Genomic DNA, 57,671 nt, shown 5'->3' on the forward strand with positions numbered 1-57,671 from the left:
TCAAAATCACCCAAGGACTCTGGCATCAGCTGGATGAGAGACTGGGCTCACAGCAGCGTCATAGGCTTTGTCGGCGATAACCTGATGGGCTGGAAGGCCGCGAATCAAGTCGCATGCCGGTGCCATATCGTTTTGTTGCGCCGGTCCGAGCGCGAAGCGGACCGGCAGGCCGAGCGTATCGACTACCGCGTGGATGCTGCCGAAGCCCCCCCCCCGCGCGAGCGCCCGAGAGCCTGGGCTTGCGGCCCCCCCCTTTTACGCCGCCCGCTGGCGGCTCGCGCATTGGCGCGTATCACAAGTGGCGTCGATCGAGAGCCATTCCAGATCGCGATCTGCCCGCGACGGCCTCGAATATTCGATAAATGACACCGGCCTCGATCCATCGATAGTACGCCGCTTGGCCGTCTGGTAGGGACCAAACCGATCTTCAGGGAGGTCGCGCCAACGGGCCCCAGAGAACGCCACCCACAGCACTGCATCCTGAAAACGACGACCATCACTGCGTGGACCGCGCTTACCCTTGCGACCGCCAGGCACGAACCGCTCCAGTCGTGCCCACTGATCGTCCCTCAACACTTCGCCTTCCACGCCAGCCTCTCCAAAAGCCAGCGTTGAATCAGAATTGCCGTCCGAAGGCTATCCTCAAATTGTCACCACAGCCTAGTGATTTACGGCGTGGACAAAAGGTCGAGCCTGCGTCGCATGGCGATTATCTTGTATGCAAACGAAATAGAGTCGTTTGGGCCGTCATTTCGAAGCTTCGGGCAACCCCACTTCTTTTCGTTACTTACCACGGAGCAAAGGATAGTTCCCACAATTTTCCTCCCGACAGCGTCGCCCGTGATCTATCCGTTATCCTGAGAAGTCAGTCAGGCACCCTGATCGCAAATCACCGTCTAGATAGGCTCCGATCCCCGAAAGCTACGGCTAGAGCTTTGCTTGTGCGCGAAATGCCGTATATCCGTATCGCCCATCGCGTAGACCTGTGCGATCTCCCTGAAGCCGAGCTCCTGCAGCTTGATGATCAAGGCTCTTTGCGACGGCAAATCCCGCACTTCGCCAAATCGCGACAGATCAATGATTAGATGGTCAAAAAAGCGTAAAGACCAGATAACATTGTCGATCGCTTCCATCATCAGATTGCTGGTGACGTTGGTGGAGACGAACACAGCCTCACCGCTGATATCGGTCCGGTCGAGCTGGAAGACATTCGGGAAGAAACCACGGAGCAGAGACAGTTGGGTGGTATTGAAACCTTGTCGCGACATCTCGGCAGTCAGCGCAGTAGCCGCTTCGTAGCGACCCGCATCAGACTCGAAACCTACTGTTCGAAATCCGCTCACGGCTAGGCACAGGCTGAGTTCACCGAAGCCTATGCCAAGCTCGAAAAACCGCGCCTGCCTCAGAAAATGAGCGCGGCTGTAGTCAACAATCGCCATGTCGGATGCGACGAATAGCGGGCCGTTTGGCAACCTCGTCGTGTAATAATCACCTGCGGCGCGTCTATGGTCGGGGCTTGCCTCGACCCATTTCATCAGCCAGGCGATTGCGGCCTGTTCAAATGAGCCAAAGTCGGAGCGTGGCAAGGGCTCAGGTGGGGGACTCGGCCGTGGCGACGCCAGAGCCTTTGACTGGGGCACGTCGAGCCCTGGCGACGTGGCATTTGTACCGACAACGAGTCGAGAATTGTCCGATTGGCTCACGCCAACAACGTTGATGACGCCGAAAGGGGCAATGTTGGCGCGATCGTCGATCTCGCGAAAGGCATCCCTCTGTCCTAGAGCGACAGCCGTCCTGATCCTGGCCGAGTACACCGTAGGCGGGGCAAACAAGATTTTGGCCAGAACCGGCGCCAGCTCGAGAAACGCGATGAAGGCCTTGATTAGATATGACATCTGCGTGAATGCTGACCCTCTCACTGGATCGTGGCGGAGCTCATCCATAACGCCCAAGCGAATGATGGGATCGTCACGCAAAGGGCGGTACACTCCATCTCGCCTCAGCTGCGCTTCATAGTCAGCAACTAGAGCAGGTCTCCGAGCTTCGAAGGCGGCCAACTCGGCACGCAGCGTCTCAAGTTCCTTGTGCCGGGTATTGACGACCTCACCTTCAGCTCGCCGCTTGGCAAGCTCGCTGGCCTTACCATCCAATTCGGTCGCTCTGGCGCGAAGAGTGTCAGCCTCCCTACGCAGCTTGTCGTTGGCGTCACGTATCTCGCGAACTGTAACAACCAGATTGTAGCAAAGGCTTGGCGCTTCGCAGCCAGGTCGACCTGTGCGATAGGGCTTGTCCTTGAGTCCATAACGCTCTGCGTAAATGTCCTCATTCAAAGCCCTTATCCGTTTTTCGTTGTCTGTGAGCGTGCTGTCGATTGTCGCAATCCGGCTGCGTGCGTCCGCAGAATCCCGCCGGAGGAGATCGTACTCATCCTGATCGATATGAGAGGCGAAGCCCCTTTGCAGCACGGCTAGCTCGCCTTCCAATCGGCTGACGACGGCACGCTGCGCAGTGCCTTTCTCATCGAGGCCTTTTTCGAAATCGGCGACCCTTTGGCGGTACGGGGCATTTTGGGAAAAGTTATCGACAGCCATCCTTTCACGAATGGCCCCGTCAAACACGGCAAGCTCAGCAAATACCGACAGCGTGTAGGCTATGGCGAGTGAGATGAGCAGACGAAACGACAACCTCCAGAAGGGTCGCGCAAAAGCCACCAAGCGGCGCCATGACGTACTGTGATCACGATCGAACCCACGCGCTTCGTGAAGCAAAGAGACCGTGAACCAATCGAACTGAAACAACGCACGATCGAACGTCGTGACGACAGCTGCAACCATGAAGGCCACGAAGAGACGAGCATAGATTTCGCCGAGGAAATAGCCGATCGAGTAGTAGGCGAGGCCAAACACCACGACGAAGTTCAGGAGCAGGGAAAATCCGAGCTGGGCCGCCCACACCCGATCGGTGGCCGGGCAGTCTTCCAGCATTACTGGGTCCACACCGGCGATCTTGCAAAAAACTGCCCGCACTCTCCCGCTCCTCCATCCTTCCTCACCAACAGGCGGACCTTCGGCTTGAGCACATCTGCTGGAGGGACCTCTCATAACGGCAAGCGTTCGGAACGGCCCTCTTGGTCATGCCCTTCTTATCGGTCAATCGGCCACAAGCTCCACTATCCACCAGAGACTACGCTCCGGATGAGCCTGCCGCGCCCTCATCGGAATTTGAATTGCAGCGTTGAGCACGCCGGCGCGATATCCACACCGTCCCTGGTCATTCCCGGCGAGCGGTGCCGGCCCGTGCGCGTCCAAAGTGCGGGGCTCGGGGAGTAGTGTAATTGGAGAACAGCTCAGTCAACGGGGTTAGTCCAGGTTCGAATCCTGATTCTCCAGTCAGTTCAGGGCAACCCGTCGCATTCATTCTGCTATTGTCTTGCATTTCCTACTCCACGGTCACGCTCTTGGCGAGGTTGCGTGGCTGGTCGACATCGGTGCCTTTGGCTACGGCGGTGTGATAGGCCAGTAGCTGTACCGGAACGCTGTAGAGGATCGGCGCTACCACCGGATCGATCTTGGGTAGGCTGATCGACGCGGCAGCCTGGGCGCCCAGGCGCGCGTTGCCCGCAGCATCGCTCAGCAGCACCAGTTTGCCGCCGCGGGCCTTCACCTGCTCGAAGTTCGAGGCGATCTTGTCAAACAGCGCGTCGCTCGGTGCCACGACGACGACGGGAACGGCCTCGTCGATCAGCGCGATCGGACCGTGCTTCATCTCGCCGCCGGCATAGCCTTCAGCGTGAATGTAGGAGATCTCCTTGAGCTTCAACGCGCCTTCCAGAGCGATCGGAAAGGACAGGCCGCGTCCGAGATAGAGAACGTCGCGCGCCTGCGAGAGGACATCCTCCGCGATGCGCTTGTACTGCTCTTCCATGTTCAGCGCTTCGTTGACATGCGCCGGCAACTCGATCAGGGCGTTGGCCAGTTGCGCCTCGTGATCTTTGGCCAAAGCGCCACGTGCCCGCCCCGCATCGATCGCCGCAGCGAGCAGCACGGCGAGCTGTGTCGTGAAGGCCTTGGTCGAAGCGACGCCGATTTCCGGCCCCGCCAGTGTCGGCAGCACGACATGCGATTCGCGCGCGATGGCGCTTTCCGGGACATTGACCACCGACAGGATCGTCTGTTTGTGAGCCTTGGCATAGCGAAGCGCCGCCAGCGTATCGATGGTCTCACCTGACTGGGAGATGGCGATGCATACGCCGCCATCCGGCAAGGGCGGCTCGCGGTAACGCAGCTCCGATGCAACCTCGACTTCGACTGGCAGGCGCGCCAGCTTCTCGAACCAGTACTTTGCCACCATGCCGGCGAAGCAGGCCGTGCCGCAGGCGGTGATGGTTAGCCGCGGGACCTTGGCCCACTCGAACGGCAGTGCCGGTAGACTGACCGAGCGAGTTGTGGGATCGAGATAGGTGTGCAACGTGTCGCCGATCACGCCGGGCTGTTCGTAGATCTCCTTCAGCATGAAATGGCGGTGATTACCCTTGCCCATCATGGCACCCGAGATGCCGCTCTGGCGAATCTCCCGTCGCACTTCCTTGTCGCCCTGGAAGATCCTGGCGCTGTTGGCATCAAGCACGACCCAGTCGTCCTCCTCAAGATAGGTGACGCACTTGGTAAACGGGGCCAGAGCCAATGCATCAGTGCCGATGTACATCTCCCCTTCGCCGTAGCCCACCGCCAGCGAACTGCCGCGCCGGGCGCCGATAAGCGTATCGTGGCGACCGCTGAACAGAGCAACGAGGGCGAAGGCGCCGCGCAGGCGCTCCATCGCTTCGGCCATTGCCTTTTCCGGCGGCCACTGACGCTCCAGATAGGAGGTGAGCAGCTGGGCCACGACTTCGGTATCGGTATCGCTGTCAAAACGACGTCCGTCGGCCAGCAGTTCGTCCTTGAGTTCCTGGAAATTCTCGATGATGCCGTTGTGCACGACAGCGACACGCTCCGTGGCGATCGGATGGGCATTACGCTCCGAGGGCTGGCCGTGGGTCGCCCAGCGCGTGTGGCCGATGCCAATCGTGCCGGCCAGAGGCTCGGCGCCGAGCCGCGCCTCGAGGTTGACAAGCTTGCCTTCGGCGCGCCGGCGATCGATGTGCCCGTTGACGAGAGTGGCGACGCCGGCCGAGTCATAGCCGCGGTACTCAAGGCGCTTCAGCGCCTCAACCAGCAAGGGTGTGACCGGTGCCTTGCCGATGATGCCAATGATGCCGCACATCTTCCCATCCCCCAGTCCCGCTGCACGGGCAGCTCTTACGCACCTGATAGCTACCACAAGTGTGACATTCGCCATACCGCAGCAACTTCAGGCCCGGAGCATCCCTTTCCGGCCGTGCCCGGAGCCAACGTGCCCCCGCTTAGGTTGGGACAGCGACATAGGGTCACTCCAGGCATCTACCATAGTGTCTGGCCTCCAAAAACCCCGCAGAGTTGCGTCCATTACGTTCAACGCGGCAATGATCGGGACCGAAGAAGACCGCACTGACGGCCACTCTGAAGTGGCACTTTCGGCCCCCGCCATGTGGGAAAAGTGGCTCGGCATATGGACCGCAACTCTGGGGGAGATCGACAACCGCCTCAGTGTGCCGCGCAGTCTGGCGCACGTCCCAAGTGCTGTCCGGCAGATCGCAGTCAACCGAACCTCAATTTATTTCGGCTTTTGAGATGGATAATAACAATATCGAATTTGATCAAATATTCCACCTGATAACGACGAGTCTGTGCGTTATAACCCTGCCACATTCTGGGGATGGGCATGAAATCAATCCATTTAATAGCGGGCGCGCGGCCGAATTTCATGAAAGTCGCTCCGCTCTGGCATGCACTCAACAAGGAAACCTGGTGCAAGCCCGTGCTTGTGCACACAGGGCAGCATTATGACGCGATGATGTCGGACGTCTTCTTTTCGGACTTGGGGTTGCCGGCGCCCGACTTTCATCTGGGGGTCGGCAGTGGTAGCCACGCGCAACAAACGGCGGCTGTCATGACGGCCTACGAAGAGCTTTGCCGGCAGACCGCACCAGACAATGTCGTTGTGGTTGGCGATGTCAATTCGACCATGGCCTGCGCCATCGCCGCCAAGAAACTCCACCTTCAGGTCTCTCACCTGGAGGCTGGGTTGCGAAGTTTCGATCGGACGATGCCGGAGGAGATCAATCGGTTGCTGACGGATGCGATTTCCGACCTGTTGTGGACGCCCTCGCCCGATGCCGACGAGAACCTTGCTCGTGAGGGAATTCCGGCCAGCCGGATCGACCGGGTTGGCAACATCATGATCGATAGCCTGGTCATGATGCAGGGCGCTATCGAAAAAGCCGAGATCGCCAAGCGTTTGGGCCTAGAGAAGAAGAACTACGGCGTAGTCACTCTTCACCGCCCAATCAACGTCGACACAGTGGATGCGTTGGATGCAGCCTTGTCGGCTATTATAGAGGTATCATCCTCCCTGCCGCTCGTCTTCCCCATGCACCCACGCACGAAGGCTCGGGTGGAGGAATTTGGACTGACCAAGAAGCTTCAACAAGCGGCGACGGTTAAGGTCTGCAGCCCCCTTGGCTACGTCGATTTCATGAGCCTCCTTTCGGATTGTGCGTTGGTGATCACCGACTCCGGCGGCATCCAAGAGGAGACCTGCTATCTCGGAATTCCCTGCATCACTGTGCGTGAATCGACTGAAAGACCGGTGACGGTTGCCTCGGGCTCCAACCGATTGGCTCAAATGACGGACCTTACGAACCTTGCTCCCCAAGTCGTAAGCGCCTGGAAGAGTGGCCATGCTGGTCGTACCATTCCGGACCGCTGGGACGGCAAAACTGCTGACCGAATTGTCGCGTCGCTCAAGCGTGCTCTGAGTTGATCTTTTACTTGTCTACGGCACCGTTTGTAGAGCCATCTTGCGCGGGGGCTCGGAACCTATCGGACCGCCCCCAAAAAAGACCTAGCACAATGTCGGGTGTCGATGGCCCAAACTGCTTCGTACGCTCAGCGCACAACTCCAAATATCTGGGCTCCAAGTGTCGAAGTGCACAATAATACGCAGTGCAATACGTAATACTGCGCATCCGCCCCAGCGCCGTCGTCGGCCTGGCGCACATTTCGTCGTCGCGTGCCTCATGCCCTGCCATTATTGTCTTGATATCATCGACGGCAAGGACGCCCAGATCAGACGTCCTTAGAACGATATCGATGGCGCGAGCTTCAAGCCCGAGATGCGCTGTACAGCTTTCACCCGACCCTGTCTTGGAATTGCATGAAACAGGGCCCGTGAGATCCGTTGTTTGCGCACGGCTTACATAAGTACCCTGGGTCGGGTGGTCGCGCATCGTCTGCACGCCATAGTACCCGAGGTTGGGCGCTGGCTTCCCGTCGATCATCCGACGAACTTCGGCTAATTCGGCCCTTATCACCGCCTTGAGGCGTTCGCGATACTTTGGCTCGCCGGTGATACGCGCGAGCAACGCGATTGGTACAGCCATAAGCATGTTGACATTCTTGACATGCCATCCGCGATCACACGGTCCGATGGTCTTGAAATAGAAGAAACCGCCGTCGCTGTTGCGCTCGCCGACATTCCAAGTATCATCAATCATGCGACGCGTAGCTTCAAGATACGAGGGTATTCCGGTGACTTCGTAAAGCTCCAACAGAAAGTGGCCGATTCGCGCATTGTCATACATCTCGTCGTCGTAGGGCTTGTTCTTCTCGAGCGAACAACCAACAGCGAACGTCGTGTTGCTCCCATCACCTGGCTGACTCTGACTCCCTTCAATCTTCGACCAGTACCGCCCCCAGCCGTAAGTCCCGTTATGGTTCATATCCGGATAGCCAACGATCGTGTCGGCCGCTTTCCTAGCCTTGTCCAGATAGAGCTGGTTGTTTGTCGCTAGGAAAGCCTCAAGTAGCACTTGGCCGGTGACTGCTACAGTCGAGGCGGCTCTCTCACTGGAGGCAGCTTGCGGCGCATACACATTTGCGATCCTTGAGTACCTCGCGGCACCAGAAAGCGCTCTTTCGCGCAATTCCGCTTCGGTAGCGTCCACACTTTCAGCGGTCGCGCTATAGGTAGCCAGAGCGGAGAGCACAACAGTAATCGTTGCCACTAAGCCCCAGCTATGGTGGTGCCATTTCCATCGGGCGCGTCGTTCTGCGCCTCCAATCAACGTCTCATAGACGATCCGCTTCCACATGGTATTGGCTCACCTACCTCACGCTCCCCAAGTACAAGCAGTCTATTACGCCGACCTTGTTCTTTTGGCGTTGCTGAGCAATCACACACTTCGCTCATCGCTCAGCAAACACAAACGGCTCCGCCTCTTCAGTGCTCCTTACACGGGTTCGCCAAGCGACCTTAGCGTCGACACATTTATTGGATTTCGAACCTAGATAGCTAACGAACGAGTTAATCAAGATTCGCATCGGCGCTCCACTCAGCGATAACGTGTCCCGTCGACTGCTGGCCAATGGTAACGCAGTTTGAACCTGCGTCGTCATCCCATCTAATTTTTCCAGCCTTCATACTGGAATTGATAATAGTATAGCATTGATCGAAATGTAGGGTATTAGTGATCGCAAAGAGCGTCGCAAAGATAACTGGCTTGTTGGAATTGGCATGAAATTGCAGACAGCTTGACGGTATCAAGCTGTTCTGCCTGTCAGATTGCCAGCCTAAAAGTTCTGGCGTTTCTTGCCCTCGGACTATTGCTCCAAGCGAAGGCGCAGCAACCAGACTTGCAACGCAGATTTCAAACGGTGCGCCAGAGTGACCAGCGCGCACATGAGCTCCCTCATCAACCAACTCCCATGGCGAGTCAAAATGAAACCATTGGCGGTAATCATGAGGGGTGCCGGATCGATCATAAAGCCAATCGAGGACAAGCAAAAAATGACCAGGACGCATAATCAAATAGCGCCGATGGCGGATCGCGCGAAAATGGGTCGCGAAACACTCGGTTACGACAAGTTCCCTTTGCTGTCCGGCGTAAACTAAGGCAGATCCCCATGGAGTCACCTTTGTCCTGGGAAAGCTCTGGCTATCGATCTCGACGGTGTTGTGCGCCTTGGTTGTTTCGCAATAGATACGCTTGGGATCGGAGTACCAGAAGCCTTGTTTGTTAAGAGCTGAGCCCACTTCGGTCCGTTCACTGTAAGCATATCGTGCCGGATCGACTAAAATGCTGTGGCCTCTTTCATGCCAGACGAAAGACAAATGATCAGCGTGCTTGTGAACGCGAGAGTGGAAGCAGGCAGTCTGCGCGAGGTATGACGTGTTTTCTGTGCTTTCTTTGACGTTTAGCGGATACAGCCGAGCGAACGCGTAGCCGGCGTCCAAAAAGGCCTTGACTCCTACTGGAGTCTCTTTGCTTTGCCGCAATGTTGCGCGGAGCGTAGGCTCGTCAAAAAAATCAACTTCAGAATCCAAAAAAAGAGAACGAGGATCAGTATCTCCGAAGCAGGCCAAGTTGCCCGTTGGAGTTACCATCCACCCGAGGTTGCGCTCTGCTTCATGTAGAAGAGAGACTAGCTCCGGATCGAGGATCCCGGCCCGCAATGCATTCATGAGAGCGACAGTTACCATGTAATGATACCCGGGGCTGTGCTCCAAGTGGACCATGCTAGCCGAATACTGCTTGCTAACCATTTCTCTGAGACGTTGCCGAGACAAGCTCAGGAATTGCCCGTCGCAATCTAGCTGCGGCGGGAGACGGCGCATGGCGGCAAACTGGTTTAGCGCCTGGAAGAATCCATGATTGGTGGTCGGCCGATAAACTTCCTCGCTACAGAGCACAATGTTATGGAGAATTAAGTGGTCAAACATCCTGTTCAGACGAACGTCAGATATCCCATCAACTCTAGCGCAGACGTCGGCAATGTACGAAAGCCTATGTAGCCTTTGCGCAACAGCCATGTCATACCACCAGCTACCTTCGGCTTCACGGATGGTGTGCTCCGCAAGACACTCGATCGAATCTGTCGAGAAATCTATCGCGCAGGAAGACATCCAATCCTCTGCCATAGCGACCGCGGCATCGAAATATTCCCACGAGCGACTCGCGTCAAAAGCAGTAAGTAAGCGCTGTATTGGCATCCAAGCGTGGAGATGGAATTCGAAAGAACGGGAGTGCCCACTCCATTTCAAAGGGGGACAGACTGAAGCAATCTTTCCACCCGGGAGGGACCATCCGTTCTTGAGGATATGGTCAGCGGTTGCAGTAGCCGAAATCATCGATGGCTTTGGGCTGATCTCAAGATAGGCGAATGGCCTCAAGGCGCGAGATGCAATCGACTGACGGACCGCCCCATAATGACGCCGCAGATCGAGCCAGTGTGCGTCCAGCGCACCAAATTTCAGACTTGCAGACAATTCAGTGCACCAATGTCCTAAACTAGATCAGTTCAATATCCCATTGCAGGACGCATGGTCTATCACCATTGAACGCGTCCGTGGGATTGCGATAGCTGAAGAACCGGCCATCAAGACTAGCTTTGCTAGCTTTGGAATACGTGAAGCCGGTCGGGTTAGGCCTAAAGTTGTCAATTCGAGCTACTTCGATTGGCTTGTCCATCTCGTCCTTGAACAGCGCTACGACTTGTGGATTGAGTGGGAACCTTCCTCGGTTGGCTTCGGTGATGAATAGGTATGCTTGGCCAATGTCGACGATTGATCTGACGGGGTGACCGACATAACCCAATTCCTCTAATTCGAGTTGGTCAGCCTTCGTTGATCGATAAATCCTAGAACCAGCTCGTTTCTGAAGCTCGACGCGAGGGTCGCTCTCTAGGGTGCCGCCGAGCAAATCGTCACTTCCCCAGATCATGTGGTCTGAGCCGATTACAATATCAGTATACCGGAATGCCGCTTGATGACGCTTTCTATACATCAAGGGCAGTTTAATGCTCGGGGCCGGATTGGTAACGTCTATCCACGAATCGCCGTCATCGGTCGAGCGCCAGACTCGGGATTCTTCTGCACGGTCGCCCGAACTAAGCCACCAAGTGCCGGGGAAAAAAGGGTCTGCTTGCAAAGTGTGAAAATGGCGAATGATTTCTGGAGCGCCTTCGAATACTACATGCCACGAACGGCCTCCGTCCCGTGATCGGAAGACTCGATTGGCATTCATGAGTGGGCGCCACTTAGCAACGTCATCCCGATAAGCAGGTAGATACTTCGCTTGGTTATCGTGGTACTCCGCAAACATAATTGTATTCCCGCACTGATCAATGGACGCTCGACCATGCCAGCGAGCCTCTGGGTCGTCGCTCGCTTCAATCACTTTCCAGTCCTTGTCGAAGAGAAAGACTGTGGCCCTAAGTGGATTGGTTCTTTTCGACGTGTCGACCTCAGAGGTACTTGGAAGGCATTGAACGATGTGATTGCCGTCATCAGTCGTGAAGCAGTTGTAGAGAAGTCGCTTCTCGACGTCTGGGATGTTTACGACTTCCCAAGAGTGGCCATTGTCTTTGGACTCAACAATCTTAGATCTTCCAGTAAGGATCACGTGCGGCGTCGAACTCTTCATTGTGCGACTGTAAACGTGCTCTCCGAAATAGGTTCCACTCGCTCCATTGGGCAGTTGCGGAACGGTCAGCTTCATTGTCATCATAGATGGCGGCTCGGCTCGGCCATGATTGGGATTTAAAGCGCGTTTCAGCGGGCTCCCGAGAGTCTTGCTATTTGGGAGCTGCCCAACAACGACTCTTCCCGCCGCTCTATTGACGCCGGACTTAATCCCTATAAACCAGTCACTGCGCTCCCCGGACGCTTCGTCCCAAATACTTGTGTGGCGCGCTTCGAAACCAACACGTTCCATCGCTCTTACAAAGGTTTCCCGCCCGACCTTGATGCTGACCATGCCAGATTCTTCCGGCACATAGTTAAAGTAAGTTTCGGTGCGTCGGATCACACTTTGAACAGTAGCAGGCAGGTCACCATCGACGAGGCGATACCCGCCAACGTAGGTAAAAAATAGTCCACCGGGCGCGATGACACGGAAGCACTCTTCCAATGCCTTATCGACCTCCACAAAATAGTCAAAAAGCAAAATCGAAAAGACCCCTGAAAAAAAGTCGCTGGGGAAGCGCGATAGATCCCGCGCGTCGACGCCTTCGATATGGTCGACGCCATAGTTTCCGTACAGACTTACAGACGTGAACTTGGCGAACGTGGCTCCCAGAGCTTTCTTTTCTGCGGCCGTCATGGCGAACGCGAGGAGTGGCTTTTCGGTCGCAAGACTCTTGGGTAATCTCAATCTCACGAATCGCTCTAGCACGATGGGAAGGCTCCGAGTGCGTGCTGGTGAGTTGCAATGAGGACAATGGCCCTTTCGATCCATTCTCGTTATCGGCTTGGCGCAAATTGTACACACAGTACGACTCGACATTGCTTGCTTCCTTAAGCTCAAATCCAGTATTCGGATGTGACAATCGTGAGGCTGGCACGTCACGCCAAGCGTGGCGTGTTTGGCAAATATCTATGCTCCACAATCGCTTTAGTTTCGCCTACGGTGGCCAAAGATTCAAGCAGTGGACAAGTTGCTATATCGGAATCGACAAAGGCATGCTTGCCTGAACAGCATGAGATCGACTTCCCAGTGCCCAAAGGCGTGCTGGGTTTGGCCCTCGGGCAGCGTGAAGCGATGAGAACACGGCCTTTTATCGGGCGGTCGAGAGATCGGCCGGAGCGCCGACGGCGTCGGCGTTTGTATCTCGCCCTGGGCGGGCAGCGACGCCACGAGCCGTAGTTCGCGCGGCGGAGTTGGTCGTAGATGGAGCGGTAGGTGCTCTCGTGGCGGATGCGGGTCGCGGCCTTGATGCAGGCCAGCCAGCCGGTGATCGGCTCGGGTGACCGGCCACTGCTGAGGCGCTTGAGCACGAGGTCGCGCAGCTCGGCATTGCGGTCCAGGCGTGCCCCTCCCCTTCCAACGCCGCGCGGCGGACTGCTCCTGGGCGTAGGCCGGCTTATAGCCGATCTGCTTGCCGCTATTGCGCTTCAGTTCCCAAGAGATGCTCGAACGGCGAGCGATTCAGAGCTGCCGTGATTTGGTGGATCGAATGGCCAGCCTGCTGTAGCTCGGCAATCTTGCAGCGCTCTTCCAGGCTGAGCTGGCCGTATAGTTCGCGCTTTTGGCGGCGGTCCTAAGCGTCCTTCGCTATGCTTGAGATAGCAATTTTTCGCTTACTCACATCGTGTGCCATTCTCCCTCGATAGCCCTGCGCAAGTCGAGGCGCTCGTCGAGGCCCGGCTCTTGCCGCCATTCTGGCGCCGGCGGCACGGGCCGCAACAGGAACGCCGCCCGTCCCACCCACGTCGGCCATGGTCGAGCGATCGAGGGTGATCCCCTGGCGGGCGTAAATCTGAGCTTGGCGATACAACGGCAGGGTGATCGGTGAACTTCGATACCAGCACATGGGCCACGGTCGCCTCGGTCGGCAGCCCGCCTTTGATCAGCCGGGCCGGTGCCGGCGCCTGCTCGGCATCCTCCAGTGCAAGCTCGAGCTGGTCCTCGGGCAGGCTCTCAGCCCGCCGACCGAAGAGTCCCACCAAATTCGATATCGATCGCTGCCGAGCTGACCACGACCGACGCGAAGCCCAGCCGTTCAGTGCTCGTCATAGCGCCGCCGCTGCGCGCTTGCCGCCGCCACGTGACCAACTGCTGCGCTGTCAGGCCGTGGCGCCGAGCCACCGCGCTGACCAACGCCCTCCCTGCCAGGCCCTCTGCAACGATCTGCGCCTTATGCTCGGCGCTCCACGCCCGACGCCGGCCGGCCCCAGTGAAGATCTCCAGCCGTCGCGCCGGCTCCGACTTGGCCATAAGCTCTGTGTCCGACATAGGTCCAACTCCCATGACCTCCTCGCCGGACACTCCCTCACTGCCTCGCCTCAGAGCAACGTGGACATCAAACAGCGCTTACGTTCTCAGACCGCGGCCTTGAGTTTGGTGACGTCGGCCTAGGCCCAGTGTCGCAGTTCATGGAGTCGGCGTTGCGGATGGCCGTCGACAATGCAGGTGATGGCGTCGGCCAGGTAGCGGTACACTCGACATCGATCAGCTTGCAAGCCGCGATCAGCGAGGCATTCTGGCCCGATGTTCGGCGCCGCTGTCGGAGCCGCGAACAGGGTGTTCTTACGAGTCTGCACGCTTGGCCCGGAAAGTAAATCGCCCCGCAGAATGCGGTCGGCGCCCATTGACTCGCATATCAAGGCGGTCAGTCACTCCATGCCCTTGCGGATCAACCGGCGTGGCCGACATCGTGAGGCAGACCGTCCCATTCCGCCCAATCACGAGTGTGCCTTCAACGCCCGGATCACTGCCGATACCATCGATGTCCTGGCGCAGGCGTCGTCGCCGAACCGCAACCACACGTTGCCGATCTCGAGTTCGATCGTCGCCACGGTGCGCGCCCTACTGCCAGCGTTGCTGAAGCGTTGAGGGCACCTCTACACCGGGGCACAAACTGCGGTCCCGCTTGCTCGCTCGGCTGACGCGCCTCGCGGCGCCGGCTGCCGCGGCGTCAGCCCATGTCGGCGCGCGACCACCGACACCTATGCTCCCGCCTAGGGTCTCCTCAACGATCCGTGGCTTGTCATGCAATGTCCACCAACGACGTCTCCTGGCACCGCCGATCACCTTGAGCGCCGAGCCTCCGGACTCAAGCTTAAGCGTAGGTTCAGGTCTAGACATAACCCAATCTCAATCTCACTGCAGGGACAGCACAGTAACAAGACAGAAATCCGACCGAACATCGCTTATGCCTTTTCGACGTATGCGCCGGATCCTCTGCCACCAGCAAGCACCGCGCCGTGATTCAGCTCTCTCAGGCCGCCGGGTCTTCGTCAACCTCCGTCCGCAGCCAGCGCACCGTCTTGATCGCCGCCAGATGCAGCTCCGCCAGCCGCCCGACACACTACGGGGCCGAACGGCTGCTCGCCAGCGATTGAATTTCATGCTGTCGATAGCCAACAAACGCAAATCTACCGAGCCGGGGTCGATCAGACCAGTCAACGACTGCGACAGCAGCTCGCCCAAGCGCGGGCCCTGCCGAGTCCCCGAGGCTAGTTCGTGCCAAGCCAGCTGCAACTGAGATTGTGGCCCGCCGCTACCGCAATTGATCGCCTTGGCAGTCGAACCCAAACTGTAGTAGCTTCAACACTCTAGCGCAGCCCCCGAGCCACCTGCGGCAAATCCTAAGCAGACGGGAAGACCATGGCGTACGAAGACTTTGTCAAGCTCTATGCGGCGGATGTGAAGAGCACTCCGGAGAAACTCCTTGACCAAAAGCCGCTCAGTTTTCCGATGAGCACCCTCGTGCGCGGCGAAGCCCTCATCGAGACGGTTGCCCGCACGATTGACCTCGACTTCAAGGGAAAACGGGTGCTCGACGTTGGATGCGCGTACGGTGGGTTCTCCATTGCAATGGCCAAGGCCGGAGCCAAGGTAAGCGGGATCGATATTAGCGCCAAATTCATAGAATACGCGAAGGCGAACGCGCTCAACACCGCTGAGATCGAGTTCAATGTGCTCGACGCATCGAGTATCGACGTACGCAAGACATTCAAGAAAGGATCGTTCGACTTTGTACTCCTGAACGATGTACTGGAGCACATCTACGACACGGCCAGCTTAGTCGCGAACCTCGACTGGCTGTTGAGTGATACGGGCATGGTCTTTTTCAAAGTGCCCAATGGCTTTTCGCCCCGCTTCGTCCTGAGCGAAGGCCATCGCCGGATTTTCGGCCTGACGGTCCTGGATCCAGACTGCTGGTTTTATCTTTATCCTAAGCGCGCGTCGATATTCTACAGGCCTCTCAGCCATTTCCAGGCGATCTTCAGCCACTTCGGCCTATCGCAAACGCTGCTCATCGACGAAGAGCGCGTATTTGCGCGCATGCCCCAGCGAAAGCTCAAGGAACAGATCAAAGAGATTTTTGCCAAGGCACGGAATCTCGAGCATCCTGACCCCGTCTTTAAGACCTATTTGAGGCAGGGCATCCTGCGGTTCCGCAATGAATTCTTCTACGATGTCGAAAACAACACGCCTGAATTCGTACAATATAAGTACGGATCCTATTTTTTCACAGGCTTCTTTGCCAGAAAGAGTACAAAATTGAAGGCGCTCACATCGACTCGGGCCATTCAAGGTTTTGGCGTGGTCACGGAGAGGGCGAGCGCGGAGGCAGCCGCGGCGGCCTGACTAAAGGCCTCGGCGCACAAGCGTCCCGCATCAAATGACTGCACAAGGTCGCAGGGGTGGCCGCTCATTAGCCTTAAGCACGGCATTTGATCTATGTGGCCGTTTGAGTGCCTAGAAGCACTTAATAATGCTTCACAGCCAGACTTTGAGGCCTGCGAGTCGATGGTTGACACCGGCTTCGCAAGGGATGGCTATGTTCTGAACAGTCTCCGTCCACCTATCCCCTGGGACAATTATCCGCGGCCATTTCGGTTTCACCTGCACGCATGGGATCCCATCAATGACCTCCTGGCCACTCACTCCCGCTTAAACAGCCAGGCCTGCCTGGAGGCTGCAGCGGCGTACGCTTTCGATTGGCTCAAGAGATATCAGGCTTCCGCCTTCGCCAAAGGCCCGGCAGAAATCGCTTCCGAACAGGCGCGCAATCCGGAGAATTTCGCTTGGTATGACATGGCCGTTGGCATGCGCATCTACCGGCTCGCCTATCTTGCTGAGGTCATCATTCGCGGCAGTTTGCGCCCTGCCGAAGAATGCGAGCTGTTACTGCAGTCACTTCGGTTTCACCATGAAATACTCGCCGATCCATCAATCTTCCGAGGGCATACGAACCACGGGCTTTATCAAGCTCTTGCCCAGTTGGCGGCCTCCCGTCGACTGAACGATCTGCTGCCTTCCGGCCATTTCCAGGCGCTCGCCCAGGAGCGGTTACGCAAGTGCCTGTCCGAGCACTTTTTCGCAGATGAAGGCGTCCATGCAGAGCATTCGCCAGGCTACCACCGCATGGTCCTAGGCTCCCTTCTCGGAGCGTCGGAAGCGGGCTTACTGGAAAAGAACCAGGAACAATTTCTCGCACGCGCGGAACGGGCCCTGATGTGGATGATCATGCCGAACGGGTCGCTGGCTCCGTTCGGTGACACGGATCATGGATCCATCCGACAGGATCAATCCCTGGCCAGACAGTATCAGGATCCCTATCTATGCCATGCTCTCACGGCCGGGGCATCGGGGGAACCTCCCCCATCAGGCGTACAGGCTTACAAGACAGCAGGCTATGCCTTCGCCCGCATCTACTCTCGTGAAGGAGGCGCGAATCCAGCGAAAGCGTCCTACCTCGCCCAGCTCGCGGCATACCACTCCCGCGTTCATAAGCATGCCGACCATCTCACCTTCGTCTGGTCGGAAGGCACGGTGCCCATCCTCACTGATCCTGGCCGCTTCGGTTATTTGGGCCGCACGACCCGGGGCGACGGGCTATACGAGCAGGGTTTTTGGTATTCCGATCCCCGCCGGGTGTATGTCGAATCGACCCGAGCACACAATTGCGTCGAAATCGACGGCCGCAGCCATCCACGTCTGAAGACAGCGGTCTTCGGATCGGCGCTTGCTCAAGCAGACGTCCAGGATGGGCTTGTCGTATTCGACAGTAAGATCGTGCTGCGCCCTTCCTTGGTGCATCGTCGTACCTTGATCCTCGCACCAGGAGAGTTCCTTATTGTCGTCGATTGGCTTTTTGATCGGAGAGGCGCTTCGCACGATTTTCGTCAGTGGTTTCAGCTGGCGCCCGGTTGGTCAGTAAATCGGGTCGGCGAAGGTTACGAGGGTCAGTTCGGTGACGTTACGCTGCATGCAGTAGACCTACTGGGCGCATCAGCACCGAGTGAGGTCATGGTTGGACAAAACGAGCCTTCGCAGGGCTGGACGTCGGTCGAGGCAGGTTCGTTGACCCCCTCCCCGAGCTTCCATTTTGCACGCTGTCAAAGCGAACGGTCGACATTTGCGACACTATTCTCGCTGAATGGGCGCCCGGACCGCGACCCTATGACGCGGACCAACAGCTCCATTTCTCGCGCAGTTCTTGCATGGCGCACACCGGCTGGCGCGGTTCAGTTAGACTTGGCACGAGGTGAGCAGCTCACCGTCAAGCGAAGAAGCCGCGGTCAAAATGTCTCACAAGGCACGGAGTTGATCTGATCTACTTGCGTGCCAGTTTTAATCTTCGGGGCGCCCTGCAATATTATTGTTTGGATCGGGGCATATCCTCTTCAAGAGGCGACGCGTGCGGCAGTTCTGCCAGCGGCAAATAAGAGCCGTGGGACAGGGCAGATTGCGAGCGAACAGCGAATTGAATTGATAGTTTTCACTTAATCGATAGAAAACATTTTGCTCTTTACAATAGAATTGAGCATCGACTGAGAAACAGAACCTTGGGGATGAGAGTTCATGGCGTATTCTGACTTTGTTAAACTTTACGCGTCGGAGAATAAGCGCAGCCCGGATGATTTACTCACTGAGCGTCCCTTGGGCTTTGCAATGGCCGCTAACGACCGAGGCGAAGCAATGGTCGGGAAGCTGAAGCAATGGTCAGGGATCGAACTTTCGGGAAAGCGCGTTCTCGACATAGGTTGCGCCTATGGCGGCTTGTCTATCGCGTTGGCCAATGCCGGCGCCTCTGTGGTGGGAATTGAAGCAAATCCGAAATTGCTCGCCTACGCTGAGGCAAATGCCTTTGGCACAGCCCAGCTCGCCCTTTCGTCAGCCGACATATCGACGATTTCCATCCGTCAAAAATTTGAACCTGGCTCCTTCGATCTGATTTTCCTGAATGACGCTCTGGAGCGGCACTTCGACATCGACACATTAGTGAGTAACGTAGGCCACCTGCTGGCTGCCGACGGCGTTGTCCATTTCCGGACCGCAAACAGCAACTCCACGCGGTTCATTCTGTCGGACGGTCACAAAAAGGTATTCGGGCTGCCCCTGATCGAGCCCGACTTGTGGCACCATTTGAACCAGAAGCGGGCTGCCATCTACTATCGGCCGATAAGCATATACCTCGCGATGTTCCAATACTACGGGATGTCGAATCACGTCTTCATCGACGAGGAGCAGGCGATCATGCGCCGAAACGAGCGACGACTCGGCCTTCAGATCAAGGAGATCTTTTCACGGGCACGCGCCGAGGACATCTCGGATGCTTCCCTGAGATCGTCGCTGAGAAAGCAGACCACGAAGTTGCGCGATCGGTACCTATTCGACCTCGAAAAGCACGGTTCCGATTTCGTAAAATTTAAATATGGAACTACGTTTCTTTCAGGTTTCTTCAGTCGGCGCGCTGAAACACTTCAGCTGAATTCTCCAACGTCCGAGCTCGCGGAGTTTGGCCGCGTTGTGCGTACGGCGCCCGCCAATGAGGACATGCCTCTCGCCGACGGACCGTCAGACGCGAGCGGCGTGGCTGAAGGGAAAAGCAATAAAGAAGTCAGCATCGAAAGCGTCGAGGACAGCCTCGGTCGGCGGGTTGGACGGAAATAGACTCGCGAAATACTCAGAAATACGGAGAGCGGAGGTGTCCGCCTCGCTGGCATCTAGCGACGGCGCCAGTTGGCGGTACACTTCGGCGATCACCTCGGGTGCGGTTCGGAAGCGGTTCCAGAGGTTACGAAAGGCCACGATAGGCGGAATACCCAGCGACACGGCATGCCGTCCCATGTTCCTGACGTTGGTCCCTGCAAATGGAAGGCCGAGCCGCACTCCAGCCATCTCACATAGCCGCGAGAGGGAAGCAGGGTCCACGTCCGCCATTTCCTCCCGGCAAGCGAAGCTGTCGAGGCTGCGCAGGCACAAGTTGGGGGCCAGCATGATCGAGGACGCCAGCTCTCCCAGCCGATCGAGCGGCCGGACTTCCCGGCGCAAGGCCCCGGCATTTGAGGCGATCCGCAAAGCCGTCGTCCCGGCACTGGCGCCGCCGGGACTGGCGACGATCTCAATCGTATGGCCGGCCGGCGACCGAGCCAGCTGCGAGATGAACAGATCCAACGGATCCCGAGTCAGGACGGCGCTGAACTCCCGTTGGCTGAACTCCTCTTCCCGCGCTTCCCCTCTTCCCGCGACCATCACGCCCAGTATGGCGCCGATGGCCTCGCCAAGGCGTACAGATCCGATTGTCGGCACGATCAGGCGACGCCGGGCAAAGGGCTGCAGGGCCAGCGCCAGCCAAAGGGTCTCCGTGCCGGGAGATTTCGACCGAACGAAGCCCTCGATCCACAAAGTAGAGCGGGATGGCTTGATGTCGCCCGGTTCCGGTTCCAACCGCCAGATCGTACGGCCGTCTTCGTATACCGCCGGCGACACGATCATCGCGGTGTCGCTCCTTGGATGACGACCGCCGGCAGGTCAGTCTGCCGATGGACGAAGCTACATATATCCTCCGGCCCTATCCCCTCCATCGCAGAGGCTTCGGCCCTGGTGAAGGGTGCCGTTACCAGCCAATAGACAGGCTGCGTGCCCCCCACCCCCCGGGCCGTGTCGGTGCCCACGGCAATGTACCATTCCCAGTCGCGCTGATGGCGAATGATCCTGTAGGCGAGCAAGAGCTCGCGCAGGTTGGTACTCCTCATGGCGATCCGGAACGCATCCGACGAAAGGCCGGATTCCATCGAATCGGTAACTGCTGCCGCCGAGCCGGCAACGACGACCGCAGGCTTAATGGAATGCCTGCCCAGCATCGCCTCGAACGCCGAGAGATTTCGCAAATCAGCGGTCGGTCGACACGAGAGGCAGATCGTTGACGAGAGAATTGTCGCCCCGTCGACGATCTCGATATTGTGCCAATCCGGTTTCATGGCATCGAACAGGGCGACAAGCCTGCCAGCTGAGCGCGGCACGCTGCCAACCACGCGCATGGCACCCGTAGGCCTACCAAGCTCCTGATATACGAGATCGAGCGGCGGCGTGTTCACGTGCACCACTTCGCCGACATCCCTGGCAATTGCCGTACGTTTCTCTACTTGGTCGTTCACCCGTGTCAGATCAAGCGCCCCAACGATCGCGTTGCGGACATTGGCCTGGCCCGCGGCGGCGAGCGCAGAAACGCTGGTGTCGTGGCGGCGGCGAAGAAGCACGTACGAAGAGGTGTGCCGGCATCGAATGCCGCTGCGGATCACCCGCACGGCAAGGTCGTAGTCGGTCCCCCCCTGCGTATCCGAACGATAGGGAAATTCGCGCAGAACCGACGTCTCGTAGCAGCATGCACCATGAGTGATAGCAGCCCCAACGTAGACAATCAGGTCTTCGGTAACGGGCTTCCCTGGCCAATAGTCGAGTTCGAGCCTGGCATTGAAGTTTATCCAACCGCCGTGGCTCAGCTGAACGCCCTGTTCGAAGGAAACCATATGATCGCGCAACCGATTCGGCAGCATGATGTCATCGTCATCGAGAATACAGATGAACTTGGTGGTGCAGAGAGCCGTCGCGATGTTTCGAGCATTTCCCAGTCCGATCTTGCCGACGTTGACATAGGTGACGTTCAGCGACTCGAATTGCCGCACGACCTCTCGAGTCGGGTCCGACGACCCGTCATCGACCACGATCACCCGCTCCGGTCGAACGAGCTGCTTCCGGCAGCTCTCGAGGGCCGAGGCCAGATAATTCGATCGGTTGAAAGTCGCTATGGCAACCGTGATGGGCGCCGTTTCTCGTCGTGTCGGTGACTTGTCCAATGCACGGCTCGATTCGTCAGTCTGCAATCACGGGCGGATAGTCCTGGAGGCCGAACCCTGGGTAGCTGCCGACGGTAACGACCGGTCGCTATCTCGGCCGACGGCGTCATCCGTAGCCAGCGCCTCGTACAGCTCTTTTAAATTGGTGGCATTCTGCGCCCAAGAGCGCTTTTCCACCACCCATTGCCTGGCCGCACGTCCCAGTTCGCTACGCAGATCAGGCATCCTTGCCAAGCGCTCCAGGACGGCAGCCAGATCGGCGGGATCGGCGGCTTTGCAGATCAGCCCAGTCTTACCGTCCTCCACGATTTCCGTAAGCGCCGGCAGGTCGCTCAGAACCAGGGCCTTCTCCATCGCCATGGCCTCGAACGGCTTCAATGGACTGACGACCATGCATACCTTGAAGGGCTTGCGTGGTATCGTAACAACGTCAGCCAACGACAAATAGGCCTGAATCTCGTCGGGCCTCACCCTACCGGTAAATGTCACGCGGTCCGAGACGCTAAGGCTAGTCGCCAGTGCCTGCATATGCTGACGATACTCACCGTCGCCAGCGACGATGAATCTGGGCTGGATCCCTGCCTGCAGCAGGCGGGGCAGCGCCGAGATCACATCATCAAGCCCTTCATACACCGTCAATGATCCCGCATATCCGATCACGAAATCGTCGTGCGAAATCTTCAGTCGCTCGGCCAGTGCAGGATCCTTGGGCATCGGCCGGAAAACCTCTGGATCCACCGCGTTCGGCAGAAGCGACAGCCGGTCGGGCGACACGCCGTCCTTCATCAACTCCCCCGCAACCCCCTGCGTGATCGTAAGGACATGATCGGCCTGAGACGCAATCAGAACCTCCAGGTCGCGATCCAGGCGATATCGTTCCGTCTCCTCCCAGCCCATGAACCGCGAGGCGGCAGTCAACTCCCAAAGGCCCCTCACCTCGTAGATGAACTTGGCGCCTACACGCCGTGCTGCGATCAGTGCCGGCAAGGCATTACGGCTGTTGGAAGCCGCCTGCACAATCCCGGCCCCAAGAGCTCGAAATCGACGCTCGAGGGCGTCACTCGCTTCCCAAATGAGGTCTTCGCCTCTCCCTTCACCATCCAGCTGCGTGTGGATGTACCTGACGCCTTCGACCTCATGCCTTTCATCGATGGGATGGCCACCGGCCAAGGCCCTGGGTCGATCCCAAGGGTAGCCCGGCCTCGTCAGGCAAACCGTGTCGATCCCCGCGGCCACGAGTGCCTTCAGCAATTGATGCGTCCGGATGGTATAGCCCGCGATCTGGAATGGGAGCGATCCGGATGCGACATAGACAAGACGCTGACCGGTTTCCCCTTCCCCACTGATACGAGAGGGAATCTCAACGCCAGAGCGGAACAGCGCAACACTCGACCGCATCTCTGTCACGAACGGCGATGTCGTCGCCTTTGGGGCTGCCGCGATGAGGGCACTGCAATTCGTGAGATCCCCTGCCTGGAACATCCGCCCCGCCATCTGCTCGGCCCTCAGTGGCGAAGGCTTTGCCCCATAGGACAACCAGTAAAGGTTGATGGCGTCCGCGCGACTCAACTCTCTCACAGCCAAACCGAGATCAGCCAGAATGCTCGCCCGGTCTTCGACAAGGCCGTCATGGAAAATCCATGCGAGAGCGGCATTGAAGCCATGCGAACGATAGGTGTCAGCAGCCACCTTGGCGACGATCTGCCGCCATTCGGCACGTTGCACTGCCCGTCCGGACACCGAAGTATCGTTCATCTGCCGCCCGCCAAAGCTTGCGATGGTCTCGAACATCTTCTCGGTACGTCGGCTCAAGGCGCGGACCGCCCGCTTAGCCTGCTTCAGCTGGCCAACACAGTCGTCTACCCTTGCCTCCGCCTGCAGCACGTACAATTGCCTGTGACCTGACAACTCACCGTCGGCATCGCCGTAGATACCGAGCAGCTCGAGGAGGGCGCTACTTTGTCTAACAGCCCGATCAAGCAGAACTTCGATGGTTGCGATGCCGAGCCCCAGAAGCTTCTCAGACAACCACCATTTCAACATCGGCGGCACGACGTCGAGCCACTGATGATACTCTCCTATACTGCTGACCTGCTGAGCATTGCTGAATTCCTTGGCTCGCTGGAGGCTTTGGCGAGCTTCCGCATGTTCCGGCAGCGCCTGCAGAAGCCCCTCAAAACCGGCAGCAAGTTCAATGACCAGTGCCGGCACCGCCGCCTCAGACGAGGAAGCAGCGATTGCGAAGGCCAACCAGTACAAGCGAACCGAATCGTCTCCGCTCGATTGGCGAACGTCGGCGGCCAGCGCCGTAAGAACGGAGTGCCTGTCTTCAACGAGAGTTTGCCGGCAAATCCACGTAAGAGCGGCGTGAAGACCGTGCGTTCGGTAAATCTCGCCGCTAGTGCGCAAGACTGTCTCTCGCCATTCGACACGCGGAGGAATCACAGCAACCGCTGATCTGCCAGTGAACTGCTCGACTGTCTCGAATTTTTTATCAGTGCGGCGTGCCAGCGACCGAGCGGTGACCTTGGCTACATCGAGTTCGCCGGTGAGTTCTTTGACTTTGGCAGATGCCTGTATGCTGTACAGCTGCCTATGGCCGGATAGTTCGCCTTCGGCTTCTCCATAGTTTCTCAACAGGTTATCGAAACTCGCCGTATGCCGGATGAGATGATCGATGGCGGCCTCGATCGTTGAGATACTGACAGCCAGGAGACTACCAGAGATCTGCCATCGTATGTCGACGGGCACGCTCGACAGCCAGTTCTGATGAACACCTTCACCGATCGAGAGTGAGCTCTCCTGAAGAATCTTCTCCAGTCGTTCCAGGTTCTGGCGGGCTTCGGTATGCTCGGGGGCCAATTCGAGCACAGACCTGAAGCCGGCGGCGGCGTCAGCATACAGATCCAAACGAAATTGCGCACGGGCGACCTGCAGGCGGGGCTCCAGACTCATCGGACTTCTGTCGCGAAGCCACTTCCACTCCGCCAAAGCCTTGAACCACTGTCTTTCTAGATTGAAAATGCGCGCAAGATAAAGGCGGCTTGCCGCTTCGTCGGCTCCTGCCGCGATCGCCCCGGAGAAATGTCGCTCGGCGGCCCCGAAGTCCTGGTCCTTGAAAGCGGCTCGGCCCTTGTCGAACAGCAAGACTGCGGGGATTGGCCCGTTCGACGGCGACTGACTGCCGGCCACCGACGATGAAGCCTGGTTCTTCAGCGCCTGCAATTCCCTCAGTTTCTGGCACGCCTCCATATGATTGGGGACGAGCGCCAAAACGTCGTTGAACGCGGCGCTAGCTTCCGGATAGCGTCCCATTCGAAGCTGTGCCCGGCCAACCTGCAAGTGCGGCTCCAGGCGATCGCGATCGCGATCGCGTAGCCATGACCACTGCTCCAGTGCCTTTTCCCAATTACCGTTACGATTATAAATCCTAGCCAAATGCAGACGGCAAATGTCCTCGTTCGCACCCGATTGCAGGGCGGCAAGGAGGCTGCGTTCAGCCTCAGGGTCATTACCTGCCGCGAAGGCCGCCCGACCCTCTGCTAGTTGGATGCGCCTCAACCAAGGTTGCTGAAACCGGACGCCCACAGGCTGCAAAATGCTACGAAGGATTTGACTTAACTGGGCCATCATTCGCACTTAAGATTGTTCAAGGTGGCTTTGCCCATCGTTGCACTCTTCGGTCTAGACGTTTTCTTACACTGGTTAGCCAATTTTTCCGTGACAGAAATAAATTGCATTCGATGTGTGGATAGGTGCCCCCCCTTCTCCTTATCAGTACGCCGTCACGGGGATTTTGACGAGTTGAACCAATCGAGGATTGGCGCGTCCAGAGAAGCGACGAGGATATCGATGCTTCGGACCAGGTTCGACATTCGGCAAATGGGGCCATTCGCCTTGAGGGCGCGAACCATCCAATACACTGTAGGGCGCTAACTGACCGTCACCCCAAAGCTACGGAACAAACGTCGATTGACTTGGCCAACTTGGCTGCGTACGCAACACTGCTACGGTACTTGGCCGTCGATTTCCAGGGTGCCTCGCCTGTCGGCAACTAAGAATGCATCTCAAAGCCATATTTGACTTTCGGGAGTGGCAAGTGATGTTCGCCGAAGGTTACCTGCGCGCTGGTAGGTTGTCTGCAGCCGAACGCCTGTACCGCGCCGTGCTCGCCCGCTCGCCGTATCAAAAGTCGGCGCTGACAGCGCTGGGTAACCTGCTCCTACGCCTGCGACGACATGACGAGGCGATCGATGTCTGGCGGCGCGTCATCGAGATCAGTCCGAATCAAAGCAGACCTTCCCTGCAACTGGCGCGAGCGCTCCATCGTAGCGGCCGTATCGATGAAGCGGCGTTGCATTACCAGCATGTCCTCGGCCTAATGCCCGAGCCGCCGCACGGCACTCGCAATTCTCTCTCCATAGAGCCGTTACTCCAGATGGCGCGCATCAGCAGACGCCAGCAGAGCAATGACGACGCCCTCGAATACTTTCGCAAAGTCCTCGAGCATGATCCCAATCATGAGGAAGCTCTCTGCAGCTACGGCCAGATCCTGGCGGGCCGCGATCCGGCGGCGGCAGTCCGGCACTTCGGCGACTGGATGGAGCGGCAGGCGACGAATCCCGCGCCGAGAGTCGAGCTGGCACAGCTTTATCGACAGGCGGGCGATACTCAGCGCGCCGAAACGATCGTTCAGGGCTTGCTGGACCAACTTCCCAACGACCGAAACGCCCTCGCCCGCATCGCCAAGTTGCTACCGAAAGACACCGGATATATCGACCAGGCGCTCGATCTCTGGCGTCGCATCGCCGAGCGGGACCCAAGCGCGCCGTCGCCGCTGGTTCAGCGGGCGTATTTGCTGGAAGGTGCCCACCGGCCCGAGGAAGCCGAAAGCGAGTACCGCCGCGCGCTCAGGCTCGCTCCGATGGATGCGATGGCCCTGACCGGACTGGCCCGCCTTCTTTTCAAACAGGCCCGCTGGAACGTGGCGGTCACCCTGTACGAGGCGCTGAACCGTGTAAACCCGCAGCGGGGCGATGCGCTGCTTGGCCTCGGTCGCTGTCTGGAAGAACTCGATCGCGGCGACGAAGCTATTGCCGCCTATCGCAAAGTGCTGGATATCGAGCCAAACAATGCCAATGCCCTGCTCTACAGCGGTCGTCTTCTGAGGCAGCTGAACCGTATCGACGAAGCGATCGCTGCCTGGACGAAGATCTGCAAGCAGTCGCCGCAGAATGCCGATGCCTGGCACGAGCTCGTTTTCATGCTCGCCGCCGCCGAACGAGAAGGCGAGGCCTTAGCCGCACTCGATACCGCTGAAACTGCCCTGCCTGCATCGCCACAAACGTGGGTTCGTCTGGGCCATGCGGCAGAAGTCGCCCAACTCCATCACCGCGCCGTCGCCTACTTTGAACAGGCGAGCGCGGCGGAGCCCAAAGAAGCGGGCCACAGGGCGAGGCTTGGCCAGCACTACCTGCGTCAGGGTATCGTGGATGCCGCCTTTCGTCATCTGCTCGCCGCCCGCGAATTGAAGCCAGCGGACACGAAAAATGCAAAGCAGCTCGTGGATGTCATACATGTCTTGAATCTGGTCGGCATCGACCATCGCACCCTTGCGGCCTCGCCCAGCAGCGAGCCCGTGCTGATACCTGAACGGCTGTTTCCCCTCGTCCGCGAAGCCGCCGAGCGTGTCGCTCCGTACCAGCCGGTGCCAAGGCGCATCATTGCCGTCACGGCATCTCTGGCCGCCGGCGGCGCCGAGCGGCAGCTAGTCAACCAGCTGCGCGGCTTGAGCGAACCGAACCTGAAACTGGACATCGCCCTTTTCTGCATATCCCTCACCCGCCGGACACGCAGGGACTTTTTCCGGCCGCTGCTGGCCGATAAGCCCGTGGAGATCGTCATCCCCCCCGACAAGAGCGTCGAAAAGCTATTGCTTGATCGGCACGTCGCGCCCTACGCACAACTCATCCGCTCATTCCCGCCGGACATGACCAAGCTCATCGCCTTCTGGCTTGGAGAGTTCCGACGCCGGCGGCCGCAGGTAGTGCATGCGTGGCAGGACAGCACCAACCTGACGGCCGTTGTCGCGGCACTTCTTGCTGGCGTGCCGAGGATCGTCCTGGGTACCCGCAGCGTGCGACCTGACAACCCTCGCCGACGGCTGAAGAGGTTCATGCAGGAAGGATATCGGGCGGTGCTTGATCACCCTTCGGTGGTGTTGACGAATAACAGTCAGGCCGGTGCGGCCGACTATGCCGACTGGCTCAATATCGCACCGTCGAGCATCGAGGTCATCCACAACGGCATCGATTTCGAACACCTCGCCGCAACCGTCGACCCGGAGCGCACGGGACAATTTCGCAGGGACCTCGGGATACCTGAGGATGCGCCAGTCGTCGGCAGCGTCTTTCGCATGAGCGAGGAGAAGCGCCCCATATTGTGGATCGACATGGCCGCCGAAGTCGCTCGGCGGGAACCCCGAGCGCATTTCGTAGTCTGCGGCGAGGGGCCGATGTTCACCGAGATGCGAGACCGGGCAGTGCAGCTTGGAATTTCCGGCCGGGTCCATCTGCCGGGCCGGATCGACGGCATCGGCTCCAGCTACAAAGCCATGGATGTTGTCATCTTGACATCACGACACGAAGGGCTGCCGAACGTGCTGCTTGAGGCCCAATCATTGGGCGTCCCCGTGGTGGCGCCCGATGTTGGGGGCGTCGGCGAGACATTGTGGCAAGGTGTCACCGGCTGGGCCGTGCCTCATGCCGATGCTCGCTCGCTGGCCGATCATGTCCTCTTCTGTCTACAGGAGGACTGGAAGACCAGGGCGCGGCGCGAGGCTCCGACTTTCGTGCGAGAACGCTTCAGCGTCGACGCCATGTTGCGACACACTCTGAAGGTTTATGATCTGTCACCTTTAGGTACCTCTTCCTGAAGCCGACGGTAGCCCCGTCGTGCCTAGCTCCCGAGCATGATAGTAATGCTTCGAAAGCGTATTTCCCCGGAGTAATCCTCGTGCCGCCTTTGGCCACTACCACTAGAAATCTATCGTTCCTCGACGGGTACCTGTACAGGGTAATGGTCGATCTTTTGAAATCCGAAGGAGCTTCTGCCGGACTGTATGCCTTCTACGAGGATCGCATTGAAAACGAGGGCCGCGCCCTCAGCCTCTATGACCGAGCAATCTTCGATTACGTGCTCGCGAATTTCGACCTTGTGGGTCGGCAAATCGTCCATGCGGGCATTGGTCTAGGCACGCTCGCCTTGGCGCTTGCCACAGCAGGTTACCGGGTCACCGGCATCGAGCAGGACGAACAAAGGTTTCGCATCGCCACCCGAGTGCAGGGTGCGGTCAGAGATGCATGGCCATCCGTAGCCGAGCGTTATGCGATCGTAGCTGGCGAATTCCCCACCGTTCTCGGCGGAACGGCATTGCTTGGACCGGATACGGTTTTGATCTTCACCAATTGCGGAGCGACTTGGCCGGAGGAACTGACAGCCCGTGTGATCGCATCGTTAGCGTCCTGCGGTGACGTCATCCTAGATACGCGTTTGTTCGGCCAGGTGAGAAATTCTCCCGATGAGCGGCGGCAATTGCTCGACCGATTAAGGACCCAAGGGATGGCGGCGGTGCCCATCCCCACCTCGCCACCCGACTCGTACTACCACCACGTGAAGAAGCGGCTCGGATGACGATAGAGGGCCTCGCGGACCTGTTGAGGAGTCGCGGCTGCGAATCGGTCTGCTATTTCCATACCGATCATTTCGAGCCTTGGTCCGTGCGGATCGACGACGCCAGTGCCCGTGCGGTAGACCGCATGGCTGAGATGGCCCGGTCGAATCGCTATGCCCGTCGTCTGAGCCTGTTCTATAATGTGTTTATTCCTTACAGGCTCGACAGCGACGGCCCGATCGGTCCGGCCGACTCTCATGTACCGGGCGATCGCGTCGTCTTCAACGGCCGCTCCGAGCGGCACGAGAAGCGTACACGCGATACCATCCGGCCCCTGATAGAAGCTGACAATCATGAAATGCACCTGCACGTCCATCATGAGTTTTGGACGCGTAACACGTCGCATTTCGATCATCCCGTATCGCGCTGGGTGAACGCCTGCAGCACGTCAGAGGCAGACGGGCAAAGGCTGGATTTGCTGTTCAAGCTGTCGAAAGAAGCAATCGCGCGCGAAATCGGCCGACCATTCGAACACTGGGCGTTCATCCACGGCAATTGGGCGCTCAACGCTTCAGATCCGCTCATCTGCCACGTCAGTGACGAGATGTCGATCATCATGCGTCATGGCGGGTTCGGCGACTTCTCGTTCCCTGCCGGCCGCGGCTATTGCGATCCCAAACTGGAGCGACCCTTTACCTGCAAGCCAATCGACCAGGTAAGAGCTTACGACGATCCTCGTTCGGACCCCCGGCCAGTCGATGCGCGAAGCAGAGTCATGAATCCTAGCCGGTTCTTCATCTGGAACTCGCCGATCAAGGCAACGCATTCATCCCTAGACTACTACAGCGCAGCGAATCGGACGCTGTTCAAGACTCCTGAACGCATCGTCGAGACATGGCTTAGCAAGTCCGTCTGCCTTGGTAAGAATCTCTTCATCAAGACACACGCCCATTCGATGAAGTCCGACTACCAGCTGGCCCAGGGCGACGGCTGTATCCCTCATTGTCATCCAGATATCATCGCAATCTTCGATTGCCTGGCGCGTGCCTGCGATCGAGCTCGCATCGAGCTCAAGTTTTTGACGGTCAACGAGGTCATGCAACATCTGCATGTTCTCGACAGCGGGCAGCCCGAAGTCCTCTCAGCTGCGCGCGTAGTTACAGCGCCGCCGCTTGAGGTGGATGGCCCGTCTGCTCGCCATCCTGAGGCGCTGAAGGTGGCCGACGGGGCTGCTTCCAGCGAGGCCGCGCTTCCGCCGACTTCTCTCCATGCTGTATCTGTAGAACTTGCAGCCATGCATCGTGCCTGGATGAAGGGAGAAGGAGCACACTTCCCTGTCGACGACCTCTACCGGACAAAGCTTTCCGCTCACGCCCCCCTGGAGCCGTACGAATTCGCTGTCGCCGCAGCGATCTGCGAACGTTATCCTGCTAGCGCTACTCGAATCGTCGAAATCGGCAGCGGTTGGGGCGGGCTTGCAATCCTGCTGGCACGGCTAGGATTCGAGGTGTTCGCATTCGAAGGCAACATTCGACGCCACACGGCCTGCCAGTGGCACTTCGATCAACAAAGACAGCGGTATCCGGCCTTGCAGGAAAGCCTCGTGCTTGCTCCTGCGGGTCTGTTCCCGGCTACCTTTCCAAGTACGGCTCTTGCTGAGGACAAGATCAACGTCGGCATCTGCACGAACATAACAAGCTCATATAGCGCAGAAAACTACCGTGCGATCGCGCATGCAGCGGCCTCGTTCGATGAGCTGATCCTGGACCTTGCTCGATTTGGCGAAGCCAGAAATGACCAGTCCGATCGCGATTCCCTGTTCGAGGTACTGAGGACAACGGACTTCAGGCCCGTCGAGCAGCTTTACTTCTCCGCACCCTACGAATACTGGCGCTTCCGCAGTCGCGCAGTCGGGACGCGCAGCGCCCTTCCCGTTCCGGTTGCCGCAGAACCGCCCGATGCGGTCGTTGGCGCAAACAGGTCTGATCGCATTCCGACAGTGCAGTTCGGCCCCATTGGCTCAGGCGGCCGATTGTTTTCGATGGCCGGCGATCAGCAGCTGACGACCTGCCCGGTCTGTAATTCGAAGCACATCGAACCGTTGTGGCGGATGCCCGCCACAACCTTGCCGGAGCCCATCCAAGTTTTCGGCGGATATTTCGACCAAATACCGACTTTGCAAGTCCCAGCCACGTTGTACGGCTTCGACTTCTGCAATGGCTGCGAGAGCATCTTCCTCAATCCCGTGCCCAGCCGCCAAAAAGAAGGCTATCGCAAGACCGACCACTACATCCGCAAGATGCAGACGGCGGCTGAGTGGAAAGGCTACGAGGATGCATATGACAGGTTCGCCCGCTGGATTCCGGCCGAGGCAACGGTAATGGTCGATGCCGCGTGCGGGGTAGGCCAGTATCTCGAAGTAACGCGCCAGCGCAAGACGCACCGATGGCGACGATTGGTCGGCCTCGAACTGGCCGAGAAGTATGTCGCCCATATGCGTGACCAAGGCCTCGAGGCGCATGTCTTCGATGTCGATAGTGACGACATACTCGCAATTCTCGACGCTGACAGCGTCGATTTCATTAGCTTCTGTGAGGCCTTCGAGCACGTCGAGCGTCCACTCGATGCCTTACGCAAGCTACTGACCGTCCTGCGTCCTGGTGGACGGCTCTTTTTCACTGCGCAACGTTATGGTGAGGATGTTCAGGCGGCAGTGCGTCCCGGCGAACCGATCTACATCGGCACCAAGGTCGTGAACGACCTGCCGCGACACCTCGGGTGCCGGATCGTCAACATGACGACCAGCCGCATGCGCTATTACATCGTGCTGGAGAAATAGACTAATGTGCGGACTCGCTGCCGCTTTGCTAATACAGCCTGGCGAATTACCTCAATCAGAGCTGCATCGCCGCGGCCTTGCGATGGCGGATATGCTGCGGCATCGCGGCCCGGACGGGGAAGGCGTGTGGACTGACGTTGGCGTCGTGCTGGCGCACCGGCGGCTGGCAATCATCGACACATCGGCCGCCGCCCACCAGCCGATGCATGACGTTAGCAGCACGGTCCACGTCATATTTAATGGCGCTATCTACAATTTCAGGGAGCTGCGTAGCGAACTGATCACTGCCGGCTATCACTTCCGTAGCACTGGCGACACCGAGGTCATTGTCAACGGCTACCGCGAATGGGGCACTGGCCTCTTCCAGCGGCTGGTCGGCATGTTCGCAATCGTAATCTGGGATTCGCATGCCGAGCGCCTGGTCGCGGCGCGCGATCGCTTCGGCGAAAAGCCGTTGCACTACCTGGAGCGACCCGACGGCATCCTCTTCGGCTCTGAGATCAAGGCCATCCTCACCTGGCCGGGCGTGCTGCGCCGGCCCAATCCGTCAGCTCTCCACGAGTTTCTGAGCTTCAGCTATACGATCGGGACTGAAACCGCCTTCGGCGGTATAAAGCGGCTGCCACCGGCTCATCTAATGGTGTGTGAGCGTGGACGGCCCCCGCTGCTGCAGCGCTATTGGCAGCTTCCGCCCGCCGGCGAAAATCCAGTTACCGGCAGTCCCGCTGACCTTAAGCGCGAACTGATCGACCGCATCCGTCACGCCGTCACCCTGTGCCGGGTTGCCGACGTGCCACTTGGCGCGTTTCTGTCGGGCGGCGTCGATTCGAGCGCCGTCGTGGCGATGATGGCGCCGACCCACGAAGGTCCAATCGAAACCTTCTCGTCAGGTTTCGGCTTTGGCGACTATGACGAGACGCGCTATGCCACGCTGGTCGCCGAGCGATACCGGACCAACCATCACGTCTTCACCTACGACAGCAAGATCGTCAGTAGCTTGGGCAAGCTTGCCTGGCATTACGACGAGCCATTCGCGGATTCATCGGCTCTGGTAACCTACGCGCTGTCGCGTGAGACGCGCCAGGTGGTGACCGTGGCGCTGACCGGCGACGGCGCCGACGAGACCCTGCTGGGCTACGCGAGATATTTCCGGTTCGGCACCCAGATGTCGCGGAACGCTGGCGGTCGGCAGCTCCCGGAGCTCTATGCGACGAGCGGCCTCGCCGCCCATCGAACGGCGGCTGGCGACACCTACGGCTACCTCATGGAGACGTTCCGCGAGCGACAGAAGCTCGCTGGCTACGACCTGGCACTGCTACCTAGCCTCGATCGTTGCACCTATGACAGCCTGGCGGTCCACGTCGTGGACGGCCTAACCAGGGCGGAGCAAGCCGGCCGGATTGATCTCGAGACCTACCTGCCCTGCGATCTGCTGACCAAGGTAGATATCGCCGCAATGGCGCACGGCCTAGAGACCCGCGCGCCCTTCCTCAACCACGAGCTGGTCGAATGGGTTTCCCGCATCCCAGGCGACCTCAAGGTGTGGGATAACGAAGGTAAGGCGCTGCTGAAATCGGCACTCGAACCCTTCGTGCCACACGAATGCATGTATCGGCCCAAAGTCGGTTTCCGCGTGCCGATCGCCAAGATGATGCGCGAAGAGCTGCGAAAAGCGACCGAGGCTTTCCTACTGAGTGAGCGATTCGCCGATCGCCGCCTCGTGCGCCGTGAATTCGTGCAGCAGATGCTCGCGGAGCATGTGACACAACGACAGGAGCATGGCACGCGACTGTGGGCCCTGCTCATGCTCGAGATGTGGTTTAGAACCTGGATCGACAACGACAGCAACCAGCCCGTATGCGACGCTGACAATCCATTCGCCGAGCTCTTCGCACCGGCTGTCGCGCGCCAATCTGAAGTAGCTGAGAGGCATGGACTGAAGATCTAGTGCTTGAGATGAACTCGACGCAAACAATCCTCGAGCGAACGCTCAAAGACGCTTTGAGATGGAACCCACGGCGCAGGGAGATCATGCGGGACCTGCTGGCGCTGATGGCGACCGTTGACGGCCCTCGCCTGAATATCCTTCGCGAAAAGTACGCGGATGCGACCCGTACTGCCGATGCCGCAGCCGGCTACAAGTATCTTGATGTCGCCCTCTACGCCTTACAGAAGCTGTTGCTTGCGCACGAGCTCGGTCTGGAGGGCGGGCTGCCCCGCCGCGTGCTGGATATCGGTACGGGCGGCGGTCACTTCCCGTTCGTCTGCCGCTTCTTCGGCCATCGAGTGGTCGGGATCGATATCCGTAGCGAACTCTACGAGAGCATCGCTGCATGCCTTGGCGTCCAGCGCACTATTGTCCGCGTTACCCCGCTAACACCGATGCCTGACCTGGGTGAGAAGTTCGACGTGATCACTGCTTGCGATATCACGTTCAACGACAAGGATGACCAGGATGGCCGGCGTGTCTACTGGACGCTGGCAGAATGGCGGTTCTTCATGAACGATCTCTTCGCCAACCATCTCCAGTATCCTGGTGTGCTCTACTTCAAGCTCAACAAGCAATGGCAAAGAGGACTCTTTGGCTCCGATCGCCTCGTGTTCAATCGCGACCTTCTAACGATGGCCGCCCGCAATGGCGCGGCGATCAGCCGCCGCCGCGGTACGGTGAAATTCACTCTCACCTCGCGACGGGAGGTCCGGTAATCGTGTGCCCACTACCGCCCAGAAAGGTATGCTTAAAGTAAGGGCACAGGCGATACCGGTACAGCACGGCAAGATGCCACACGTAGCCGTCGGCCCGGTCGACTTGCAGCCGAGCCGCTGAGCTGAAAAGAGACCTGACTGACGGCACGTGGCATTCCAGACCGCCTTTCTCCTCTACATACATCCTTAAGCCAAATGGTCGCGAACCGCGTATACGAGAAGCATGCCGACAAACCATGCCGCAGCGGCAGCGAGAACGACAACGAAAATGGATTTAGCCCGATCAGGATAGAGTGATGTCTGAGGCAATGTGGGCTTCACGAAAAGCGCCAAATAAGATTGCTGATTCTGCGCCATTACATAGGCTTGGCTGCGCAGGCTCATGGCTTCGCCATAATTCTTCTCTGCAAACTGGCGCTCAACATCCAACGACTGAAATCCCCGCAATGCCTCTGGAGAAATTGCTTTTACCTGAGAAGCGCCGAGCTGGCCCTCCTGCCGGATTTTTGCTTCGAGAGCGGCGATCTGCGAGTTCAGGGATTTCAGGATTGGCGAATTAGGCGACACGGAGCGAATGGATTCGTGTTGAGCCTGCAAGCCCGCGAGCTGCTTTCGCAAGTCATCGATAATTTGTGCCCCTGCTAAGGCCTCCCTGTCCGCATCGACCAAACCGCTCTTTTCCCGAAAGGCGAGCAAATCTTTGCGGGCCTCGACCAGTTGCTGCTGCGCACGATTCAGGTTGTCGTTGGCGAGGCGAACAATGTCCTCCTGAGCTTGGTTATTCAACCGGCGAAACATCTCATCCGAGGTGACCACCAACACCTCCGCCAAGGCCAGGGAATCCTGCGGCGTGAACGCCTTCACCGATACCGACACGTTTCCCGAAACGATATCGAAGTGAGCCCACACCATATTTGCCCAGTAGTCCTTCAATTCTTCGGCGCTGACATCACGCTCCGGCAAGCGCGACCATAGATCGATGCCCGGTTTCGAGAAAATACTGCGCAAGTTCAGGCGTCGCTCGACATCGGCAATTGCCTGCGAACTATTGATGTAGTCCGTGACCACGAACGCATCCGGTGACATCGCCGTGGTACCTGTCATCGCCGTCGACATCGTCCGCCCCGCGGCCTGCGAAGGGCCGCGAACCGCGAACTGGAATGTCGTGACATATTGGTTCGACGCTATAAAACCATAGTACACGATGGCGAGGATCGTCGGGATGACGATCACAATGAGGGCCGACGCGGCCAACCAACCACCGAAGCGCGCTCGGCGCGCCCGTTGAGGCATCGGCGGCAAGACAGTGGCACGTAACGTCGAGGGACCCTCGACAGATTTCGCCTCGGCAGGCAGCTTGCTCCCGGCAACCGTCTGCAGATCCGTGCTCGGTACTGTCTGCAAGGACTGCTGGGGGGCAATTGCAGTGCCTCCCCCCGGCTTGCTGGGCGCGGTGGCGAGAAGCGTCCCTTCTCGACGATCCGCCTTGATACTCGCTGCGCGATGCCCCTCGGCGGGCTTGCCCTCGAACAGCCGATAGGTTCCTTCACTTCCGCAGTCGAAACCTCCAGGGCATTCTGTCAACCCGTACTTCGTCAACTCCTCGACAAGGCGTTGCTGCTCTTCTGCAGTTTCCCGCTTCACACAGAAGCGCTGCATGTCCATAAGGACAAAACGATACCCAGCTAACTCGCGACACAAGCGGATATAGGTATTCGGCTCCTGGGTCGATACGAAATCGGTCAGGATTGCCAGAGATTCTGATACATCTAGATCAAGCACAGCGTCCGGAAATTCGGCCCCCACCAAGCGGCAATTGTTCTCCATCTGAGGATATTGCGCCGTCAACTCACGCAGGATCGTCGTCGCCGTGAGGTGCCGGCGCTCATCACGCTCAACGCCAACCGCCGCAAATCCCTCGTATGCCAGCATGAACGGCACGGTGCCGAGACCAGAGCCGATCTCGTGATACGATTTCAATTCCGGCAGATGCTGCTTCACGAAAGCCAGTATCGCGAGCTCATAGCTTCGGATGGGAAACCCCTTGGAGAGCCAGAGGCTGTAATGCTCGTAGGCACCGGACCGGTCGACGCCGACCAGCCGGATCCGCTCCTCTAGAACGCGAACAGTTGTCTGGCGAACAGCCTCCGCCGCATCCAGCGGGACAGAGGTCTCACCTTGTGGTTGTGCGGGAAGCGGCTCGCCTTGCATTTGGTCGTGCAACATACGGTCAGTTGGTCAACGTCGGTTCGTTCACGATATCGTTGTAGCGAGCAACCGCGTGCTTGATGTCATCATAGTAGGTCAACTTGCCCTTATGGAGGGTGGCTCCAACGTCACAATAGGTAAGCAAAGTCTCCGTCTGATGCGAGACGATGATCACGCGACTATTGACAAGCCGCTGCTGAAAGGCCGCCTGGGCACGCGCGGCGAAACGGGCATCGCCCGCGCTCAATCCCTCATCAATCAGGTAGACATCGAATTCAAGGGCGATACTCGCACCAAAGCCCAGCCTCGCGCCCATTCCGCTAGAATAGGTTTTGACCGGCTCATCAAAATACTCCCCGAGGTCGGCGAACGCCTCGACAAAATTGACAACCTCGGCCACGTCAAAGCCGTAGATCCGCGCGAGAAACGCCGCATTTTCCCGCCCCGTCATGTTGCCCGCGAAGCATCCCGAGTAACCCAATGGGAATGAGATGCTGACGCTGCGGTGGATACGGCCCCGTTCCGGGAACTCCGAGCCGCCTATCAGCCGCAGCAATGTCGACTTACCCGCTCCATTCAGGCCGAGAATGCCTATGTTTTTTGTGGTATCTAATACCAGATTGACAGAGTCGAGGATTACCCTGCGTCCAACATGGGTTGGGTAGCTTTTATGAACGTTCTCGAAGACAATCATGTCGGTTCCAGCATTTTCCGATGCGCCACGCGCAAAAGTGCCAACCCAACGGCTACGATCAGAAGGCTGACGCACACGGCATATCCGCGGTCAAGCTCTGGGGGATCGTAGCTACGATAGTAACCGCTCCGCACCCACATAATACAATGCATCAACGGATTGTACAAAAGATAGCCGCGAAACGGCGGAGGAACCCCGTCGGGCAGAAACCAGATGCCGGACAATAGAAAGATGGGGCTCAACAGGAAGCCGAAAATGGTCGACCAGTTGAGTACGAAAATTCGAACAATTGCGTTGATCAAGCCTACGCCAAATCCGAAGCAAATCGTCGTCACAATAGCCGCCGCCAATCTGATCGGATGACTGGGGATGGCGTCGCCATGACCGGTCATGGCAAGCCAAAGAAATAGTATGAATCCGACGAATAGATATGTCGTGGCTTCCAGAATCGCTCGAGCGACCATAACATCAAGTGGCTTAATCGGCGGAAGATTCAATAGCGAACGATTCTCCGACACAGCGCCGGCAACATAGCTTGCTAACTTGTAGAATAAGAAATAGGTCATCAGCCCGGTGAGCATGAACATCATGAGGCTGCCACCCAGAGGACTATGGCGCTTCATCACATAAGAAAAGAGTAAGCCGAGCACGACCATGTGCAAGGTCGGCTCTATGACCGCCCATAGATAGCCGAGGCGGCTTTCGCCGAAGTGCGCGCGGGTCTCGCGCCGGATAAGAGCAGCGATCACGCGAAGTTGTAACCGAATGCCTTCCCTCCAAACGCCCCAGCTCCAGAGCGAGCGGCGGACATCGACGTGCACGCGATTCATGTCGCCACGGCCCTCACATCACCGAAGTCCGCTGCGACGTCGGCTAAGCCCGCTGCAGTGTAAAGATCGAGGGTGTTTGCCAGCATACGAGGAACTGGAAACGCCTGCCGAGCCCATGCTTTGGCTTCGACCGCCATGCTGCGAAGCCGGGCCGGCTGACCAACCAGCTTCGCAACTTCAGCCGCAATTTCGTCTGGCGTTGCCGCCACGCTCGTCAGTACCCCTGTCCTTCCGGGAATAAAGGTTTCAGACGCGCCGCCGGCCGCACTAGCAACGACAGGAACACCAGCGAGTTGCGCCTCGATTAGTGCGTTGGGCAAGCCTTCGTGCTCAGACAACAGCATCATGAGATCCATTTTCTCTAGCCAGTACCCAACATCCGCCGTCCGTCCGACAAATTGGCATCTGTCTGCAATATGGAGTTTCGCGGCACGTTTAAGTACCCTCCTTCTGAACGGCCCGTCGCCAACAACAATAAACCGGGCGTTGGGAACACGGGCCAAAATCGCGGCAGCCGTATCAATCCACAAGACGGGACGTTTGACTTCATCAAGGCGCATGACTGCGCCAATCGTCACTGTGGCGTTTGCAACTCGCGCCTCGAAGGACAAGAACTGCGCTTGCGAAGCAATACTACCTTCGACAGAAGGTGGCGCAACCCCATTCGGAGAAACCACAACCAGTCGTCGGTCAATCCCAAGCCATTTTGCATAACGTTGCGCCGCATACTGCGAGTTCACAGAGAGCACGACGCCCGGCGCTTGCAACAAAGATCTATAAATCACATCGTATTCTACAAGATAGCGCTCGCGGCGATCCGGAGGTGGTGCCGACCTGCCACTCAGTACAATGCGCGGTATCCCCGCGAGCAGCGCAGCAAGACCGGCCGCATAAACAAGCCCATCCTGCCAAATATGAACGACCGCAGGCTTCATCTCCTTCAGCCGATCGCTCAGCTTAATAACAGCCTCGGCCGTGGACCATGGCAGAAAGGCGAGAGCGCGCAGCGCGGGGCGTGCCACAGAAGTCGTGAGATCACCGCCAAAGTCTGGCCAATCTCTGTACGACTCGACACAAATCCCCGCACGTTGAAGGTCAGCCGCGTAGAATGATCCATCTTCGCGATCAGTAAGCGACCTCGCAACCACGTGCACTGCGTTCAGCGCCAAGCCATCCGGAAGCGTCCGCTGCTGCAAGCTCATCGCATTCAAGCCAATGGCGGTAGTAACAAGTTGTCGTTCTGCCCCCCCCGTCCCTAGAGATCCAGTGAGCAGCACTAGCTTACCGGCAGTGGGCAGAGGAGCTGAGTTGGTCCTGCGTCGGTCGTCTAAAACTCGATTAAAAAGAGCTTCAAGAACTCTGACCGAAGCAGGCGAGCGGTTCAGGGCGACCGCATCGACATGCTCAAAGTCGCCCATTACGGCATGCAGGCGCCTATCTTCATGAATAAGCGGCGGTCCTAACCAAGCGCCTGCAGCGACGCGGCGGAGCAGGGTTATGACTGACCTATGTATGCCAACTTCTTCCTCTAGCCACGCCGCGACAAGCAGCCACGCTTCCTTTCGCTTCGAGAACGCACGGGCCACGCGGGCAAAGGCCGCACTACTCTCATCGACTTGTCCAACGGCATCACACACCTCAGCATAAGCGAGTAGTTGTTCAAGGCGTGCAGGCATGCGCGGGAAGCGAGCGCGCACTATCGTCCGCACAACGGCTTCTCCGTTTCTCTCTAGCACGAGGTTGACCGCATTACGAAACGCGTCCATCGAATCCGGAAAACGCATGCTGATGCCAAGCCACGCTTCGGGCGCCCGCTCGTCTTCCGATTCAGTTAGGAGTCGCGCGACGATCTTCTGAAGTTCCTCGCTTCGAGGATACTCGCGAATAAGCGGCAGCAACTGGGCAACGCCGCAATCCCGACGATTGGCAGCTCGCGCAGCGTCACGAATTGCATGCGCCTTAGCTCTCACCTCCCGCGATGGATGTCGCCTGTACACCCTGCCAACAGGTGCAAGCGCGAGGACCTCATGCAGCGGATCATGCGCTGGATTCAGGCCGACCGACGTCAGAAAATCCAGCCGACACCAATGTCGAGAAGCGAGAAGACTGGACAACGGAAAGACCAGTTTCATCTAGGTCTCTTTCCTCGTACAGACTGAAGTCTGTTAGGCCTGATAGTAGGAACGATACCAAGCTACGAATTCTCGAACCCCCTTCGACATCGGCGTCGACGGTCGATACCCGATCAACCTCTCGAGAAGTTCAGCAGCTGCCTCGGTGCGGACAACGTCGCCCAGCTGCATATCCATATAATTCCGGCGGGCTTGCACTCCGAGCGCTCGTTCAATCTCTTCAACAAGATCTAAAAGGCCGACCGGGCGTGCGCTGCCTACGTTGACAACACGATAGGGCGCGACTTTGCTCCACCCTCCTGAAGCCATCCCTTCTTCGCCTTCACTCTTGTCTGGGACGCAGTCAGCTAGCCGAACAACTGCCTCGATGACGTCGTCTACATAGGTAAAGTCCCGCTGCATCTGTCCGCGGTTGTAGATGTCGATAGGCTGACCAGCCAAGATATTCTGGACGAACCTGAAAAGCGCCATGTCAGGTCGGCCCCACGGCCCATAGACACTGAAGAAACGCAAAATTGTTGTGGGAATCCCCCACAGATGTGCGTTGCAGTGAGCGAGAGTCTCGACAGACTTCTTGGTGGCCGCATAGGTTGTGAGCGGATAATCTGACGAGCTGGTCTCGCGCAGAGGAGAGGAAGTATTCATGCCATAGACGGAGCTCGTCGAGGCGATCAGGAGATGCCGCGGTTTCACTTCGCGGCACAGCTCCATGATGTTGAAGCTACCGACGATGTTAGCTTGGATATAAGCGCGTGGGTTCTCAAGACTGTAGCGAACCCCGGCCTGCGCCGCCAAGTGGACAACAACATCTGGCCGAAAAGGTTTGGCTACGTGTACTAGCCCCTCCCAATCCTCAAGCATAAAATAATGCGCCTGGAAAGAAGCGAATCTTTCGAGTTTGGCGTGCCTATCCTTCTTCAAATTAATGTCGTAATAGGGCGTCATTCCATCAACGCCCGCCACTTCATGGCCTTCCTCAAGAAGGCGCTTGGCGAGATGGAACCCGATGAAGCCAGCAGTACCAGTTATTAAATAACGCATTACTGCAAGCCTCTACCGACGAATCACGCCGCATTCGGTAATGGTTTTAGACCATTTCGGTGGCACAGGCGCTAGTCACGCTTTAACGACATGCCCCGCACTTGCACCAAAACGGGCGCAGACGTTTCGGGTATCGATGACAAGAGGCGACCATTCAACCAGCTTTTCATAATCAACAGAGTCGTGATCCGTACAGATTACGACCGCATCAAATGCTGAAAAGGAAGATTCGGTGAAGGAAACCGATCGCCTGCCAGCGAATTCAGGGTGTTCCCGACTAGAGGGTATTTCTGCCACCATAGGATCATAGTAGGACACTTCCGCCCCCCGCTTTTCGAGCAACTCAATGATCTTGAAAGCAGGGCTCTCGCGCGTGTCATCTACGTTCTTCTTGTAGGCAATGCCCGACACCAGAACGCGTGCTCCCTTCGAAGCTCTGCGAAGCCGCTCGTTGAGGGCCTCGATCGTGCGATCCACAACACGCTGCGGCATGGCCGTATTGATCTCACCTGCCAACTCGATGAAGCGAGTAACCACACCGTACTCGCGCGCCTTCCACGTGAGATAGAATGGATCAATAGGGATACAATGACCACCAAGGCCGGGGCCAGGGTAGAATGGCATGAATCCGAACGGCTTGCTCTTCGCCGCCTCGATAACTTCCCAGACGTCGATGCCCATCGCCTCGTATACCGTCTTGAGTTCGTTTGCGAGGGCAATATTTACCGAGCGAAAGATGTTCTCGGTGAGTTTTACCGCCTCGGCCGTCTCTAGCGACGTCACCGGCACCGTCCGCGCAACCACCTCATCATACAGCGCACAAGCCAGCCGCAGCGCGTCCGGCCCCTCCCCCCCTACAACTTTTGGGATCGCCGCTGTGGAGTACTGGGCGTTACCCGGGTCTTCCCGCTCCGGCGAGTAGGCGAGAAAGAAGTCGCGCCCCGAGCGCAGACCATTCCGCTCGAGGATCGGCCGCAACACGTCGCGTGTGGTGCCGGGATAGGTCGTCGATTCAAGAACGACCAGCTGGCCACGCCTGAGGTACGGCGCAATCGACTCGGTCGTCCGCGTCACGTATGTCAGATCGGGTTCCCGGTGCTTGGTCAGTGGCGTCGGCACACACATAATGATGACGTCGACTTCGCCAAGGCGCGAGAAGTCGTCGGTCGCCTCAAGACGGCCGACCTGGCGCATCTCGGCAATTTCTTCGCTATCGATATGGCTAATATACGAGGTACCAGCATTGAGCTGGGCGACCTTGCTGGTGTCGATATCGAAACCCAGCACCGCGAAGCCTTTTCTCGCTACTGTACATGCGAGCGGCAGTCCAACATAGCCGAGCCCCATGATCCCGATGGTTGCGCGATGAGCGCGGAGCCGGTCGACTATGGAAGCCACCGCCTCAGGTGCGTTCCCGTGATGTTGGCCGCGCGTTTGAGCTCCTAACTCGTCGTGCATATCCTGCCCTCTCAGCCCCGGCACAAATCAAAATCTCAAGCATACTCACTGAAGCCGCTTGTACGGGGCTGGAAATTGGCTGTCAAAGCGTATTGCCCTTGCAGGTCGCCAACCTTTCCCGCCCGCTCATTTGGCCATGAAGTGGTCTTTTCCATCCACGACGGATGGATCCAATATCTCCACGTTCCTCGGCTCCCCCTTAAGTGGTCTGTTCCGCTATACGCGCTCCAACAAAAGACGGAGGCGGCCATTTCGGCCGCCCGGTCTGCCGAAGGTGGTTGATGTCACAATTGGATGATGATCTCTACGCGACGCTTCTATAGCTTGTGCACACCATCGCCGGCTTCGACATGCATGCCATTCTCGCCGCGCCGATCACCGTGATCACCGACGCCAACACGCCTCACCCATCCTAGTTGCCCGCAGGAAAATTCCCCCCCAACGTGCGCGGAATGGCTATGGTTGCCGTCGCACCGGACAATATCTGGAAGAACTTCGCGGCATCCGCTAAAGGCGCAGGCGAGACGTACAGTATGTCACCTGGCCTTATCGGAAAGGCATTCATGGCAAAGAAGGATTGCGGATCCTTGAGGTTCAGCTGATAGACTATTGGCACCGTTTCTCGATCCTCAGCTAGAAGCTGGATGCCATAGCGGCGCGCCAACTCGACTGACTCGCGACGAAAAAGAAAGACTCCCTTTGCGTCGGCGCGGGAGGACTCAAGGCCGATGGTCTGGCCGAGGGCGTCGGTCATGCTGAGTGTCGAAGTGCGGAAAATCTGTTCGCCGGGTGCCTGGACGGCACCGAGCGCCACGAATTTCAGCGGCTTGCGGGACAGAAATATCGCGTCGCCGGCTGACACGAGCACATTGAAAATCTCTGGCCGATCCACCAGTTCTTGCATCCGAAGGGACATGATCGAGTGTCCGCGCGTCAATCGCAATGAAGTCTCATACGCCGGGTATTTCGTTCCCCCAGCGAGAGCAAGCATATCGAGGATGCGTTGATTGGCTCTTTCGACCGGATACGGCCCGGGCTTGTTGACATCACCTTGAACAGACGCCGCATTGCTGACGTTTTGGGCAACCATTACGGTCACCTGCGGATCAAGGGCCTTGCTGGCAAGACGACTGGCAATCTCCTTCTCGACGTCAGACAACTGTTTGCCGCGAGCTGAAAAACGGCCTGCGTACGGCAAGGCGATCGTGCCATCGGGCTCGACGCGGACCGTGACATCTGCCCCCTTTCTGTCGGTGCCGAATAGACTCGTATCGCTAGCCTCCCAAATGGTCACGCGCAGGACATCGCCGACGCCCGCACGGCCAAAGGTCCCCGGCTGCTGAAAGGCGGGAGGGACGCTGGGCAAAACAGGATGGTAAAACTCCTCGGCATCCCGGGCGATCCTCGCGTCGACGGTCACCAGCGCGAAACGCATGACGGCTGCAGGATCACCTTGCCGGCGTTCGGAAGCGTGCGCTAGCATTCCATTAGCGCTGGGTCCATCGCTGGGAAGCAAGTCGCAAGCCCCCAACGCCAAACAAAACGCCGCCGCGCAACCTGGGATAAGAACCCATCGAAATGGCCCGACAGTTTGCGTGATCATTGAGTGCACTCGCTTGACCTCCAACACGTTCGTCACATGGCAAGCCGCCACAGCCATGGCCCGAAAGCTTACAACAAAGCTGAACATTTAGCACAAACTTGCTGCGGCAATATGTTTTTGCCGAATCCGCGCAAAATCCTCATAGACTGCGCCATTCCAGCGATTCACCAAGATGATTTTATTGGCATAGTCACTGGGAGAATGGATACCGCGAGAGCGTCAACTCGAAACTCCGGGACGAGCTTCTGAACGCCGAGTTGTTCAGCACCCTCTACGAAGCGGAGGTGCTGATCGAGAGCTGGCGGCGCAACTACAATGCAGTCAGGCCGCACTCCTCGCTCGGTTGCCGTCCACCAGCGCCTGAGGCCATCTTGCCGCCAGCCCGTAGCCTGCCCTACGCTCCGGTTCGGTCAGCCCACGGGCTGGCCGATACTCCCGGATCCCAACTCTCGAGTTGGTATCGCTGTTGGGGGCAGGCCAGCAATGCCGGCGCTATCGGCCCTGTGCCGAGCGGCGCCTTTGTTCGATGGCAGAGAAGAAGGCGGCAGCCGTCTTGCGCATCCCGCTCTCACTCATGTGACAATTGTCGTATCGATCATCTTCGAGCAGCATCGAATCGGTGTCAGCGCCCAGGAACACATTCCAGTCGTCGATCAACACGAGCTGGGCGGCCGCGACGGCATTGCCTCTGTTCCAGGGCATCCGACACTTGCTCGCGATAGCAATGAACACGGGGGCCAGGACGCCGTACGCACGCAGCGTGGCAAGGAACGACCGGAACCGCTCCACATAATCCGCCGTTGCCATTCGCGACTCATAATCGCTCTCGCCCTGATGCCAGATCATTTCCGTCACCTTGTAGCCGGAAGGCAGCGAGGCCAGCACGCTTGACAGCTTCTCGTTGAGACTGCCGCCCGTACCCCAGAGCGCGATCGGCGTCCCCGCAACGGCGAAGGGAACAATCACGACGGTGCTATATACCCCACTTGCCACCAATTGATCCGCGAGGAGGGTGAGGAAACTCGCCTTCCTCTCCTGAAGCTCCCAGAAGCGGCGACCGGCCCAGGTAGCACTTGCCGTCGAAAGCATTGATCACCTGGGTGACTAGACTGGGCGAAACCTGTGCCCCCCCCCGTGATTTCCCGCGTTGGACTGACCGAGCGCCAACAACACGCCCAAGTCATCCGAAGGCGCCGGGCAGGCAACCTCGACCTTACCGCGGTAGGCGACTAGTCGGCCGATTTCATCATACCGGGCCGGGTGGACACCGACGGCTCTCGCCACCCGGTTGATTACCCTTCGTCCAAGAACGTAAGTTCACGGATCGTACTCGTCGCCGTAGGCACCGAACGCGACGATCGCGAGCATCGCGATTCCCGATAGGAGCCCCCGGTGCACCTGGTGGGTCACCCTCAATCCCCTCTGGCTACCCTGCGGAAGATCGGTTCGAACACCGGCATCACTCGGCGCGCCCCGGTTTGGGTCAGGTGGTTCCAATCGAAGTAGTTAGGCCGCCCGTCGGTTGCGAATTCGCAAACCGAACTCGGGCAGATCAGCGGCTCGGGAGTGATGGTCGAGACTTGTCCGGGATGCTCTCTTACGAGGGCCGAGAGAAGCTGCCGGTATTCCGCCATGCTCGCGCTGTGCTTTTCGACCGGGAGTCCGGTATATGAAATCGATCCGTCCTTCATCGCGCGTAACGCGCGTTCGGTGGGATCGAAATGCTCGGCAGTCGGGACATTCTCCATGATCGTGAGGTGAAAGTCGGCGGCGAGGACGGTGCGGACGTTCTGCCGGAATAGCACCACATCCTCCCTATCAATCCTGAATAACCTAATGGAAAGGACTTCAACCACGTTCTTCCACTTTGCCTCATGGAGGATCGAATCGAACGTTTGGACGCTGCACCAATCGCCAGGCCCGAAGTGCCCCAACGAACACTGCTTGGTAGAGTAATATACGGGAACGCTGAATGTCCGTCCCAGGTCGGCCAGGACGTCCGTCAATTGGTCGGCATGCGAGTCTCCCAAGACGAGGATTGCCGGCTTGCCCGAGAAATCATCGGTGATGGCACAGAGTGCCGACAACGGATGCAGAACCTGCCATAGGATAACCTAGGGAGGCGTTTCGGTGACTGGCCGCTCTACGACCTCGCCTTGATCGCCGTTGCGCTGATCATTTCGATAGTGTTCGCCGTTTACTTTGCCCGCTTCATCGAGAGACCGGCAATCCAGCTATCGCGCAAAATAAAGCTCCCCCGATCCGTGCCTCAGCTAGCCTAAATTAGTCTAGTTCTTCACCGGCAGCCTTGAGGCAAACCGAGTGCGGCGGTCTCCCTTCCGGCACCAGCCGCCCCTTCGCTTCGGCCTGGCGGATGGCGGCATCAATAGCGGCATCGTCAAGTTTCAGCGGTCGCGCCATCTCGTCGGCCATCACCCAGCGCATGTACCGGCCATTGGTCGCGCGCCCGGAAGCATCGTTGGGAAGGCTGACCCGCCTTGACCAGGTGCTGGCCGAACTCGAAGCTCTGGGTGACGCTCGCCTCAGCGAAGAATTCGCCGCCCCGGCAGCGGCGGTTGCCGCCGAGGCGTCGGCTGGCCAACGCCGGTTGCTGACAGACAGCCTGATTTGGAACGCTGGGGCGGCAACCCGGCGGCTGCGGACCATCGCGGCTACTCACTGCGGCTTAGGGAGTCTCTTGGCGCCCTGGCGACCTACACCACAGGCGACGCCTTGTCGGTCGCCACGGCCATAAAACAGGCCCTGGGGCGCCCCGGCGAGGCCCCACCCGAGGAGCTGTCGGGCATGCCGAGGCCGCCCAGGAGGCGGCACAGAAGCAGCTGGCCGCGGCACCCCGCCGTCAGGCAATCCTGGGCGGGCTGGCCTCGCTGGGCTATGAGGTGTGCGAAACCATGGCCACCGCCTGGGCCCGCGAGGGGCGTTTGGTCGTGCGCAAGCCCGGCAGCCCAGACTACGGGGTCGAGCTTGCCGCACCGGCTGACGTGGCCCGCCTGCAGGTAAGGCTGGTAGGCGCCCAGACACCCGCCGAGCCGCGCAGTACGGCCCGCGATCGGGATCAGGAAGCGGCATGGTGCTCAGATTTCGGGGAGCTTCAGAAGGCGGTCGCCCAGGCCGGGGGTGGCGTCGAGATCGAACGGGCCCTTGGGGTGGGTGCCCAGGCCGTCAAGACGGTGGCCTTCGAGGGTATGGTCGGCGACACCAATGCAGACGTCGCTCGACCGCTCGAACGACGGCTCTAGGGTTTCCGAGGCAGCCCCAGTCAATGCCAGCGCTGCTGGCACCTTGTGGCATTAGTGGTCATACGCCACGAGTCAATCGAACCTCCTGTGCTCGGTCGAACTGTCAGCGAGATAGCAACACGCTTTGCTCGCCGGGTTGTCATCACCTGTGAACAGAACAGTCGTCGGCGACCCATCCGGAATTGTGCCGAACGAGCTGAGAACATCGGGCTACTGTGTAGAACGAAGATCGGTGTTCGGCTGACGACTCCTTGCGCTGCAGGGCCAATTCGCCCTCTTCGTTCTCCGGTGACTGAATTTGACAATGCCAGAGCGCATGCCATCGCGACGTGCATGCTTGCGACAGAGAGATCGATGTGCCTAGCGCATTTGAGCTCCTCGGTCGCCTCTATCCCCAGCAGAAAACGCGAGACGTGAGTGACCTGATTGGAAGACATCCCACACGGAGCTAGAGCCGCTAAAAGAGGAACGAGAAACTCGGCCCGGGCCTCCTCTCATGACTGATCATGATTAATGCTACGAGACACCCCCTTAATCATTGGAGCCGCGCGACGCGTTAGCGTTGTTGCAACTCCAGGCAGACCGCTGGGCATTCAAGCGACGGGTGATAGGCCTCTCAAGAGCGACGTTGCTGATTTGAGAGTTGAGCTAGTGCCGCCCAGGCACTTGAGATTACAGTGAAGAAGTCTACTAGAAAGCTGCGCCAATGACCCAGACCGCACTGCCTATTAGACAAATGGTTGCAGAGGCAGTTCAGCAGCTCGGTGGGGAGTGCACCTACCCGGCCATTAAAGCGAAGGTGCGATCGACTTACGGTAGCGATATCAACGACAGTTCATTGACCTGCAGTATCATCGCTGGCTCCGTGAACCATCCCTCGCGCATTCACTACGGTGAGAACAAGAGGCCACGCATTGCCGACACCTAATACGATTTTCTGTTCAATACTGGTCGAGGCAAGGTCGTATGGTTTGATCCTCAAAAGCATGGCGTATAGGAGATCGCCAAAACGGCAGACGGCGACCTCACCGTGCGGCTGGCTGAGGGAGTTGGCGAAAACTCTGCGCCCCTTCCTGAGGGTATCGAGCCTGCCGACGAGACATACGGCATGTTCGCCTTGGAAGCGCATCTGCGCGATTACCTGGCCAGGAACCTACCGAAGCTACCCGAGCTAAATGCGGCACTCACCCTCTATCGGGCTTCGGATCGCGACGGCGTTGAGTTCCAGACCGACGTCGGCCCCATCGACATTCTGTCAACGTGCGCTGCGGGCGACTTCTATGTCTTCGAGCTGAAGCTTGGCCGCGGACCTGACGCCGCCCTCGGTCAAATCCTACGCTACATGGGCTGGGTCAAAGAGCACCTGGCGCCAAATGCGAATGTGTATGGCGTGATCGTCGCCTCAGACATCGGGCAGAAGTTGCGTTATGCGGCCACTCAGGTGCCCAATGTGCGCCTCATGGAGTACGATCTAAAGGTGGATTTGCGGCCCGTCGCATTGAAGCGATAGCCAGCCAATTGGCACCAATTCGGCAGAACCGGCGACCTGGAGCGTTTCTTGTCAACGCCACCGGTGCCGCCTACCGGCACTTACTGCTTTACTGTCATCACGCGAACCGATCACTGCCCGACGTAGCGTCCTCAGGCGACTCAAGATCTTCATCGCGTCTGATGATACGCGCCGCGCTTGTCATGTAGTCATCTATCTGCGCCTCGATGAGGCTCAAGTCCAGAATACCGGTCAACACAAATTCTATGTAACGCCGTTCGGAACCTACGCGTGTCGTGCCATTGGCTGATGCATTCTCTCGGCTACCTCGAAACGACTGGCCGGTTGCAATAACCCACGCCCGCGCCAGCTCTACGATTAGGGTATGCAATGCCGGATCGTCCGGCCTTCGGCCGCCGCCGCGATGATGATCGACTCGAGCGAGCGCATACTGCGCATCTTCCACTATCTCCGACAAAAGCTGTGGCAATGCCCGCTTCACCCATGACCTGGCTGCATCCCGATCGCTTCGCGATGGCGACTTGCCCGCAACCCGCTCCGCCCTTCGAATTGCCATCCGCTTGATCGTCTCGGAATCAGCCGCGTCTATCACCCTCAATAACGCGCGTCCCGCCTTTATGACGCGCTTGGCCTGCTCTGCCTGAACACTGGGAACCGGGACGCTCGAAAGCAAGGGCACCTTCGACGCTGATTGCTCATATCTATCAATGACCACCTGGATTTGCTGCAGTGCATGAGTTCGGCACGCTAAGCTAGCCTTTCCCTTTCGAGCGCCTACGTCGAGCAGCCTCATAAGCTTCTGGCGGTGCTCGTTATCCATTGAAGTTGGAATGTAGCCTTCGGGACTACGTCCAGTCATCGTCAATGCGCGACGATATCCGCGCTTCTTCTTTGCTTTGGGCTTCATGGTCATGAAGGAAGCCTAATTGGCACTCCAGCTCATTTCTAGCGGCAGAGCACGAATTTGCTCGTACCCGAATTTGCGACTTCAGCGGTGAATTAGTGGACGAAGCAGACATGGGCCAATTGGCCCGCATTGGCTATTGCCGTCACTCCGAGCAAACAACACCGAGGTTTCAAAGTGAGCAATAGCCCCTTCCTTGCCCGCCGAGGGATCAAGGCCAACGCGGAAATGATTAGGGACCTCCGCGCCACGTGCGCCGCCCTGGCTGTGCGAGTCGACAAGCTTGAGACAGCGCCTGCGCCCGCAATACCGAGCACGGCGCGGCTGACCGTTTTGACTATCGACGATTTTTGCAAGCGTAATGCACTTAGCCGTCGAACATTCTTCAACCTCCAGGCTGCGGGCCAAGGCCCGGCGATCATGAAGGTCGGCGGGAATGTGCGAATCACATACAAGTCCGAGAGGGCGTGGCGTCGCCGCATGGAGATCGCCGCGCCACTTGAACAGTGACGATGAGCCCCCCAAAAGCTCGGCCTGCCGTCCCAATAGCTGAAGCGACGCGAGCGCATCGCACTTTGTCGCTAGGGCGGTTGCGTCGGTGTTTGCAAAACGGTGTTCCACTACCAAAGGAGCTGTTCGCAGACACCGATCTAGCCGGACTACAAAAGAATGCTTACCGGTATCGTGATCGCAAGTACGAACGGGCCGCGCTTCGTGCGCTAACTTGCGTGAAAGCTACGGCGGAGGAGCATGAGCTCGCCTTACGCGTCTGCAACTGCGAATCCGGGAACCGCTGTGGCCGCCTGGTCTGCTTCATTTGCAATCAGAAATATTGGCGGCGGCGGCGCAGCCTCCTGAAGCGGTTCGAGGAAGTCGATCCATCTACTCTGTCCTGGTGCACCGTCGTTATCGGTGTGAGTCAAATTGGATATCCAATACTTGAAGGCATGATCGGCCGCTTTAAGGCGGAGTTCTCAAAGACTATATCGCGCTATCCAGAAGCGCAGTGGTCCGGGCGGATCGAGATTGATTATGTCGATGGGACGATCGAGCACGTTAAGCCCGAAAAGGCGACAACGCTCGCAGCCCTAGGGCAGATACCCTGCGAGATCGCGAGTCTTGTTCCTCATGTGCATTTGGTTGTACACCATCCTGGTGTACGCCGCGAAACCATAGCATTTCATCTGAAGCGCGCGTTCGTCGCCGTGCGCCAAGTGCAGGTTCGTGCATTTCGGACAACGCGAGCGAGGCTAGCGTCGCTTGATGCTCTTGCCCGCTATCCCTTGAAGCCCCCATTGCTGCTCCCCGCCGTCCCCAAGGATGTCCGCAAGTGCACCGCAATGCACTTGGCTGCACTTCGGTACGTCGTCCGCATGCGTGAAGCTTTCGATCACCCCACCAGCAGAGGGCTACTGGAGTTCGACTGCATACGAGATCGATAACAGAGAACGAGGTGCAAACTGATGCATGTGTGCATGAGAGTGCAGAATAGACCGTTAGTTTAGGTAAATTTTCACATCGTCAGCGCCACCGCCTCTACTTGCACTAACATCACGACCTCGCCACTAGTGCGGCTTCGGGTATTGGAAGCAATGGGCTAGCCCTCTTGGGCAACCATGCGGGTGAGACCGCATACCCCATGCTGATGTGTTCTTTGTCATAATGCCTCATGAGAGGCTGCTCTTGGCTGGCCGTGTCAGCTTTGCCGACACGGCCAGCCTCTTGGATCACCTCGGCATCACCACAAGTCGATCATCGGGCGCTTCTTGCCAGAGCACGGCGGACCGGGCCGAATCGCGGCCAGCATGTTGACAACGCGGAGGGGTGTATTAGCGCGCATATCGTCGCCACACGGCAGGCTCTCGCGGTCTTCGAGGCAATGTGGTAAAATTATAGTCATGGCTCGTTCACTCTTCGGCACGGATGGCATTCGCGGTCGTGCGAACACTGCCCCGATGACCGCCGAAATTGCGATGCGCATCGGCATGGCCGCGGGACAGGTGTTTCACCGGGGCGCCCACCGCAACCGCGCCGTCATCGGCAAGGATACGCGCCTGTCGGGCTACATGTTGGAGCAGGCTTTGACGGCCGGCTTCCTCTCGGTCGGCGTGGACGTGTTCCTGCTGGGGCCGATCCCTACGCCTGCGGTCGGCTTCCTGACGAGGTCGATGCGCGCCGACGTCGGCGTGATGATCTCCGCGTCGCACAACCCCTACGAGGACAATGGGATCAAGTTGTTCGGTCCGGACGGCTTCAAACTGTCCGACACGGTCGAGATCGAGATCCAGGCGCTGGTGACCTCGCCCACTGATCTCGTTCTCGCCGATTCCGCTGCGATCGGCCGGGCGCAGCGGCTGGACGATGTGCAGGGTCGCTACATCGAAGCGGTCAAGGCATCGGCGCCGCGCGGGCTCGACCTCAGCGATCTCAAGGTCGTCATCGATTGCGCCAACGGCGCTGCCTACAAGGTGGCGCCGACCGTGCTCACCGAGCTCGGGGCGGAAGTCATTCGGGTGGGCGTCACGCCGGATGGCTTCAACATCAACGGCAATTGCGGCTCGACGCATCCCGGCGTGCTGCAGGAGCAGGTCGTCGCGCATCATGCCCATATCGGCATAGGCCTCGACGGTGATGCCGACCGCGTCATCATGGTCGACGAGAGGGGCGCCGTCATCGACGGCGACCAGCTCATGGCGACCATCGCCGACCAGTGGACGCGGAGCGGCCTGCTGTCGGGCGGCGGCGTGGTGGCGACGGTCATGTCCAATCTCGGTCTGGAACGCTATCTCGACGCGCGGCGGCTGAGGCTGGTGCGCACGCAGGTCGGCGACCGCTACGTCCTCGAGCGCATGCGGGCCGACGGATACAATCTGGGCGGCGAGCAATCCGGTCACATCATCATGACGGACCATGCCACCACCGGCGACGGGCTGATGGCGGCATTGCAGGCGCTGTCCGCCCTGATTCGCAACGGCCGGCCGGCGAGCGAGCTTTTCAGGGCATTCGAGCCTGTGCCGCAGCTGTTGAAGAACGTGCGCGTCGCCGACGCGACACAGGCCCTGCACGCCGCATCCGTGGTCAAGGCGATCGCCTCGGCCGAAGCCAGGCTCGGCAAGAGCGGGCGCATCCTCGTACGAAAGTCGGGCACGGAGCCGCTGATCCGCGTCATGGCCGAGGGGGACGATTCCGACCTCGTACACAGCGTCGTCGACCAGATCATCGAGGCAATTTCCCGGCAGGCGGCATGAATTGCGACGGCGACAGCTAGAGCGCTCGTTGCGCATCTGCCTGCAGGACCTCCTACATCGAATCGACGGCGGCGCGTAAGAGTTGCACGTCGGCATGCAGGAGACGATCCGCCGTGTAGCGGGCCGTCTCCCGGGCGTCCCCTTCGAGGCCGATGCCCTCGGCTGGCGATCAGCGGCGGACCGATGGAAGGGTCTCGGCCGGCGGCGCGCTTGGCCTGCCGCCGCTTCCGTGATGGTTCGTCGATCGCGGCTAGCATGAACTTGGCGTCCGTTTCCTCACTCGGCTTGCTGGCCTTGCGGCGCCGAGCGAACGGCTGCTAGAGAGCAGATCGTGACGCTTACCCCCTAATACGATCGCTCCAGCCTTCAGCACCTCTTCCTCTGGAGGCCGACCTTGTCGTCCCCTATCAAAAGATGCCGACCAACCGTTCCGGTGAAGACCTCGATCCGTCGGATCTGGCACTCAGGCTCGAGCATTGGTTGATGTAGACACAAGCCATTCTAAATTGCGCTACGGCACTTTGGCCTGCTGCCCTGCAACGATACCAGTCCGCGAGTTAGAGATCCCGCAATTTTGAGGTCGGGAGAGAACACTTGATGACACGGAAGGACTGCACGCCAGCCCAGGCCAACTCTGCGCCCACCAGCGGACATGCGTCGCTGTCTAGATCAGGCCGTTAGTCGCCTGCTTCTCGATGGCTTTGGTCACGTCGAAGTAGATACATAGCCGCTGACCATCAACGACGATGTGCAATTGATCAAGCCATCGCTTCCCCGAAGGAGACAAGCTCTGAAAAGCGAGTTGCCACCTCAGCCCATATGCACCGAAGCGCTTCTCTAGGTAGTCACGCTCGAAGGCGATGGCCTGTTCTGATGTTGCCACTTCGACAGGCACGGCCAAGCTCGGCGTAAGCCCGGCCAGGTCTATGTCTTCAAATTCACTGACGTACGTCATCGTCTGATCTCCTAGTTTGCAAAGGCGTGTAACGGGCTTCATCGCGCCCGCTTTGCGTTTGATCGCTCCTTGAGGCGATATTTTGCAAAGGCATGTAGCAGCATAAATTAGTGTTATTTTTCAATGGGTTACGCGGCCACAAACCTATTGAATGGCGACTCGCCAAATGGCTCAATTTGGCATGGCTGGCAGACAAGCAAAGATCATCAGCGACCGAGAATTACGGGGCCTTTTGCGGCTCGTGCGCAAGGGCCGGTACCTGGCGCGCGACAAGGTCATGGTGTTGCTGTCTGTGAAAGCAGGCCTTCGAGCCTGCGAGATAGCTGGCCTGACATGGTCGATGGCATGTGATGCGCGGCGATCAGTTGGCGCTGTACTTGAGGTACGCGATGCGATTGCCAAGAAGCGGCACGGGCGCACGGTGCCGATCAATGTCGAGCTACGTGCCGCACTTCTGGCGCTCTGCAAGCAGATGCGCCCCACCCCCGACGAGCCGATCATACGATCAGAGCGGGGCCGCCATATGCGGCCCGCTGCCATCGTAAACTGGTTCTCGGCACTCTACCACCGCGCCGAACTCGTCGGCTGCTCGTCTCATAGCGGGCGACGCAAGTTCATCACCAAAGGCGCCCGCCTTGTCTTCAAGGTCGGCGGTAGCTTGCGCGATGTGCAGCAGCTTGCTGGGCACGCCTCTATCGAAACAACCCAGCGCTACATCGAAGGCAGTACTTCAGCGAAGTGTGCCCTCGTGAACTTGCTCTGACGCGCCAGCGGAAATGGAGGTCGATATGACTGGATAGCGCGCCGCGGCACGAGCCGCCCTCACCTCAAGAATTTCTGATCGTTTTCGCCCCAAAGGCGGCCTCCCGGCCGCCTTTTGTGATTCCAGGAGACAGCAAATGAACTGCGCCAACAGCAAAGCACGCACTGACGAGATTGCCCGCCTGAATGACGCCTTTCGCACCAGCCTGACCGGCGGCAGGGTCATGGTAACACAGGGCGTCACCGCACTCGATCGGCAGACCCAGGCCGACATTCTGCTCGCCGTAAAAACGTTCACGGCTTTCACCGCGGACAACGACCCTCACGGTGAGCACGACTTTGGCTTCGTCAGGGTGGACGGTCACGACCTGTTCTGGAAGATCGACTACTACGACCCGACCCTCAGTCATCACACCGAGGACGCCACCAACCCGAACGCAACGTTGCGCGTGCTGACCATCATGCTGACGGGGGAATACTGATGCCCAGGCGGCCGACCGCTCTCGAACAAGGGGCGCTCGATGGCCTTTGCGGCGTCTACAGCATCGTGAACGGCATTGTGTGGGCGCTACGCACCTACCCGCACCCTAGACCTCAGAAGCAGGGCAGACGGCGCCCCTCAGATGAAGAACTGGGCGACCTGTTCATAGTGCTGCTGTCGAACCTTGTTCGAGGCCATTCACATCTGAAGCCGATCGTTGAGGGGACGAACAGTCGGCAGCTGTTTCGTCTCCTATCCAAGAGCTCCGACTGGCTCAGAAAACACAGGGGGCTGGCGCTTGTGACGCGCCGCCCGTTCCATGGCAGGCCCTACGTGCCCACGACGCAAGTGGCTCAAAAGCTGGGGCGACACCTCGTCCGCCCCGGTACCGCGGCAATCCTCGGGATCGAGGCCCCTTTCGATCATTGGACTGTCGTGCGCCAGGTGGCGCAACAGCGCCTTCTGCTGCTCGATAGCGCAGGCACTTCACAACTCTCAATGAAGACTTGGGGCGAAGGCTGCAGCCGCAAGACGGGATTGATTCACCCCGACAACATCTTCCTGCTCAAGCTGACCAAGTCGAAGCGAGCCAGGAAAGCTGTTGCCTGACTGTCGCAATGTACCCGCCCCGCCCCATCGCACCTACCATTCAAGGGCCTCATGATGACCGAAGAAGAGAATGCCGAACGCCTAAGAACGCTAGCAAAACTGAACGATGAGTTCCGCGCCACCCCAACGGGCCGGCGGCTCGTCATGACCGCCGGCATCGCCTGCCTCGACCGCAATACCCGACTGCGTGTCATCGAGACGGTACAGAATTTTAGCTCATTCACCCCCGAGAACGATCCGATGGGCGAGCACAATCTCGGCTTCTTCAGGCTGGGCGACCAAGGGTTCTTTTGGCGAATCGACTACTATGATCCCACCTATCGCCGGCATTCAGATGATCTCTCCGATCAATCGCTGACCATCAGGGTCATGACCCTGATGCTAGCCGAAGAGTATTGCTGACAGGCTCGGTGGCTGTCGTCACTCATGGCGAAAGTCGCGATTTGATACGGGAGGCCAGCCGGCAGCGCCTACTACCGAATTGGGCCACTGCTATCCCTGCGCAGCCGCTCGAGCAGGGGCTGGTCGGCGGTACCCGTGACCGGCTGCAGCCGCGCCACCTCGTATTTCTTGATGGCCACAGTGGCCAGCAGCCCCAAGAACCCATCGATAGGTCCAGGGTCGAGACCGAACGCCTTTAGGCAGGTCTGAAGCTCCCTGACCTCATCCGCCGTCAGAGGGGCGGTATTGGCTGTCGTCTATGCCTGAGACGCGGCCATACCGGCGGCGGCTGCAGGCGCCTGCTCTAGGGGCTTCGGCGGAGCCGGAGGTAGCGGCGCTGGCATAGTCACCGCCATGTGGCCGTCGGCGCGGGTTGGGAACCGACTTTCCTAGTCCAAGCAACGAAACGAGAAATACCAAGAGGGCCATCGCCCCCAAAACTTCAAGAACCGGGTGCTCTGCGCGCCCGCCTATCCAGGTCGCGGTCAACCTGCACGTCGAACGCGCCGTGCCTGTGCGAGACGACCACTCCCCGGCCGGCCAGCTCATCCTTGAGCTTATGCAAGGTGAGGTGCGGCGTCTGGTCGAT

At 58.6% G+C, this 57,671-nt stretch carries 41 protein-coding genes and 4 pseudogenes (1 of these 45 running past the window's edge); 19 read left to right on the top strand and 26 right to left on the bottom strand.

From position 1 onward, the window contains the following. The 3 genes and pseudogenes from Q0Q48_RS11545 to glmS all read right to left on the bottom strand — a co-directional run. A pseudogene (locus Q0Q48_RS11545) lies at nucleotides 1–588 on the bottom strand (IS5 family transposase); the annotation flags it as partial. A gap of 308 nt (nucleotides 589–896) precedes the next feature. Then, complete coding sequence (locus Q0Q48_RS11550; protein WP_295137643.1) at nucleotides 897–3,026, bottom strand: DUF4407 domain-containing protein; 2,130 nt, start codon at nucleotides 3,024–3,026, stop codon at nucleotides 897–899. A gap of 412 nt (nucleotides 3,027–3,438) precedes the next feature. Continuing rightward, nucleotides 3,439–5,262 (bottom strand): glutamine--fructose-6-phosphate transaminase (isomerizing), encoded by a 1,824-nt coding sequence (glmS, locus tag Q0Q48_RS11555; protein WP_295137645.1) that lies wholly within the window; start codon nucleotides 5,260–5,262, stop codon nucleotides 3,439–3,441. A 238-nt stretch (nucleotides 5,263–5,500) separates the two neighbouring features. Between glmS and Q0Q48_RS11560 the strand changes: the two genes are divergently transcribed. Next, on the top strand, nucleotides 5,501–5,707 hold the full coding sequence (locus tag Q0Q48_RS11560) for a hypothetical protein (RefSeq protein WP_295137647.1): 207 nt from the start codon (nucleotides 5,501–5,503) through the stop codon (nucleotides 5,705–5,707). A gap of 92 nt (nucleotides 5,708–5,799) precedes the next feature. Further along, a complete protein-coding gene (wecB, locus tag Q0Q48_RS11565; RefSeq protein ID WP_295137649.1) occupies nucleotides 5,800–6,900 on the top strand; it encodes a non-hydrolyzing UDP-N-acetylglucosamine 2-epimerase in 1,101 nt (366 codons plus the stop codon). A 4-nt stretch (nucleotides 6,901–6,904) separates the two neighbouring features. Here the strand turns inward: wecB and Q0Q48_RS11570 are convergent, their stop codons facing one another. The 6 genes and pseudogenes from Q0Q48_RS11570 to Q0Q48_RS11590 all read right to left on the bottom strand — a co-directional run bounded on the left by Q0Q48_RS11570 (nucleotide 6,905) and on the right by Q0Q48_RS11590 (nucleotide 13,870). Beyond that, the gene (locus Q0Q48_RS11570) at nucleotides 6,905–8,230 is read right to left on the bottom strand and encodes a hypothetical protein (protein ID WP_295137651.1); all 1,326 of its coding nucleotides are present in this window, start codon (nucleotides 8,228–8,230) and stop codon (nucleotides 6,905–6,907) included. Between the two features lie 212 nt (nucleotides 8,231–8,442). Next, nucleotides 8,443–10,266, bottom strand: a complete 1,824-nt coding sequence (locus Q0Q48_RS11575) for a heparinase II/III family protein (RefSeq protein WP_295138266.1) — start codon at nucleotides 10,264–10,266, stop codon at nucleotides 8,443–8,445. Between the two features lie 160 nt (nucleotides 10,267–10,426). Beyond that, nucleotides 10,427–12,238, bottom strand: coding sequence for a methyltransferase domain-containing protein (locus Q0Q48_RS11580; protein ID WP_295137653.1), 1,812 nt, complete (start codon nucleotides 12,236–12,238; stop codon nucleotides 10,427–10,429). A gap of 781 nt (nucleotides 12,239–13,019) precedes the next feature. Beyond that, nucleotides 13,020–13,136, bottom strand: a complete 117-nt coding sequence (locus Q0Q48_RS28690; RefSeq protein ID WP_366915283.1) for a hypothetical protein — start codon at nucleotides 13,134–13,136, stop codon at nucleotides 13,020–13,022. 173 nt (nucleotides 13,137–13,309) lie between these two features. Further along, a pseudogene (locus tag Q0Q48_RS11585) lies at nucleotides 13,310–13,509 on the bottom strand (transposase); the annotation flags it as partial. Between the two features lie 46 nt (nucleotides 13,510–13,555). Then, the gene (locus Q0Q48_RS11590) at nucleotides 13,556–13,870 is read right to left on the bottom strand and encodes a transposase (RefSeq protein WP_295137655.1); all 315 of its coding nucleotides are present in this window, start codon (nucleotides 13,868–13,870) and stop codon (nucleotides 13,556–13,558) included. A gap of 1,374 nt (nucleotides 13,871–15,244) precedes the next feature. Here Q0Q48_RS11590 and Q0Q48_RS11595 point away from each other — a divergent pair. From Q0Q48_RS11595 to Q0Q48_RS11605, 3 genes are all read left to right on the top strand, one after another. Continuing rightward, the gene (locus tag Q0Q48_RS11595; RefSeq protein WP_295137657.1) at nucleotides 15,245–16,231 is read left to right on the top strand and encodes a methyltransferase domain-containing protein; all 987 of its coding nucleotides are present in this window, start codon (nucleotides 15,245–15,247) and stop codon (nucleotides 16,229–16,231) included. Nucleotides 16,232–16,393: 162 nt separating this feature from the next. Beyond that, the gene (locus Q0Q48_RS11600) at nucleotides 16,394–18,202 is read left to right on the top strand and encodes a heparinase II/III family protein (RefSeq protein ID WP_295137659.1); all 1,809 of its coding nucleotides are present in this window, start codon (nucleotides 16,394–16,396) and stop codon (nucleotides 18,200–18,202) included. 249 nt (nucleotides 18,203–18,451) lie between these two features. Then, complete coding sequence (locus tag Q0Q48_RS11605) at nucleotides 18,452–19,543, top strand: methyltransferase domain-containing protein (protein WP_295137661.1); 1,092 nt, start codon at nucleotides 18,452–18,454, stop codon at nucleotides 19,541–19,543. Here the strand turns inward: Q0Q48_RS11605 and Q0Q48_RS11610 are convergent. Genes Q0Q48_RS11610 through Q0Q48_RS11620 form a run of 3 tightly spaced genes read right to left on the bottom strand, consistent with a single transcriptional unit; the run spans nucleotide 19,448 to nucleotide 25,362 of the window. Continuing rightward, nucleotides 19,448–20,368: a hypothetical protein gene (locus Q0Q48_RS11610; RefSeq protein WP_295137663.1), complete on the bottom strand. Its 921-nt coding sequence runs from the start codon at nucleotides 20,366–20,368 to the stop codon at nucleotides 19,448–19,450. The two genes, Q0Q48_RS11605 and Q0Q48_RS11610, sit on opposite strands and share 96 nt — an antisense overlap. Beyond that, nucleotides 20,365–21,756 carry a glycosyltransferase family A protein gene (locus Q0Q48_RS11615; RefSeq protein WP_295137665.1) on the bottom strand — a complete coding sequence of 464 codons (1,392 nt, stop codon included), beginning with the start codon at nucleotides 21,754–21,756 and terminating at the stop codon, nucleotides 20,365–20,367. The genes Q0Q48_RS11610 and Q0Q48_RS11615 overlap by 4 nt, the downstream gene beginning before the upstream one ends. Next, nucleotides 21,757–25,362, bottom strand: coding sequence for a glycosyltransferase (locus tag Q0Q48_RS11620; RefSeq protein ID WP_295137667.1), 3,606 nt, complete (start codon nucleotides 25,360–25,362; stop codon nucleotides 21,757–21,759). Between the two features lie 427 nt (nucleotides 25,363–25,789). Here Q0Q48_RS11620 and Q0Q48_RS11625 point away from each other — a divergent pair, with 427 nt between their 5' ends. The 5 genes from Q0Q48_RS11625 (at nucleotide 25,790) to Q0Q48_RS11645 (ending at nucleotide 34,946) form a co-directional block, all read left to right on the top strand. After that, nucleotides 25,790–28,663, top strand: coding sequence for a tetratricopeptide repeat protein (locus Q0Q48_RS11625; protein ID WP_295137669.1), 2,874 nt, complete (start codon nucleotides 25,790–25,792; stop codon nucleotides 28,661–28,663). 143 nt (nucleotides 28,664–28,806) lie between these two features. Beyond that, entirely contained in the window at nucleotides 28,807–29,421 is a 615-nt protein-coding gene (locus Q0Q48_RS11630; protein ID WP_295137671.1) for a hypothetical protein, read from the top strand. Between the two features lie 125 nt (nucleotides 29,422–29,546). Then, nucleotides 29,547–32,240, top strand: a complete 2,694-nt coding sequence (locus tag Q0Q48_RS11635) for a class I SAM-dependent methyltransferase (RefSeq protein WP_295137673.1) — start codon at nucleotides 29,547–29,549, stop codon at nucleotides 32,238–32,240. A gap of 4 nt (nucleotides 32,241–32,244) precedes the next feature. Continuing rightward, nucleotides 32,245–34,188 carry an asparagine synthase (glutamine-hydrolyzing) gene (gene asnB, locus Q0Q48_RS11640; protein WP_295137675.1) on the top strand — a complete coding sequence of 648 codons (1,944 nt, stop codon included), beginning with the start codon at nucleotides 32,245–32,247 and terminating at the stop codon, nucleotides 34,186–34,188. Between the two features lie 83 nt (nucleotides 34,189–34,271). Beyond that, nucleotides 34,272–34,946 (top strand): hypothetical protein, encoded by a 675-nt coding sequence (locus tag Q0Q48_RS11645; RefSeq protein ID WP_295137677.1) that lies wholly within the window; start codon nucleotides 34,272–34,274, stop codon nucleotides 34,944–34,946. 186 nt (nucleotides 34,947–35,132) lie between these two features. Here Q0Q48_RS11645 and Q0Q48_RS11650 read toward each other — a convergent pair whose 3' ends face one another. The 7 genes from Q0Q48_RS11650 to Q0Q48_RS11680 all read right to left on the bottom strand — a co-directional run bounded on the left by Q0Q48_RS11650 (nucleotide 35,133) and on the right by Q0Q48_RS11680 (nucleotide 44,744). Next, nucleotides 35,133–37,157 carry a hypothetical protein gene (locus tag Q0Q48_RS11650; RefSeq protein WP_295137679.1) on the bottom strand — a complete coding sequence of 675 codons (2,025 nt, stop codon included), beginning with the start codon at nucleotides 37,155–37,157 and terminating at the stop codon, nucleotides 35,133–35,135. A gap of 19 nt (nucleotides 37,158–37,176) precedes the next feature. After that, the gene (locus tag Q0Q48_RS11655; protein WP_295137681.1) at nucleotides 37,177–37,848 is read right to left on the bottom strand and encodes an ATP-binding cassette domain-containing protein; all 672 of its coding nucleotides are present in this window, start codon (nucleotides 37,846–37,848) and stop codon (nucleotides 37,177–37,179) included. Next, nucleotides 37,845–38,678, bottom strand: a complete 834-nt coding sequence (locus Q0Q48_RS11660; protein ID WP_295137682.1) for an ABC transporter permease — start codon at nucleotides 38,676–38,678, stop codon at nucleotides 37,845–37,847. Before Q0Q48_RS11660 ends, Q0Q48_RS11655 begins: the two co-directional genes overlap by 4 nt. Further along, nucleotides 38,675–40,810, bottom strand: a complete 2,136-nt coding sequence (locus Q0Q48_RS11665) for a glycosyltransferase (RefSeq protein WP_295137684.1) — start codon at nucleotides 40,808–40,810, stop codon at nucleotides 38,675–38,677. The genes Q0Q48_RS11660 and Q0Q48_RS11665 overlap by 4 nt, the downstream gene beginning before the upstream one ends. Before the next feature lie 33 nt (nucleotides 40,811–40,843). After that, on the bottom strand, nucleotides 40,844–41,851 hold the full coding sequence (locus Q0Q48_RS11670; RefSeq protein ID WP_295137686.1) for an NAD-dependent epimerase/dehydratase family protein: 1,008 nt from the start codon (nucleotides 41,849–41,851) through the stop codon (nucleotides 40,844–40,846). 75 nt (nucleotides 41,852–41,926) lie between these two features. Further along, the gene (locus Q0Q48_RS11675) at nucleotides 41,927–43,309 is read right to left on the bottom strand and encodes a nucleotide sugar dehydrogenase (RefSeq protein ID WP_295137688.1); all 1,383 of its coding nucleotides are present in this window, start codon (nucleotides 43,307–43,309) and stop codon (nucleotides 41,927–41,929) included. 412 nt (nucleotides 43,310–43,721) lie between these two features. Beyond that, nucleotides 43,722–44,744 (bottom strand): polysaccharide biosynthesis/export family protein, encoded by a 1,023-nt coding sequence (locus tag Q0Q48_RS11680; protein WP_295137690.1) that lies wholly within the window; start codon nucleotides 44,742–44,744, stop codon nucleotides 43,722–43,724. A 362-nt stretch (nucleotides 44,745–45,106) separates the two neighbouring features. Here Q0Q48_RS11680 and Q0Q48_RS11685 point away from each other — a divergent pair. Next, nucleotides 45,107–45,286 (top strand): annotated as a pseudogene (locus tag Q0Q48_RS11685) (transposase); the annotation flags it as partial. Between the two features lie 118 nt (nucleotides 45,287–45,404). On the opposite strand, the gene Q0Q48_RS11690 reads toward Q0Q48_RS11685, so the two are convergent. From Q0Q48_RS11690 to Q0Q48_RS11700, 3 genes are all read right to left on the bottom strand, one after another. Next, entirely contained in the window at nucleotides 45,405–46,001 is a 597-nt protein-coding gene (locus Q0Q48_RS11690; protein ID WP_295137692.1) for a sialate O-acetylesterase, read from the bottom strand. Between the two features lie 323 nt (nucleotides 46,002–46,324). Beyond that, nucleotides 46,325–46,999: an SGNH hydrolase domain-containing protein gene (locus Q0Q48_RS11695; protein ID WP_295137694.1), complete on the bottom strand. Its 675-nt coding sequence runs from the start codon at nucleotides 46,997–46,999 to the stop codon at nucleotides 46,325–46,327. A 196-nt stretch (nucleotides 47,000–47,195) separates the two neighbouring features. After that, a complete protein-coding gene (locus tag Q0Q48_RS11700) occupies nucleotides 47,196–47,345 on the bottom strand; it encodes a hypothetical protein (RefSeq protein WP_295137696.1) in 150 nt (49 codons plus the stop codon). A 479-nt stretch (nucleotides 47,346–47,824) separates the two neighbouring features. On the opposite strand from Q0Q48_RS11700, the gene Q0Q48_RS11705 reads away from it, so the two are divergent. Together Q0Q48_RS11705 and Q0Q48_RS11710 are read left to right on the top strand one after the other, a co-directional pair. After that, complete coding sequence (locus tag Q0Q48_RS11705) at nucleotides 47,825–48,172, top strand: hypothetical protein (protein WP_295137698.1); 348 nt, start codon at nucleotides 47,825–47,827, stop codon at nucleotides 48,170–48,172. Nucleotides 48,173–49,280: 1,108 nt separating this feature from the next. Beyond that, nucleotides 49,281–49,682, top strand: a complete 402-nt coding sequence (locus Q0Q48_RS11710; RefSeq protein ID WP_295137699.1) for an endonuclease NucS domain-containing protein — start codon at nucleotides 49,281–49,283, stop codon at nucleotides 49,680–49,682. A 97-nt stretch (nucleotides 49,683–49,779) separates the two neighbouring features. Here the strand turns inward: Q0Q48_RS11710 and Q0Q48_RS11715 are convergent, their stop codons facing one another. Then, a complete protein-coding gene (locus Q0Q48_RS11715) occupies nucleotides 49,780–50,595 on the bottom strand; it encodes a hypothetical protein (RefSeq protein ID WP_295137701.1) in 816 nt (271 codons plus the stop codon). 938 nt (nucleotides 50,596–51,533) lie between these two features. Here Q0Q48_RS11715 and Q0Q48_RS11720 point away from each other — a divergent pair. Beyond that, nucleotides 51,534–52,028: a hypothetical protein gene (locus Q0Q48_RS11720; protein ID WP_295137703.1), complete on the top strand. Its 495-nt coding sequence runs from the start codon at nucleotides 51,534–51,536 to the stop codon at nucleotides 52,026–52,028. Between the two features lie 456 nt (nucleotides 52,029–52,484). Beyond that, the gene (gene glmM / locus Q0Q48_RS11725) at nucleotides 52,485–53,834 is read left to right on the top strand and encodes a phosphoglucosamine mutase (protein ID WP_295137705.1); all 1,350 of its coding nucleotides are present in this window, start codon (nucleotides 52,485–52,487) and stop codon (nucleotides 53,832–53,834) included. 664 nt (nucleotides 53,835–54,498) lie between these two features. Here the strand turns inward: glmM and Q0Q48_RS11730 are convergent. Further along, a complete protein-coding gene (locus tag Q0Q48_RS11730; RefSeq protein WP_295137706.1) occupies nucleotides 54,499–54,789 on the bottom strand; it encodes a hypothetical protein in 291 nt (96 codons plus the stop codon). Nucleotides 54,790–54,970: 181 nt separating this feature from the next. Here Q0Q48_RS11730 and Q0Q48_RS11735 point away from each other — a divergent pair, with 181 nt between their 5' ends. The 4 genes from Q0Q48_RS11735 to Q0Q48_RS11750 all read left to right on the top strand — a co-directional run bounded on the left by Q0Q48_RS11735 (nucleotide 54,971) and on the right by Q0Q48_RS11750 (nucleotide 57,043). Beyond that, nucleotides 54,971–55,552 carry a site-specific integrase gene (locus Q0Q48_RS11735; RefSeq protein ID WP_295137708.1) on the top strand — a complete coding sequence of 194 codons (582 nt, stop codon included), beginning with the start codon at nucleotides 54,971–54,973 and terminating at the stop codon, nucleotides 55,550–55,552. A 136-nt stretch (nucleotides 55,553–55,688) separates the two neighbouring features. Then, nucleotides 55,689–56,033: a DUF3768 domain-containing protein gene (locus tag Q0Q48_RS11740; protein WP_295137710.1), complete on the top strand. Its 345-nt coding sequence runs from the start codon at nucleotides 55,689–55,691 to the stop codon at nucleotides 56,031–56,033. Then, nucleotides 56,033–56,641, top strand: a complete 609-nt coding sequence (locus Q0Q48_RS11745; protein ID WP_295137712.1) for a hypothetical protein — start codon at nucleotides 56,033–56,035, stop codon at nucleotides 56,639–56,641. Before Q0Q48_RS11740 ends, Q0Q48_RS11745 begins: the two co-directional genes overlap by 1 nt. 51 nt (nucleotides 56,642–56,692) lie before the next feature. After that, nucleotides 56,693–57,043 carry a DUF3768 domain-containing protein gene (locus Q0Q48_RS11750; RefSeq protein WP_295137714.1) on the top strand — a complete coding sequence of 117 codons (351 nt, stop codon included), beginning with the start codon at nucleotides 56,693–56,695 and terminating at the stop codon, nucleotides 57,041–57,043. 71 nt (nucleotides 57,044–57,114) lie between these two features. On the opposite strand, the gene Q0Q48_RS28695 is transcribed toward Q0Q48_RS11750, so the two are convergent. Together Q0Q48_RS28695 and Q0Q48_RS11755 are read right to left on the bottom strand one after the other, a co-directional pair. Then, nucleotides 57,115–57,318, bottom strand: coding sequence for a peptidoglycan-binding domain-containing protein (locus Q0Q48_RS28695; protein WP_366915284.1), 204 nt, complete (start codon nucleotides 57,316–57,318; stop codon nucleotides 57,115–57,117). Nucleotides 57,319–57,596: 278 nt separating this feature from the next. Further along, nucleotides 57,597–57,671: pseudogene (locus Q0Q48_RS11755) on the bottom strand (IS630 family transposase) (its annotated part continues 190 nt past the right edge of the window); the annotation flags it as partial.

It is taken from the genome of uncultured Reyranella sp., from assembly GCF_945957355.1.
Taxonomy (GTDB): Bacteria; Pseudomonadota; Alphaproteobacteria; order Reyranellales; family Reyranellaceae; genus Reyranella.

Bases quoted from the DNA above. Each gene is read 5' to 3' on its own strand.
- Q0Q48_RS11730 (WP_295137706.1), bottom strand. From the start codon at position 54,789: ATGACGTACGTCAGTGAATTTGAAGACATAGACCTGGCCGGGCTTACG.
- Q0Q48_RS11705 (WP_295137698.1), top strand. From the start codon at position 47,825: ATGGCCACCGCCTGGGCCCGCGAGGGGCGTTTGGTCGTGCGCAAGCCC.
- Q0Q48_RS11610 (WP_295137663.1), bottom strand. From the start codon at position 20,368: ATGATCGTGTCGCCGGCGGTATACGAAGACGGCCGTACGATCTGGCGG.
- Q0Q48_RS11670 (WP_295137686.1), bottom strand. From the start codon at position 41,851: ATGCGTTATTTAATAACTGGTACTGCTGGCTTCATCGGGTTCCATCTC.
- Q0Q48_RS11560 (WP_295137647.1), top strand. From the start codon at position 5,501: ATGATCGGGACCGAAGAAGACCGCACTGACGGCCACTCTGAAGTGGCA.
- glmS (WP_295137645.1), bottom strand. From the start codon at position 5,262: ATGTGCGGCATCATTGGCATCATCGGCAAGGCACCGGTCACACCCTTG.
- Q0Q48_RS11735 (WP_295137708.1), top strand. From the start codon at position 54,971: ATGGCTGGCAGACAAGCAAAGATCATCAGCGACCGAGAATTACGGGGC.
- Q0Q48_RS11620 (WP_295137667.1), bottom strand. From the start codon at position 25,362: ATGATGGCCCAGTTAAGTCAAATCCTTCGTAGCATTTTGCAGCCTGTG.
- Q0Q48_RS11655 (WP_295137681.1), bottom strand. From the start codon at position 37,848: ATGATTGTCTTCGAGAACGTTCATAAAAGCTACCCAACCCATGTTGGA.
- Q0Q48_RS11590 (WP_295137655.1), bottom strand. From the start codon at position 13,870: ATGTCGGACACAGAGCTTATGGCCAAGTCGGAGCCGGCGCGACGGCTG.
- Q0Q48_RS11690 (WP_295137692.1), bottom strand. From the start codon at position 46,001: ATGCTTTCGACGGCAAGTGCTACCTGGGCCGGTCGCCGCTTCTGGGAG.
- Q0Q48_RS11665 (WP_295137684.1), bottom strand. From the start codon at position 40,810: ATGAAACTGGTCTTTCCGTTGTCCAGTCTTCTCGCTTCTCGACATTGG.
- Q0Q48_RS11675 (WP_295137688.1), bottom strand. From the start codon at position 43,309: ATGCACGACGAGTTAGGAGCTCAAACGCGCGGCCAACATCACGGGAAC.
- Q0Q48_RS11750 (WP_295137714.1), top strand. From the start codon at position 56,693: ATGATGACCGAAGAAGAGAATGCCGAACGCCTAAGAACGCTAGCAAAA.
- Q0Q48_RS11570 (WP_295137651.1), bottom strand. From the start codon at position 8,230: ATGTGGAAGCGGATCGTCTATGAGACGTTGATTGGAGGCGCAGAACGA.
- Q0Q48_RS11630 (WP_295137671.1), top strand. From the start codon at position 28,807: ATGGTCGATCTTTTGAAATCCGAAGGAGCTTCTGCCGGACTGTATGCC.
- Q0Q48_RS11680 (WP_295137690.1), bottom strand. From the start codon at position 44,744: ATGCGTTTCGCGCTGGTGACCGTCGACGCGAGGATCGCCCGGGATGCC.
- Q0Q48_RS11745 (WP_295137712.1), top strand. From the start codon at position 56,033: ATGCCCAGGCGGCCGACCGCTCTCGAACAAGGGGCGCTCGATGGCCTT.
- asnB (WP_295137675.1), top strand. From the start codon at position 32,245: ATGTGCGGACTCGCTGCCGCTTTGCTAATACAGCCTGGCGAATTACCT.
- Q0Q48_RS11645 (WP_295137677.1), top strand. From the start codon at position 34,272: ATGCGGGACCTGCTGGCGCTGATGGCGACCGTTGACGGCCCTCGCCTG.
- Q0Q48_RS11740 (WP_295137710.1), top strand. From the start codon at position 55,689: ATGAACTGCGCCAACAGCAAAGCACGCACTGACGAGATTGCCCGCCTG.
- Q0Q48_RS11605 (WP_295137661.1), top strand. From the start codon at position 18,452: ATGGCGTATTCTGACTTTGTTAAACTTTACGCGTCGGAGAATAAGCGC.
- Q0Q48_RS11650 (WP_295137679.1), bottom strand. From the start codon at position 37,157: ATGCAAGGCGAGCCGCTTCCCGCACAACCACAAGGTGAGACCTCTGTC.
- Q0Q48_RS11575 (WP_295138266.1), bottom strand. From the start codon at position 10,266: ATGATTTCGGCTACTGCAACCGCTGACCATATCCTCAAGAACGGATGG.
- Q0Q48_RS11635 (WP_295137673.1), top strand. From the start codon at position 29,547: ATGGCTGAGATGGCCCGGTCGAATCGCTATGCCCGTCGTCTGAGCCTG.
- Q0Q48_RS11715 (WP_295137701.1), bottom strand. From the start codon at position 50,595: ATGACCATGAAGCCCAAAGCAAAGAAGAAGCGCGGATATCGTCGCGCA.
- Q0Q48_RS11595 (WP_295137657.1), top strand. From the start codon at position 15,245: ATGGCGTACGAAGACTTTGTCAAGCTCTATGCGGCGGATGTGAAGAGC.
- wecB (WP_295137649.1), top strand. From the start codon at position 5,800: ATGAAATCAATCCATTTAATAGCGGGCGCGCGGCCGAATTTCATGAAA.
- Q0Q48_RS11710 (WP_295137699.1), top strand. From the start codon at position 49,281: ATGTTCGCCTTGGAAGCGCATCTGCGCGATTACCTGGCCAGGAACCTA.
- Q0Q48_RS11580 (WP_295137653.1), bottom strand. From the start codon at position 12,238: ATGACGGCCGCAGAAAAGAAAGCTCTGGGAGCCACGTTCGCCAAGTTC.
- Q0Q48_RS11720 (WP_295137703.1), top strand. From the start codon at position 51,534: ATGATCGGCCGCTTTAAGGCGGAGTTCTCAAAGACTATATCGCGCTAT.
- Q0Q48_RS11660 (WP_295137682.1), bottom strand. From the start codon at position 38,678: ATGAATCGCGTGCACGTCGATGTCCGCCGCTCGCTCTGGAGCTGGGGC.
- Q0Q48_RS11625 (WP_295137669.1), top strand. From the start codon at position 25,790: ATGCATCTCAAAGCCATATTTGACTTTCGGGAGTGGCAAGTGATGTTC.
- glmM (WP_295137705.1), top strand. From the start codon at position 52,485: ATGGCTCGTTCACTCTTCGGCACGGATGGCATTCGCGGTCGTGCGAAC.
- Q0Q48_RS11700 (WP_295137696.1), bottom strand. From the start codon at position 47,345: ATGGCCGACGAGATGGCGCGACCGCTGAAACTTGACGATGCCGCTATT.
- Q0Q48_RS11600 (WP_295137659.1), top strand. From the start codon at position 16,394: ATGGTTGACACCGGCTTCGCAAGGGATGGCTATGTTCTGAACAGTCTC.